We start from the raw sequence: 55603 nt of genomic DNA, 5'->3' as shown, positions 1-55603 counted from the left end.
CTCGCTTGATGCGAGCCATTTTCTCATCGGGACCGGTGAAGTCCGAACGTGGCGGCGGGATACACTACCGCGACCATGCTGGGACGACGCCGTTCAGCAATTTCGGGCCGCCAGGGCACGTCGCGCGTCAGCGAAGGCCGCCGGTGACGTGAAGTGTCTCGCCCGTGACGTAGGAGGCTTCGTCCGAAGCGAAGAAGGCCACCGCGGCAGCGATCTCCTCAACCTTGCCGATGCGGCCGAGCGGGGTGGTGGATTCGATCCAGTTGCGCATGTCGCCCTCGTGCAGGCCGGCGGACACGACGCCTTCGGTGGCGATCATGCCCGGATTGACGGCGTTGACGCGGATCTTGCGCGGCGCAAGCTCCTTCGACAGCACGGAGGAGATCGCATCCACCGATGCCTTCGTCGCGGTGTAGACGGCGGTATTCGCCGGCGCGATGGTCGATACGCCGGAGCTGATGTTGATGATGCTGCCCCCGTTGGGATTGAAGTGCTGCACCGCTTCCCCCGAAATCAAGAGAAGCCCGAGCACATTGAGGTCGAAATGCTTGTGGAAATGCTCAGGCGTGATGGCCTCGAGCGCCGCGAACTCGTAGATGCCCGCGTTGTTGACGAGGATGTCGATCGCACCGAACGCCTTCACGGTCTCGGCGACGACGCTCTTCACGTTTTTGGCATCGGCCAGGTTGCCGTGGACGGCGACGGCTTTGCCACCCTTGGCGATGATGGCGGCGACCACGCGGTCGGCGGCCTCTTTGCTGGCGCTGTAGTTGACGGCAACCGCCGCACCCTCGGCCGCAAGCCGGGCGGAGATTTCGGCACCAATGCCTTTGGATGCGCCGGTCACGAGCGCAACTTTGCCTTCGAGTCTCTTGGTCATCGCATGTCTTCCGTTGTTCGGCGGGATGCCGATATTCAATAGTTCAATACTAGTGAACTATTGAATGAGTTCAAGGGACGTGCTATATTTTGGACATGGTGCAGTTCGTTCACCCATCGCAGGACGAGATTACACTCGCCGGGGTGCTTGGAGCTCTCGCGGATCCGATGCGGCTGCGCATCGTCAAAAGCCTGGCCGCGCAAAACGATTGCATGTCGTGCACCGAGGCGGCGCCTTGCCCCGACATGGCGAAGTCGACCCTGTCGAACCATTTTCGGATCCTGCGGGAGGCCGGCCTAATCCGGACGTCAAAGCAAGGCGTCCAGCACCGCAACGTTTTGCGCGAAGAGGACATCAACGCGCGGTTTCCGAAACTGCTGAAAATGATCCTGAGCTTTCCAGACTGAGGGCATTCGCGCACGACAGATTTGTGGAGCGCGCAAGGTATCGGCTGATGTTGCCACCGGGCGTGTCCCAAAACAAAAATGGCTCGAGCTTCCGTCTCGGCGCAGCGCGTTGCCCGGCGTTCGCGCCATGATCGATTTTCTGGCTACAGCGCCGAAGGCCCAGGTCTAGCGCGCCGTCTCTAAGCCGACCTGCTAGGGCTGCAAGACATGTTGCTCCGCGCGCGTGACGGAGCCTCCAAGCAGGCAACCTACGGGCCGGCTGTCAGCGAAGCCGAGCCGCACCCGGATCTCGGACAACGACCCCATCGCCCGGCCCTGCATGATGGTGATCCGCGCGCTGTTGCGCTCGACCAGGCCGTTCTTGAGCAGTCCGAACGCGAGCGCCGCGGCGGCAATGCCGGTGGCAGCATCTTCCGGGTAGCCTGATGACTTCGGAAACTGTCGCGCCTCGAAGCGCCGTTCGCCCTGATGTTCGATGGCGTAGGGGTAAAGTCCGGTGGACCCGATCCGCCCGCAGCACGCCTCGATCTGCGCCGGGTCCGGCACCAGCTCATTGAGCTCGCGGACGCCCTTGATCGGGATGAGCGTCTTCACGCGCGACGTGACGGCGTTCTGCACCGGCATATCAAGCAGATCGCGGCGCGACAGCTTGAGCGTCGACAGAACGTCCTCCTCTTCGGCACGCGAGAGATCGACGACCTTGCCGACAGGCTGGCTGATCTCGACGGACGGTTCGCCCGAGTCCACACGATCGACATAGCCCGTCACCGATCCGCTGCGTGTCTCGATGCGGACCTGTTCGCCCGGCAGGCGCCCCTTGGTCGCGAGGACCCAGAGCGCGCCGATGGTCGCGTGACCGCACATTTCCATCTCGTGTCGCGGAACCCAGAACCGGAAGACGTAGTCAGAGTCGAGTCCCGGCGCCGGCAGGACGAAGCCCGACTCATGCCCGAAGTGCCGGGCCACCGACTGCATCCCCGCAGCAGTCAGGTTCGATGCATCGATGACAATTGGACAGGGGTTGCCGCCGCGCCCCGTGTGGGTGAACACGTTGACAAGGTCGATCTCGGTCATCGGATAGCTCGCTTCATGGAGTGCGCGACGGCGTCAACGATCGCGTTGGCAACGGTTTGATGGATCATGGTCAGATTCTGACGGCGCTCGAATGCCTCGCTGGGCGGAAGCGACAACCTCTGCATGTCGAATCCAAACCTGGGAAGTCGTAACGCTATTCAAGTTTTAGTGACATGTCCGGCTAGATCATTTCTTACAAGCGTCGAAATATTTGCACCGCGCCGATGTTTCTTATGCTGATGACAGCAACACCAGGATCCCCGATGCCCCCGGCTGCGCTGGTCTCCCTGGCGACGTCGGTGCCTCCCCACGTGTTTTTGCAAGAGGACGTGCTGACGGCGGCATGGGATGTCTTCGGCGCCCGCTTTCCCGAATTCGAACGGTTCTCAAGCATTTTCTCGAATACCGGCATAGTCAAGCGTCACGGCGTCAAGCCGTTCGACTGGTATCTCGAACGACGAGGCTGGCCCGAACGCACCGAGGCCTTTCTCGAGGGAGCTGAAGCGCTATTTGTCGATGTCGCCGAGAAGGCGCTGGCGAGCGCGCAACTTGCCGGCGGCGAGGTCGACACTGTCGTGACCGTCTCTTCCACGGGAATCGCGACACCAAGTCTCGAGGCGCGCGTTGCTCGCCGGATGGGCTTCCGGTCCGACACGATGCGTGTACCGGTGTTTGGTCTTGGCTGTGCGGGCGGGGTTTCGGGTCTATCGATTGCGTCGCGCCTCGCCCAAGCCCGCCCTGGCACCAACGTGCTACTGGTCACGATCGAGCTCTGCTCACTCGCACTTCGCCTGGACGAACTTACGAAGGCCAACATCGTCGCCGTCAGCCTGTTTGGCGACGGTGCTGCTGCAATCGTGTTGCGCGCGGGCGATGGCGGTGCGACGCAGATCGAGGCTGCCGGCGAACACCTTTGGCCGGATACGCTTGGCATCATGGGATGGAGTGTCGATCCGGAAGGATTCGGCGTCATCTTTCGCCGCACCATACCTGACTTCGTCACGAGGCATTTCAACTCCGCCGTGACCGAAATTCTTTCCAGAATGCGTCTTTCAGTGGAAGACATTGACCGGTTCATCTGCCATCCCGGCGGCGCGAAGGTGATCTGTGCATTGGAAGGCGCGCTCGCGCTCGACCAAGGAACGCTTTCCCATGAACGACAGATTATCGCCGACTTTGGTAACATGTCGTCACCCACAGTATTGTTCGTGCTTGAGCAGGCTCGCGCGAAAGGGCTGCCGGCGCGCTCACTGTTGACGGCGCTCGGACCCGGCTTCACCGCGAGCTGTGTCACGCTACGGCACACTGCGTGACGTTTGCTGAACTCATTCTCGGCGCCATCACGCTGCAGCGCGTCGGCGAGCTCGTGATTTCGCGCGCTAACACTCGAAAGCTCCTGGCCCGCGGCGCCGTCGAGGTGGCACCCCGGCATTATCCGTTGATCATCACGGTTCATGCCGCCTGGCTGTTGTCGCTGTGGGTGTTCGGCCGCGACCAACCGGTGAATGTCGTTGCCCTGGCCGGCTATCTTATCCTTCAGTGCCTTCGCTTCTGGGTCATCTGGACGCTCGGCTCACGATGGACGACGCGGATTATTGTTCTGCCCGAACAGCCGCTCGTGTCAGCGGGACCCTATCGATTTCTGTCGCATCCCAACTATGCCGTGGTTGCCGGCGAGATTGCCGTGCTCCCTTTGGTTCTGGGTCTGCCGCTGCTGGCCATCGTCTTCACCATCCTCAACGCCGCGGTTCTCGCGATCCGCATACGGGCCGAAAACCTCGCCCTCGCCGCATCCCGTGAGACATTGTACGTAGCGCATAATGACTGAACGGGTTACCGAGCCGAGTGCAGCTACGTGGCTTGGCTTCGTCCTGATGTGCCTCGGCATGTTCATGGCGATCCTCGACATTCAGGTCGTCGCCACTTCGCTACCCACGATCCAGAGTACACTCGCCATATCGCGAGAGGCGATGAGCTGGATTCAAACCGCGTATCTGATCGCCGAGATCATCGCCATTCCACTGACCGGGTGGCTTACGCGCGTTCTGACGCTGCGATGGCTGTTCGTTATTGCGATCAGCCTCTTTACCCTTGCCTCCATCGGCTGCGCGTTCAGCAGCAGTTTTACGACGCTTGTCAGCTTCCGCGTGCTTCAGGGTTTCGCTGGCGGCGTACTGATTCCGGCGGTTTTTTCCGCTGTCTTTCTGCTGTTTCCGATCCGTTTGCATCCCGTTGCCACCACCATGGCCGGCATTATGGCCGTGCTGGCGCCCACGGTCGGGCCGGTGGTCGGTGGCTGGATCACCGACACCTGGTCCTGGCATTGGCTGTTTCTGATCAATGTCGCTCCCGGGGTGGTCGCCGCACTCGCCACGCCAATGCTGCTGCCGCGCGAACGACCCCGGCTTTCTGATCTGGCTACACTCGACGTGCCGTCTCTCGGACTTCTTGCGGTTTCGCTTGCATGCCTGGAGATCGGTCTGAAGGAAGGCCCGCAACGCGGGTGGCTTTCTCCATTCTGCTCCATCCTGATCGTCTTGAGTGCTGCCGCGGCAACCGTCTTCGCCATCCGAACACTCAGGGCCGCGCATCCAGTGGTCGAACTGTCGACATTTAGATCGCGCTCGTTTGCGATCGGTTGCGCATTGAGCTTCTTCCTCGGAGTTGGATTGTTCGGCTCGGTCTATCTCATGCCGGTCTTCCTCGCCTATGTTCGACATCATGACGCATTTGAAATCGGCACGATCATGCTCGTCACCGGCGTTGCGCAGCTTGCCACCGCGCCGATTGCGGGCCTGCTGGAAAGCAGGTTTGATCCCCGCTGGTTGTCGGCGGCGGGGTTTGGTCTGTTCGCGATCGGGCTGGGTTGCAGTGCATTCGAGAGCCGTGTCGCCGACTTCCAAGAAATGTTCTGGCCGCAAGTCTTGCGCGGCGTTGCGATCATGTTTTGCCTGCTGCCTCCGACCCGGCTGGCGTTGGGTTCGCTGACCGCATCACGGGTACCCGACGCAAGCGGCCTGTTTAACCTGATGCGAAACCTCGGGGGCGCAATCGGCATCGCGCTGATCGATACGATCCTTTACGGGCGCACCGGCGGGCACGCCGACGCTTTGCGCGAGCGCCTGATTGCGGGCGATGTGACTGCGGCTCAGGCAATCGGGCTTGACCTCACGCTGTTTACCCACCGCCCTCCGCAGGTCTCCGATGCCACGGTTGAAGCCTATCTGCGTCCCATGGTCGAAAAGGCCGCGTTCGCGCTCAGCGCCAACGAAGCCTGGGCCCTCCTCGCTTGCGTGGCGCTGCTCGGACTGTTGCTCATTCCGTTCGCGGCCGGTCCCTTGGAAGGCACTGATGAGAATTCTGGTGATGGCGCACTCAATTGAGTGGTGAATAGAGATCGCAATTGCCGCGACGCCCCGCCCAACCGGCGAAGTTCGGCGTGGTTCGCTTACCTATCTGAGGAAGGCCGCACTGACCGAGGGGCTCGTCGTGACCTGAGACGGTAGGTGCCCGCCCCACCAAACAAAAATGGCCCGCGTGACGCGGGCCATTTTCGTATCGGAACCGGTAAAAGTCCGAACTTGGTTGCGGGGATAGGATTTGAACCTATGACCTTCAGGTTATGAGCCTGACGAGCTACCGGGCTGCTCCACCCCGCGTTAAACCGTCGCTTTGCCTAGGCCAAGATGCCGGGGACGGTGGATGAAGTGGCCGGCGCTGTTCGCGTGGCTTGCTTCGTCCGTCCCAAAGGCTTCCTTGGAAGGCAACCCCGGGGCAAAGCCCCTCGGGTGCGAGGCGTATGTACCAACCCGGGCTGCCTTTGGAAAGGGCCGTGGGGACGTTTTTTTCGACTTTATGACAGTGAGTTGGGCCGATTTCCGGCCCGTTTGGTGCGCTCTTGCCAGAAGTTCCACAAAGGGCCAGCTTGCGGCAACAAAACGTGGGGGGCCAACGCCATTTTCAGGAGGAACGCCATGGACCAGCCCCTGGATAAGTCCCCGGCGGGCGCCCCGCTTCGGGCCCTCTACGAGGCCTTCCACGCCATGGTCGCGCGGGCGCGGGCCGAGCCTGCACCTGACCTGGCCGAGCGGCTCGACCGGCTGGCGCGGCTGCGCACTGTCGTCGCTGACAACGAGGAACGCTTCCGGCAGGCGATCTCGGCCGATTTCGGCCACCGCTCGGCCGTCGAGACCACCATCGCCGAGACGATGCTGGTGTTCTCCGAGATCCGGCATGCGACCAAGCACCTGAAGAGCTGGATGGCGCCGCAGCGCGTGGCCACCGCGCTGCAATTCCTGCCCGCGCGCAACCGCCTGATCCCGCAGCCGCTCGGCGTCGTCGGCATCATCGCGCCCTGGAATTATCCGCTCCAGCTCACGCTTGCGCCCGCGATCGGCGCGATCGCCGCAGGCAACCGGGTCATCATCAAGCCAAGCGAACTCTCGCCGCACTTCTCAGTGCTGCTGAAGGAGACGGTGGCCGCGAAATTCGATGCCACCGAGCTACTGGTGACAGGCGTCGAGGACGAAATCGCAAAAGCCTTCGCACACCTCCCCTTCGACCATCTCGTCTTCACCGGCTCGACCCGGGTCGGCCGGCTGGTCGCGGAGGCCGCCGGGCGCAATCTCACGCCCGTAACGCTCGAGCTCGGCGGCAAGTCGCCGGCGATCATCGACGCCTCCGCCGCTCTCGAGGAGGCGGCCGAGCGCATCGCCTACGGAAAGCTGCTCAATGCCGGGCAGACCTGCATCGCGCCGGACTATGTGCTGGTGCCCGAGCGCTCGTTGCAGGCCTTCGCCGAAAAAGTACGCGCGCAGATGCGGCGCATGTTCGGCACCGATCCGGCCAACAAGGACTACACCTCCGTCATCTCCGACCGGCACTATGCGCGGCTGGAAAATCTCGTCGCGGACGCCGCCCAGCGCGGCGCAAAGATCCTGCAACCGGCGAGAGCAGACGATCCGAACTGGAAAGCACACCGCAAATTCCCGCCGACACTGATCGTCGGCGCGACCGAGGCGATGGCGGCGATGCAGGAGGAGATTTTCGGCCCCATTCTGCCGGTGCTGGGCTATCGCGATCCGGCGGAGGCGATCGCTTTCGTCAATGCCCGCGACCGGCCGCTCGCGCTCTACTGGTTCGGAAAGGATCGCGCCGCCCGCGACGAGGTGCTGTCACGCACGATCTCCGGCGGCGTCACCGTCAACGACTGCCTGTTCCACTTCGCGCAAGCCAACCAGCCGATGGGCGGCGTCGGCGCATCCGGCACCGGCGCCTATCACGGCGATTGGGGCTTTCGCACGTTCAGCAAACTGAAGCCGGTGTTTTATCGCTCCAAGTTCAACCGCCTCGCCGACCTCTATCCGCCCTACGGCGGCAAGATCGCGCGGCTGGAGAAGTTGATGCGGTTCATGTCGTAGCTTGCGTCAACACCGTCATTGCGAGCGTAAAGGCAATGCAAAAATCCAATCCTCACCCTGAGGAGCGCGCCAGCGACGCGCGTCTCGAAGGGCGAGGCCACAGACCGGGCCTTCATCCTTCGAGACGCGCGTTCCGCGCTCCTCAGGATGAGGAACGGAGACGCAACAACAAAGAACAATGCAGGGGGAAACATCAGTGACTGACACATTCGACTTCGTCGTCGTGGGCGCGGGCTCCGGCGGCTGCGCGATGGCGGGGCGGCTGTCGGAGGATGCGGCGACATCCGTGGCGCTGCTCGACGCCGGCGGGCGGAACGACAATTGGCGGATCACCACGCCATTCGGGCTCGCTTTGCCATACAGCGCGGCCAACTGGGCTTTCGATACCGTGCCGCAGAAGGGATTGAACGGCCGCATCGGCTATCAACCGCGCGGCAAGGGCCTCGGCGGCTCCTCGGCGATCAACGCCATGGTCTACATCCGCGGCCACAAATCGGACTACGACCACTGGGCCTCGCTCGGCAATGCCGGCTGGTCGTATGCCGACGTGCTGCCCTATTTCAAGCGTTCGGAAAACAATTCCGATTTCGACGGCGAGTATCATGGCAAGGGCGGCCCGCTGCATGTCAACAGACTGCGCTCGGACAATCCGATCCATGACGTCTTCCACCAGGCCGCGCGCGAGGCGCAGTTCCGCGTCCGCGAGGACTTCAACGCCGAGGACCATGAAGGGCTCGGCAGCTACCAGGTGACGCAGCACCATGGCGAGCGCTGGAGCGCGGCACGCGCCTATCTGCATCCCCACATGGACAAGCGCGCGAATCTGCGCGTCGAGACGGGGGCGCAGGCCACGAAAATCCTGTTCGAAGGCGGGCGCGCGGTCGGCATCGAATATGTGCAGGGCAAGCAGACCAAGCAGCTGCGCGCCCGCCGCGAGGTGATCCTCGCCGGCGGCGCCTTCCAGTCACCGCAGCTGCTGATGCTGTCGGGTGTCGGCGATGGCGATGCGCTTGCCGCGCACGGCATTGGCGTCATGCATCACTTGCCGGGCGTCGGGCGCAATCTGCAGGACCATCCGGATTTCGTGTTCGTCTACGCCTCCGACTATCCGCACTTCGTTCATTCATCGCTCGGCCGGTTGCCATCCCTGCTCCGCGCCATCCAGCGGTATCGCCGGGAGCGACGCGGCCTGATGACCACCAATTTCGCCGAGTGTGGCGGCTTCCTGAAGACCAGGCCCGACCTCGCGGTGCCAGACATCCAGCTGCACTTCGTCATCGCGATGCTCGACGACCACGGCCGCAAGAAGCACAAAGAGGCGGGCTTCTCGTGCCATGTCTGCCTGCTCAGACCGAAGAGCCGCGGCAGCGTATGGCTGAAGAGCGCCGATCCGCTCGCTGCACCGATGATCGATCCGAACTTTCTGGGCGAGGCGGAAGATCTCGAGTCGATGGTCGCGGGCTTCAAGACCACGCGGCGGCTGATGGAGACGCCCGCGCTGCGCGCGTTGCAGAAGAAGGACATGTTCACGTCGGATGTGAGAACGGACGACGACATCCGCGCCATCCTGCGCAATCGCGTCGACACCGTCTATCACCCCGTCGGCACCTGCAAGATGGGCACCGATGCGATGTCGGTGGTCGATCCGAAGCTGAAGATGCACGGCATCGAGGGCTTGCGCGTCGTCGACGCCTCGATCATGCCGACGCTGATCGGTGGCAACACCAACGCGCCGACCATCATGATCGGGGAGAAGGCGGCGGATATGATCAGGGCGGAGATGCGGACAAACTAGCGGTGCGGCACGAACGGGACTTTTCGAGCTGCAACCGGCCGGGATAGACTGCTCATCTAGCCCGGAGAAGTTGATACGCGCCGCTGCCTCGGAGTTTTGCCTGACATGACGCGTGGACGACGAGTCGGACTTGCGGCAGCGATCGCGCTGGCGCTTTTCGTTGCCTATGAGGTGATATCGTCGTTCGTCGCCTTCACCGACGACGCCTATGTTCAGTCCGATCTGGTCGCGCTCGCGCCTCAGGTGACTGGGCGCATCATTGCCGTAGATGTCGCCGACAATCAGGATGTGGCCGAGGGCAACCTGCTTGCGAGCATCGATCCCGTACCTTTCCAGTTGGCCCTGGATCAGCGGCGTGCCGATCTTGCCGAGGCCCGCGCGCAGATCGCCTCCGACCAGCACCGGATCGCATCGGCACGGGACGCGTTGGCGGCGGCGAGCTCGGCCGCGGATTTTGCGAGCGAAAACGAAAAGCGTCTGACGACGCTCGCCTCGGCCCAGGATGTCTCCCGCGTCGCGCTCGACCAGGCGAGCGATACGCTGCGACGCGCGAATGCGGCACGCGACGCTGCACAGGAGTCGGTCGCGGCGACGGAGGCCACGCTATCCATGCATCAAGCGAGCCACGCCCGCGCCAATTCGGCGCTGGCGCTCGCAGAATGGCAGCTCGCCCGCACCAAGCTGGTCGCACCAACCAGCGGCACGGTGACGTCGCTCAGCCTGCGCGTGGGCGACACTGCACAGGCCGATGTGCCGCTGATCGGCATCGTCGATGCCCGCGCCTGGCGCATCGTCGCCAACTTCAAGGAAAGCTACATCCGCGGCTTTGCCGTCGGCAGCACGGCCTGGGTGTCGCTGGACTCAAATCCCTGGCATCTACGCCGTGCCAAGGTGACCGGCATTGCTCGTGGCATCAGCCGCGAACCCGTGCCCAATCGCCTCCTCAACTACGTGGCGCCGACCACTGACTGGATCCGCCTCAAGCGCCGCTTTCCGGTGACGCTGACGCTGGTCGATCCGCCACCCGACCTGAGACTCTATATGGGTGCCGACGCCAGGGTGGTCGTGCTGCCATGAGCGGGGCCGCGACGAGAGCGATCTCTGCATTGCGGCGGGAGTTGCTGGAGATCGATCTGGCCGGCCCACGCGGCCATCATTGCAGCCGCGTTGCACTGGCCGTCACGCTGGCCGTGATCGTGGCGCTTGTGCTGCGGGTGGACGCACCATGGTGGGCGGCGATCAGTGCCTTCGTCTCGACGCAGGTGACGGCGCCCTCTTCCTTGCGTCGCGGCGCCCTGCGCATCGTCGGTACGGCGATCGGTGCCGCTGCAGGCCTGCTCTTGAGCCCGTGGCTGATCGAGGACCAGGTTGCACTGAGCCTCGCACTGTTCATCGCAAGCAGCATCGGCGTGCTCGGCCTGCAAGTCAGTCGCCACGGATATGCCTGGCTGCTCGGCGCCGTCACGGCCGACATGGTGCTGCTCGCAACGCTCGACGATCCGACCTCGGCGCTGTCAGTCGCCTGCAACCGTACTGCCGAGGTGACGATCGGCACTCTCGCCGCCATTCTGGTCTCGCACCTGCTGTCGCCGCGCGAGGATCATGCGCCGCCACGTGCGCGGGCGCCGGGCTGGTCCGACCTTCTCGGCGCGCAATGGGCCTCGACCCAGCACGCAATGCGCGCGGGCCTTGGTGTGATGCTGGTGCCGCTGGCATGGAGCTGGCTGCAATTGCCGAGCTTCTCGCAGGCCGCGATCACGGTCGCGGCCGTGATGGCCGTGCCGGCAATATCCGACGACGATGCTGCGAATCGCGAGAAGATCGCGGCCCGTGGCACGCATCGCATCCTCGGCTGCCTGATCGGCGGCCTCGCCGGCCTGGCGGTGCTGATCGCCTCGTTCGAAAACTTCCTGCCCTGGCTTGCCGCGCTTGCCATCGGGGTCTGGGTCGGTGCGCATGTCCAGGCGAGCGCGCGCGATATCGGCTATGTCGGCACACAGGGCGCGGTCGTCTTCATCATGACGATGGTGCAGGGATCAGGGCCGCCGTCCAGCATCATTCCCGGCATCGAGCGCCTTGCCGGTATCACCGGCGGGCTGCTGATCGTCGAGATCGTGGCTATCCTGCTGACGCCCTCGGCTAGGAACGCTGAAACAAGATAATGCGGTAGCTCTTCTCCCTCTCCCCGTTCTTACGGGGAGAGGGTTGGGGTGAAGGGCTATCTCGGCAAAAACGGTGATAGCTGGACTCGCGGAGACTCCCTCTCACCCGGAATTTGCTCTCGCAAACTCCGGCCTCTCCCCGCTTGCGGGGAGAGGCGAAGTCGGGCTCAATTCAGCAGGAAACCACCATCGACAGTGATGACACTCCCCGTCATGTACCGCGACGCCCGTGACGCCAGCAGCAGGATCGCGCCATCGAGATCGGACTCGGCGCCGACGCGGCGCTGCGGGATGCGTTTGGCCAATCGCTCGCCCGCGGGCGTCGACCAGAAGGCGTGATTCATTTCGGTATCGATATAGCCTGGCGCCAGCGCGTTGATGCGGATGTTCTGGCCTGCGAGCTCCAGCGCCATCGCCCTGGTCGCCTGGAGGATACCGGCCTTGGAGATCGCATAGGGCGACACCGCTTTCAGCACGCCGGTGCCGAGCACGGAAGCGATGTTGACGATGTTGCCTTCCTGCTTGCGCGCGATCATGCGGCGCGCGACTTCGGTCGCGAGGAAATAAGCGCCTTTCAGATTGGCGCCGATCACGGCGTCCCAATCGGCTTCGGTCTGCTCGGTCGCGAGCTTCTCGATGGCGATGCCGGCATTGTTGATCAGCACCGTGATCGGACCGAGCGCGGCTTCCGTGGCATCCACGGCCTTGGCGATCGATGACATGTCAGTGACGTCGAGCGCGACCGCGGCAGCGCGGCCGCCCTTGCCGCGGATCTCCTCCTCCAGGCTCTTCAGCTTGTCGGCCTGCCGCGCGGCGAGCGCGACGGCCGCGCCATGGTCCGCCAGAACCCGGGCAAATTGCCGCCCCAGCCCCTGGCTCGCGCCCGTCACTAGGATGGTTTCTTGACTGACGTCGAATAAGTCTGACATGACGCTTGCCTTGAGTGTTTTCCCTGAGCTTTGGAGCCACCAATACAGACGATTTTAACGATCTGAAACCGGAATGATCGGTCCGGCGTTCATTCGTTCCATCGAGGCAGGCCTGACGCTCATGAACAGTTTCGATCTCGCGGTCTATGCGGCACTCGTCGTCGCGATCGGCTTCGGTTTCAGGACCGGCCTGCTCGGCAGCGCCATGACCATTCTCGCCTATCTCCTGGCCGCTCCCATCGCCGTCGCGCTGATGCCGTTGATCGTGCCGCAGGTCGCGACCAATCCGAACGCGCCACTGCTGCAAAACTGGATCTGGTTCTTCGGCATCTTCGTGGTCGTCGGCATGCTCCTTGGTTATATCGGCCGCCTCGCGCTGAACGACACGATACGCGAAGCCGGGATCGGCGACCGGCTCGCCGGCGCCGCACTCGGCGCCGTCAGGGTCGGCCTCGTCGCCACCACGCTGGTGCTGGTGTTCGACCAGATCGTGCCGGCCAACCGCCAGCCGCCGTTCCTCGCCGGTTCGCATCTGCGGCCGCTGTTCTCGGCGGCCGGCAAGATGGGCTTCAAGACATTGCCGCCGGAGGCCGCGGCCGCGATCGACCGCCTCAAGCAGGAACGGCGTATCTAGCTTATTGTCTGGGCATGATCTTTTCGGAAGACCGCTGCACACTTTTCCGGATCATGCCCGCACATTTGCATCGCCGCGCGACCGCGCCATGCATTTTGACGCGGCCCCCTCCCTTATCAGCGGCGCCACGATTGGCTAGAGTGCGGCCTGTCTAAAACCTGCCTGACATTACGGGAGTGAAACAGTGGATCTTGGGATCAAAGGTCGCCGCGCCATCGTCTGCGCATCCAGCAAGGGCCTCGGCCGCGCCTGCGCCATCTCGCTGGCGGAAGCCGGCGTTGACGTCACGCTGACCGCGCGGGGCGCCGAAGCCCTGAAGAAGACGGCCGACGACATCCGCAAGGCCTATCCTGGCGTGAAGGTCACCGAGATCGTCGGCGACATCACGACGCCTGCGGGCCGCGAGGCCGTGCTGAAGGCCTGCCCCGAGCCGGACATCTTGATCAACAATGCCGGCGGCCCGCCGCCCGGCGATTTCCGCAACTGGACCCGCGACGACTGGATCAAGGCGATCGACGCCAACATGCTCACGCCGATCGAGCTGATCAAGTCGACCGTCGACGGCATGATGGCGCGCAAGTTCGGCCGCATCGTCAACATCACCTCGGCGGCGGTGAAGGCGCCGATCGACATCCTCGGCCTCTCCAACGGCGCGCGCGCCGGCCTGACCGGCTTCATCGCCGGCCTGTCGCGCAAGACCGTGATCAATAATGTCACCATCAACGGCCTGTTGCCGGGTCCGTTCGAGACCGACCGCCTGACCGGCACCGCAAAGGCCGAGGCCGACAAGCGCGGCACGACGCCGGAGCAGATCCTGGCCGAGCGCGCCAAGCTCAACCCCGCCGGCCGCTTCGGCCAGCCCGACGAGTTCGGCTATGCCTGCGCCTTCCTCTGCGGCGCCAAGGCCGGCTTCATCACGGGCCAGAACATCTTGCTCGACGGCGGCGCCTTCCCCGGAACGCTGTGAGAGCAGTCTGGTACGAGCAAACAGGACCGGCGGCGGATGTCCTCACCTATGGTGAGATGGCGACGCCGGTCGCTGGCCCAGGCGAAGTTCGCATTCGCCTGGAAGCCTCCGGCGTCAATCCGGCCGATGTCGGCCGGCGCGGCGGCAGCTATCGCGCGATGGAATTTTCGCGCGTCATCCCGAACAGCGACGGCGCGGGTTTTGTCGACCAGATCGGCGACGGCGTAACGCGCTTCAAGGTCGGCGACCGGGTCTGGCTGTTCAACGGCCAGCGCAACGGCCGCGCCTTCGGCACGGCGGCCGAATATATCGCGCTCGCCGAGCAGCTGGTGACGCCGCTGCCGGATCATCTTTCCTTTGCGGAAGGTGCAACGCTCGGCATTCCCGCGATGACCGCGTGGTGCAGCCTGTTTGCGGACGGGCCGATCGTCGGCAAGACCGTGCTTGTCACCGGCGGCGCCGGCGCGGTTGGCCATTATGCCGTGCAGCTCGCCAAATGGGGCGGCGCGCAGGTGATCGCGACCGTCAGCTCGGCGATGAAGGGCGAGCAGGCCCGGCGCGCGGGCGCCGATCTCGTGGTCAATTACAGGGACGAGGACGTCGTTGCCAAGGCGATGGCGTTCACCGGCGGACGTGGTGTCGATCGCGTGGTCGATGTCGATTTCGGCGGCAACATCGCGACCACGTTGAAGCTGATGGCGCTCAATTCGACGATCGCCGTCTACGCCACCAACGGCAACCGCACACCCACGGTGCCGATGCGCGAACTGATGGAGAAGTGCATCACGCTCCGGACGCTGGTGCTGTTCGCGCTGCCGCCGGCGCTGCTCGCGGCGGCGCAGGCCGACATCACGAAATGGCTGGCGGCAGGGCCGCGCATTCACAACGTCGCGGCGCAGTTCGCGCTATCGGATACCGCGCAGGCGCATCTCGCGGTCGAGAAGGGTGACAAGCTCGGCACCGTGATCGTCGACTGCGCGCGATGACGACTTAGGATACCGGCGTGGTCCGCTCGTCGGTCCAGTCGATGCCGAGTTCGTCCATGCCATCGGCGAGCAGATCGCCCAGCATCGGCTCGCCCAGCAGATATTGCACCGTTTCACGACGCGGGTTCTTGTATTCACCGCGCGCCTCGGCGGCGCGGGCACGCAGATCGTCCCACTCCTCCACTTCGCCGTCGCCGCGGCCGAGCCACATCATCGTGACGAGGTCGAGCTGCTCGTCCTCGTTCAGCGCGCGGATGAAACCGGAGAGCTCGGCTGCGACCGGGTCGGAATTGGTGTCCTCGAGCACGTCGATCTCGTCATCATCAGAGGGATTGGAGCCCGAGTCAGGGTCGGACGCCGCCTCCTTGACGTCGAATTCGCGGGCCTTCTCGATGATGAAGGCGACCTTCTCGGCGGAAATGGCAAGCTCTGGCATCGTCGCTCTCTCTGGCTGTCTCGGGGTTCCCCCGATAACGCAACATCGCGACAGATGATCCATTGCGTTCGACGGCGGAAGGCCGCATCTTTCGCGAAAGCAAGAAAATTGGGATCGCCGCATGCCGTGGACCGTGGGCAAGGTCAAAATCACCAAGATCGTGGAAATGGAGACGGTCGGCTCGACCCGCTTCATCCTGCCGGCCGCGACCAATGACGAGATCCAGAAGCTGCCCTGGCTGATCCCGCATTTCGCCACCGAGGAGGGCCGGCTGAAAATGTCGATCCACTCGCTGGTGGTGGAGATGCCGACGCGCCGCATCGTGGTCGACACCGGCCTTGGCAACGACAAGCAGGGTCGCGGTGTCCCGGTCTGGAATAACCGCAGCACGCCGTTTCTGGAGACGATGACGGCAGCGGGCTTTCCCCCTGACAGCATCGACACCGTGCTGTGCACGCATCTTCATGTCGATCATGTCGGCTGGAATACGAGGCTCGTCGATGGCAAATGGGTGCCGACTTTCCCCAGGGCGCGCTACCTGTTCGGCAAGACCGAGTACGAATATTGGCGCGACTATACGGCCGAGCCGGACAAGGTCGCGGTGTTCAAGGATTCCGTGAAGCCGGTCGTCGATGCGGGCCTGGCCGAGTTGATCCCGAGCGATCACCGGCTCTGCGAGGAGATCAGCGTGATCCCGACCCCCGGCCACAGCCCCGGGCATATGAGCGTCCTGATCGAGTCCGGCGGCGAACAAGGGTTGCTCAGCGGCGACGTCGCCCATCACCCCTGCCAGATGGCGCATCTCGACTGGTGCTCGGTCGTCGACACCGATACCGCCCAGTCGGCGGAAACCCGGCACAAGGTGTTCTCGCGCTTTGCCGATACCCCGACGCTGGTGATCGGCGGCCATTTCTCGGCCGGGCACATCAAGCGGGACGGGGATGCGTTCAAATTTGTGGCGCTGCAATCGTAGGGTGGGCAAAGCCACCGGGTCGCGCGAATGCGCGCCCGATGACAGGCTCCGCGTGCCCACCATACCGGGCCATCAAAAAGAATTGGTGGGCACGGCGCTCCGCGCCTTTGCCCACCCTACAAAGGAAGGGCTGCAATGCGCCCCACTTTGAGCGGTTGAATTTCCCGCCGCCCTGTTCCATGAAGCTATTTAACCGATCGGTCCATCTCCAGGGAGAAACGAGAATGAAGCTTATTCGTTATGGCGAAAAGGGTGCGGAAAAGCCCGGCCTGATCGACAAATCCGGCCAATTGCGCGACCTGTCGGCGCACGTGAAGGACCTGACCGGCGAGGCCTATTCGCCGGAATCCCTGAAGAAGCTGGCGAGCCTTGACCCGGCCTCCCTGCCCGCCGTCTCCGGCAAGCCGCGCTTCGGCGCGCCCGTCACCGGCATCTCGAAATTCGTCGCCATCGGCCTCAACTACAGCGACCACGCCAAAGAAACCGGCGCCGCGATCCCGACCGAGCCGATCATCTTCATGAAGGCCAACACCTCGCTGTCCGGCCCGAACGACGCGGTCGAGAAGCCGCGCGGCTCGACCAAGCTCGACTGGGAAGTCGAGATCGCCGCCATCATCGGCACCCGCGCCAAATATGTCTCGGAAGCCGATGCGCTGAACTACGTCGCCGGCTATTGCGTCTGCAACGACGTCTCCGAGCGCGCCTTCCAGACCGAGCGCCTGGGTCAGTGGACCAAGGGCAAGTCACACGACACCTTCGGCCCGGTCGGCCCGTGGCTCGCCACCAAGGACGAGATCAAGGACGTCCAGAACCTGTCGATGTGGCTCGACGTCAACGGCCAGCGTCGCCAGACCGGCTCGACCCAGACCATGATCTTCTCCATGGCCAAATGCGTCTCCTACGTCTCGCAGTTCATGACGCTGTTGCCGGGCGACATCATCACCACCGGCACCCCGCCCGGCGTCGGTCTCGGCATGAAGCCGCCGACCTTCCTCAATGTCGGCGATGTCGTTACGCTCGGCATCGAAGGCCTCGGCGAGCAGCGCCAGGAGATCGTGGCGGCGTAAGGTCTCCGCCCTCATCCTGAGGAGCGCGCAACGCGCGCGTCTCGAAGGATGCGCCAAGAATACAGTCACCCGACGTTCGCGCCGGGTGACCCAAGAACACCTCCCGTTGTCCATCCTTCGAGACGCGCGCCAAGCTGCGCGCTCCTCAGGATGAGGACCGTCTGTCTGGATAGAGGTTATTTCCCCATGAAACTCTCCTTCTCCGCCGCCTCGCCCTTCGCCCGCAAGGTGCGCATCGCCGCGATCGAGCTCGGGCTGATCGACAAGATCGAGCTGACGCCCGCGACCGTCGCGCCGGGCACGGTCAATGAGGATTATTCGCGCATCACGCCGCTGAAGAAGCTGCCGGTGCTGATCACCAATGACGGCGACGTCATTCTGGATTCCTACGTGATCGTCGAATATCTCAACGAGATGGCCGGCGGCAGCCTGATCCCCGATTACGGCCCGCGGCGCTGGAAGGCAAAGACCAATCACTCCCTGATCAACGGCATGCTCGATTCCATGCTGCTGTGCCGCTACGAGAAGATGGTGCGGCCGCAGGGCCTGCAATGGCAGGCATGGTCGGACGACCACTGGAACCGGGCCTGGACCGGCATGGCGCGCTTCGAGAACATGCCCGAAGTTTTGAACGGCCCGTTCGACATCTCGCAGATCGGCCTCGTCTGCGTGCTCGGCTATGCCGACTTCCGCTTCGCCGATTGCGGCTGGCGCAAGGCCTATCCGAAACTCGACGCCTTCCACCAGAAGATGCTGGAGCGCCCCTCGGTCAAGATCTCGGTGCCGCCTACGGCGTAAACTAGGCTGCGGGGAGAAGGACGATGCGCGATCGCTTCCCCCGCCTCAGCATTCTCGGCGCGAGCCTCGTGCTCGCGTTGACCGTCTCAGCCACTTCCGTGCAGGCCGACGGCATGGCGACTGGACGACAAAACCTCGCCTGTGGATCGCGTTCGTCAATCGACGACGGGTGGACGACTGCGTCGCCCGACAGCGTTGGCATGGACGGCATGCGGCTCTGCAGCATCGCCGCACGGCTCGATCAACGCGCGACCTCGGTCCATTCGGTTGTCGTCGTGCGCCACGGCAAGCTCGTCTTCGAGCAGTATTTTCCCGGCTACGACCAACCCTGGGGACAACCGGACGGCCAGCACGAATTCACCGCGACGACGAAGCATGACATGCGTTCGGCATCGAAGAGTGTCGCTTCGCTGCTCGTCGGCATCGCGATCGATCGCAAGCTGATCGAAGGCGTCGACGAGCCCGTGCTCAAATTCTTCCCCGACCATCAGGCGGCGAAGCAGGCGGGCTGGGAGGCCATCACGCTGCGCCATCTGCTAACGATGTCCTCCGGCATTGAATGGGACGAGGCACGGTCCTGGACCGATCCGAAAAACGACGAGCCGCATCTCACCTTTGAGGCCGATCCGATCGGCTATGTGCTCGCAAAGCCAGTCGCTGCGCCGCCCGACGTGCTGTGGACTTATAATGGCGGCGGGACTGAACTGCTCGGCAACATCCTCGAACGCGTCTCGGGCAAGCCGCTGGAGGCATTTGCTCGTGAGGTGCTGTTCCAGCCGCTCGGGATCAGCGATTTCGAGTGGAAAGCCTATAAGAACGGCAAGATCGCAGCGGCCGCGGGCCTTCGCTTGCGGCCGCGCGATGCGGCGAAGATCGGCCAGCTCGTGCTCAATCGCGGCCAGTGGAACGGCCGGCAGATCGTCTCGGCCGACTGGATCGCACAATCGATCACGCCGCGCTTCCAGGCGATCGGCTATTTCGGCAGCACGATGTTCTACGGCTATCAATGGTGGATGGGCCGCTCGCTCGCCGGCGACAAGGAAATCAAATGGGTTGCTGCCTTCGGCTGGGGCGGCCAGCGCATCTTCATCGTGCCCGAGCTTGATCTCGTCATCATGACGACCGCCGCGCAATACGGCCAGCCCAAAGAGGGTCTGGCCGCGATCGACATTCTCACCAACATCGTCATTCCATCCGTGCGCGACGCGCACTGATCACTGGGGAAGCGAGCATGAGCCTGAAATATGCGGTCGGCGATCTCACCATCCATCGCGTCATCGAGCAGGAAACCTCGTTCGTCCCGGCACTGGAAATGCTGCCGGGATTGACGGCCGAGGTGCTGGCCGAGAACCGGGCATGGATGCGGCAGGCCAAGGCGCTGGACGAGCAGGACGTACTGCTCCTGTGCTTCCAGTCCTATGTGGTGAAGACACCGCACCACACCATCCTGATCGACAGCTGCATCGGCAACGACAAGCCGCGCCCGCAGCGGCCGAAATGGAACATGAAGACCGACGACACGTACTTGCGCGGACTCAACGCAGCCGGGTTTGCGGTCGACGACATCGATTTCGTGATGTGCACGCATCTGCATGTCGATCACGTCGGCTGGAACACGCGATTGGAGAACGGCCGCTGGGTGCCGACCTTCCCCAAGGCGCGCTATCTCTTTGCGAAGCAGGAATACGACCACTGGTTCGCGGAGAATGCAAAGGCGGAGATTCCGCCCTTCGCCGACAGCGTGCTGCCGGTGGTCGAGGCCAGGCGCCACGAGCTGGTCGGCAACGATCACCAGATCGGCGATCACGTCCGCATCCTACCGACGCCGGGACATACGCCCGGCCATATCGCCATCACGATGGGCCGCGGCAAGGACGACGCCGTGTTCTCCGGCGACCTCATGCATTCGCCGCTGCAGACGCTCTATCCGGAGCTGTCGATCAAGTTCGACGTCGACCCGGCCGCGGCGGCGAAAACGCGCCGCAGCCTTCTGGAGCGCTATTGCGACACCGACACGCTGTGCTGCACCGCGCATTTCCCCTCGCCGTCGGTTGGGAAGATCAAGCGCAAGGGCAGCGCGTTCGTGTGTGCGGCGGTTTAGCAAGATGCCGTAGGGTGGGCAAAGGCGCGCGCTTCGCGCGCCGTGCCCACCATTCCTTAACGCGTTTGGCATGGTGGGCACGCTCCGCTTTGCCCACCCTACGATTCCACCCGTGTGGAGAAAGCAATGACAACACTCCCCGACATCCCTCTCCCCGCCGGCATCCGCTCGCGCTATGTCGACGGCATCAACGTCTTGCGCATGCACGTGCTCGAAGCCGGCTTCGAGACCAAAGGCCGGCCCTGCATCCTGCTGCTGCACGGCTTTCCTGAGCTCGCCTTCTCCTGGCGCAAGGTGATGCCGGTGCTGGCTGCGGCCGGCTATCACGTGATCGCGCCGGACCAGCGCGGCTATGGCCGCACCACGGGATGGACCGCGGATTACGACGGCGATCTCACGCCGTTCTCGCTGCTCAACCTCGTGCGTGACGCCCTCGCCCTGGTGTCGGCGTTCGGCTACCGGCAGGTCGATCTCGCCGGGCATGATTTCGGCAGCCCGGTCGCGGCCTGGTGCGCCATGATCCGGCCCGACGTGTTTCGCTCGGTGACGCTGATGAGCGCGCCGTTCGGCGGGGCGCCACCGATGCCGTTTGGCACGGTCGATGTGCCGGCAAAGCCTGCAGTCGAAGACCCCGTGCATCGCGAGCTCGCCGCGCTGCCACGCCCGCGCAAACACTATCAATGGTATTACGCGACGCGTCCGGCCAACGCCGACATGCAGCACGCGCCGCAGGGCGTGCACGATTTCCTGCGCGCTTACTATCACCACAAGAGTGCGGACTGGACCGAAAACAAGCCATATCCGTTGACGTCGTGGTCCGCGGGCGAACTCGCAAAACTGCCGACCTACTACGTGATGGACGCCGGTGAGACCATGGCGGAGACGGTTGCGAAGGAGATGCCCTCGCCGGCCGCGATCGCCGCCAACCAATGGCTGCCGGACAGCGACCTCGCCTATTACAGCGCCGAATACGGCCGCACCGGATTCCAGGGGGGCTTGCAATGGTACCGCTACGGCACGTCGGGCATGCTCAACAGCGAGATGCAGCTGTTTGCGGGCCGCAGCATCGACGTGCCCTCCTGCTTCATCTCGGGCAAACAGGATTGGGGCACCTATCAGCGCCCGGGCGTGTTCGAGGCGATGCAGGGGCGCGGATGCACAAGAATGTTCGGCTGCCATCTCGTCGACGGCGCCGGCCATTGGGTGCAGCAGGAACAGCCGGCCGAGGTGAGCCGCTTGCTGCTCGAGTTCCTCGCAAAAGCCGCCTGATTTGACCCGGGAACCCCGGCGCCTTATATAATTTAGAATAATTCTAAACTATCAAAACAGGGCCGCCGTGAAGACTTTTGCCGAACTGACCGAGCGCGAGGTGCTTGCGGTCGCGATCTCCTCCGAGGAGGAGGACAGCCGCATCTACATGACCTTCGCCGAGGACTTGCGCGAGCGTTACCCGGACACGTCGAAGATTTTCGAGGAGATGGCCGAGGAGGAACGCGGCCACCGGCATCGGCTGCTGAAACTCTATGAGGAACGCTTCGGCCAGCACCTGCCGCCGATCCGCCGCGAGAACGTCAAAGGCTTTCTGCGCCGGCGGCCGATCTGGCTGACGAAAAACCTGCCGCTCGACACCATCCGGAAAGAGGTCGAGACCATGGAGCTCGAGGCCGAGCGCTTCTACGCGCGGGCCGCCGAGCAGGCCGAGGATGTCGGCGTGCGCCGCCTGCTCGGCGATCTCGCCGAGGAGGAAAAGCATCACGAGAACCGCGCCGTCGCGCTGACCGACGAAATCCTGAAGCCGGACGTGCGCGCCGAGGAAGATCGCACGCGACGGCGGATGTTCGTGCTGCAATATGTGCAGCCGGGCCTCGCCGGCCTGATGGACGGATCGGTCTCGACGCTGGCGCCGCTGTTCGCCGCAGCTTTCGCCACCCACCAGAACTGGCAGACGTTTCTGGTCGGCCTCGCCGCCTCGATCGGCGCCGGCATCAGCATGGGCTTTGCGGAGGCGCTGTCCGACGACGGCTCGCTCACCGGACGCGGCTCGCCATGGCTGCGCGGCATCACCTGCGGCGCGATGACGACGCTCGGCGGGCTCGGCCACACCCTGCCTTATCTTGTCCCAGACAGCTGGCCGAACGCATTCTGGATCGCGACGGGAATCGCCGGCGTCGTCGTGTTCTTCGAATTGTGGGCAATCGCCTTCATCCGCGCGCGCTACATGGACACCCCGTTCCTCCAGGCCGTGTTCCAGATCGTGCTCGGCGGCGCCATCGTGCTCGCGGTGGGGATCTTGATCGGGGCGGCGTAGCTACCTCGGTGTCATGCCCCGCGAAAGCGGGGCATCCAGTACGCCGCGGCCTATCCGATCAATCACAGCCGTCTCGGAATACTGGATCGCCCGGTCAAGCCGGGCGATGACACCGACCTTGTGCTTGGCTGTCCTCGTTCCGTCCTACCGGCATATCAATCGCGATCAAACGGCGGTTGCGGCTTTGGGCCAAACTGCGCATCATCCTTTCAGGGAAGCGCAGGAGCATGTCGTGGCGAAATCGGAATGGAGTTACAAGAGCGCGGTCGAGATGTCGGCCGCGTTGACCGCAAAGAAGGTCTCCGCGGTCGAGCTCACGCAGGATGCGATCGATCGCATCGAACGTCACGACGGCAAGATCAACGCGATCTGCGTCCGGGATTTCGACCGCGCGCTTAGCGCCGCGCGGGACGCGGACGCGGCGCGGGCGCGCGGCGAGCGGAAGCCGCTGCTCGGCCTCCCAATCACCGTGAAGGAATCCTACAACGTCGCCGGCCTGCCCACGACCTGGGGCATTCCCGCGCAGAAGGATTTTGTCGCAAAGGAAGACGCACTGCCAGTCACGCGGGTGAAGGACGCCGGCACCGTCATCGTCGGCAAGACCAACGTGCCGCTCGGACTCGGCGACTGGCAGAGCTACAACGACATCTACGGCACCACCAACAACCCCTACGATCTCGGCCGCACGCCGGGCGGCTCGTCCGGCGGCTCGTCTGCCGCGCTCGCCGCGGGCTATGGCCCGCTGTCGATTGGCTCCGACATCGGCGGCTCGCTGCGCGTGCCGGCGTTCCATTGCGGCATCTATGCGCACAAGCCGACCTTCAGCCTCGTCGCCATGCGCGGCCACACGCCGCCGCCGCTGCCGCCTTTGCCGTTCGAGCGCGATCTTTCGGTGATCGGCCCGATGGCGCGCAGCGCCGCCGATCTTTCGCTTGTGCTCGACGTGATGGCCGGGCCCGATCCGATCGACGCTGGCCTCGCCTACCGGCTCGAGCTGCCGGCGGCGCGCCACACGGCATTCAGGGATTTCCGCGTGCTGGTGATCGACACCGATCCGGTGATGCCGACCGACACCGCCGTGCGCGGCACGATCAACCGGCTGGCCGACAATCTCGCCAAGGCTGGCGTCAAGATCGAGCGCAGCAGCCGGCTGCTGCCGGATTTCGCGGCCTCCTCGCGGCTCTATATGCGCATGCTGATGTCGTTCCTCGGCTCGACCTTCGCGCCGGATGTCTACGCCGGCGCCAAGGCAGCCGCAGCGGCGTTGCCAGAGGGCGACAACAGCTTGGCTGCCGAACGGCTGCGCGGTATCGCGCTCAACCATCGCGACTGGCAGGCGGCAAATGCCGGACGCACGCGGCTGCGGGCGCAATGGCGCGAGCTGTTCAAGACGTACGACGCGGTGATCTGCCCGGTGATGCCGACGGCAGCCTATCCCCACGACCATTCGCCCGAGCAGGAAAAGCGCCGGATCAAGATCGACGGCAAGGAGCACGTCTATCCGGACCAGCTCGCCTGGCCGGGCATCGCGACGCTCCCCGGTCTGCCCTCGACCGCGATTCCGACGGGCTTTGCGCCTGATGGACTACCCATCGGCGTGCAGATCGTCGGCCCGTGGCTGGAAGACCGCACGCCGCTCAAGCTCGCCGAACTGATCGAGCGCGAATTCGGCGGGTTCGTGCCGCCCCCTTTGTTCAATGACTAGTGCCTCCCGTCATTGCGAGGAGCCCTTGCGACGAAGCAATCCAGACTGCATCCGCGGAGACATTTCTGGATTGCTTCGCTACGCTCGCAATGACGGAGTAAAATAACATAGAGGGAGAGAAACGTCATGAGCCAAGACCTCGACCAGCTCACCACGCTCAACCACGACTATGTCGCCTCCGTGCAAAACTGCGACGTTAAACGCTTCGACGAAATCCTCGCGCCGGAGTTCTTTTGCTCCAATCCCGACAAGACATTGGTCGACCGCGCCGCCTTCCTGGAGCAGACGGCACGGCCGATTGCGATCCGCAATCTGCATGCGCATGATGTCATCATCCGCATCATGGGCGATTTTGCCATCATCCACGCCGCCACCAGCTACACCACCGCCGACGGCCAGCAGGCAACGGGGCGGTACACGGATTGCTGGACGAAGAAGAACGGGACGTGGCTCGCGGTGTCAGCGCACGTGTCGCGGTGAGTTGAGGTCAGCCATCCTCACACTCCGCTGTCATGCCCCGGCTTGACCGGGGCATCCAGTACGCCGCGGCAATAGTCGGTTCACACAGCTTCCGCCGCGGAGTACTGGATCGCCCGCTTTCGCGGGCGATGACACCGTCATTGCGGTTGCTAGCTGTCAAACACAATCACGCTACGCAGCGTCTTGCCGGCCTTCATGTTGGCAAAACCCTCATTGATCTCCGGCAGTTTCAGCTTGGCCGAGATCCAGTCCTCGAGGTGCAGCCGGCCGCGCAGGTAGAAATCGACCAGCCTCGGCATGTCCACGCGAAAATGGTTGGAGCCCATCGATGAGCCCTGGATCCTGCGCTCGCGCAGGAAGTCGAAGCCGTGCAGCTCGATCTTCTGACCGAACGGAATCATGCCGACGATGGTGGCCGTGCCGCCGGACGCCAGCATGCCAAAAGCCTGCTCCGCGGTCTCCTTGCGGCCGAGCACCTCGAAAGAATGATGCACGCCGCCATTGGTGAGGTCGCGCACCTGCTTCACGACGTCGCCGTCGGCGGGATTGATGATGTCGGTCGCGCCCAGCTTGGTCGCGAGCTGCAGCTTTGCCGGATTGGTGTCGATGGCGATAATGCGTCCGGCGCCGGCGATCTGCGCGCCGTTGATCGCGGCCATGCCGACGCCGCCACAGCCGATCACGGCCACGGTCTCGCCGGCCGTCACCTTCGCCGTGTTCACGACCGCGCCGTAGCCGGTGATGACGCCGCAGCCGATCAGCGCGGCGAGATCGAGCGGCATCTCCTTCCGGATTTTGACGATCGCATTCTCGTGCACCAGCATCTGCTCGGCGAAGGACGAGAGGTTGAGGAACTGATGCAGCTTCTCGGACTTCGACCATTGCATCCGGTTGGAGGCGCCCGGCAGCAGCTTTACGGTGGTGTCGGTGCAGAGCACGGTGCGGCCCGTGGTGCAATTGTCGCAGGTGCCGCAAAACACCGACAGGCACGTCACGACGTGATCGCCGGGCTTTACGTAAGTCACGTCGGAGCCGACCTGCTCGACGATGCCGGCGGACTCGTGCCCGAGCACCGCGGGCAACGGATGCGGATACAGGCCTTCCATGAAGTGCAGGTCGGAGTGGCAGAGGCCGGCGACCGCCGTGCGGATCAAAACCTCGCGCGGGCCCGGCTTCGGCAGGCTGACATCCTCGATGACCAGCGGCTGATTGACTTCATAGAGGACGGCGGCCTTCATCGAGCACTCCCTATCGCGTTTCTTGGTTTGAGCGTGGCGTGCAGCCTACGCTGCCAGAACCAGTTCGCCAACCTCGCTCATGCCGGCGTCGCGATCGCCGAGCAGCAGCGCGGCGATCTTCGCTTGCGCGGCATTTTCCGTCAGCCGGAACGGATCGCTCGGCGACACGCGATGGTCGATCACCAGCCGCGATAGCAGCAGGCGGCGCGCATCGCCGCGCATCTCCTGGATGCGATGCGCTTCCCAGGCGAGCGCGACCGCGCTTGCGACGTGATAGAGCAGGCTGGTCGCACGCCGCGCATCGGCCTCGTTCTCGGAATTGCCCGCGACCTCGCGCGCGAAGCCGACGGCACGATCGACGAGACCGCGCAAATTGTCGCGCCAGGCCTGCGGGACCGACACGCTATCATCGAGCCGCGCATGCAGATCGGCTGACAGCGCGGATTCGGCGCCGTGGCGGCCGACCGCGCGCCGGAGCGCATCGATCGCGACGATGTTGCCGGTCCCCTCCCAGACCGAGCCGAGATGCGCATCGCGCAGCAGGCGGGGCGTGGCGAATTCCTCGATATAACCGATGCCGCCGCGCATCTCGAGCGCGTCGCCGCAGACCTTGCGCGCATCGCGCGTCGCACGGAATTTCAGCGTCGGGGTCAGGATACGCAGCAGCGCAGCCGCCTCCTGACTGCCAGCCTCGGCGCGGTCGAGCGCGTCGGCAGTCAGAAAACTCATCGACAGCGCCTGCTCGACCGGCAGCATGATCTTCAGCATCTGCCGGCGTCCGAGCGGCAGATCGATGATGCGCTTGCCGAACACCACGCGGTTCTTCGCCACCGTCATCGCGTCATGATAGGCGCGGCGCATCAGTGCGGTGGATTTGACGCCGTTGGAGAGCCGCGACGAATTGACCATCTCGGCCATCTGCACAAAGCCGCGGTCGAGCTTGCCGACCGCATAGGCGATCGCGCCTTCGAGCTTGATCTCGCCGGAGGCCATCGAGCGGGTGCCGAGCTTGTCCTTGAGGCGCACGATCCGATAGTGGTTCTGCGAGCCGTCGTCGAGGAAGCGCGGCATCAGGAACAGGCCGACGCCGCGCGTGCCGGGGCCGGCGCCTTCGGGACGCGCCAGCAGCATCACGACCTTGGCATCGGCGTTCGAGCAGAACCATTTCTCGCCATGGAGGCGCCAATGGTCGCCCTCCTGCGCGGCGCGCGTGGTCAGTGTACCGACATCGGAGCCGCCCTCCTTCTCGGTCATGAACTGGCCGCCCTGGGTCAGCTTGCTCATGTCGGTCTGGGTCAGGCCGTCGAGATATTTCGCCTTCAGCGCCTCGCTGCCGAAATTCGCCAAGAGCTTGGCGCAGCCGTCGGTGACGTTGATCGGGCAGCCCATGCCGAATTCGGTCTGGTTGAACAGGAAGGTGAAGGCGTGCTTGGCCACGACGGGATATTTGTCCGGCCATCCCATGATGCCCTTGCGGATCGACAACGCATGGATGCCGAACTCGCCGAACGCGGCGTTCTCCAGTTCGCGATAGGCCGGGTGATATTCGATCCACTGCACGTCGCGGCCGAACTTGTCGCGCTGGTGCAGTACCGGCGTGTGCCGGTCGGCGAGCCGCGCGCATTCGTCGAGATGGCCGCCGGCGAGTTCGCCGAGGCGATCGAGATGCGGCTCGATGTGGCGGAAGAGCGTGTCCGGCAGATGGATACGCAACAGATCCGTTAGCGCCGGATCGGCGCGATAGAAATTCATGCCTGATGTATCGGGCGCCAGCAGACCGGATGGTGCGGCCGCGACACTTTTTGGCTCACCTGTGACCGGCTTGTGCATGATCGTCCTCTTCGTTCCCGCCCGACGGCAATTCTTATCGCTTGCCGCTTGGGATGATGTCGATCATGCTCCAGTCGCAAAGGCGGATAAAGCCGCAAATTGTCAGGGAGGCATGATCGCCGTGAAGGAGCAATTCGCTCTGCGGAATTATGATCGACCCGGCTGGTTGTCCGCACGGCGGATGCATAGATCAGCGGCTTCCCGTCTCCGAGAGATCACGCCATGGAACATCCGAAATACAAGATCGCCCTCATCGTCGGCGCCGGCGAAGGCCTGAGCGCCTCGCTGGCGCGTCTGCTGTCCGCGCAAGGCATCCGCGTCGCGCTGGCCGCGCGCAAGATCGAGAAATTAGGCGCGCTCTGTCGCGAGACCGGCGCCAAGGCCTATGCCTGCAACGCCACCGAGCCTGAGGAGGTCGAGCGGCTGTTCGGCCTGGTCGAACGCGAGATCGGCACGCCCGACCTCGTCGTCTACAACGCCAGCGGCCGCACGCGCGGGCCGTTCGTCGATCTCGTTCCGGCCGATGTCGCGCAGGCGATCGCGATCAGCGCCTATGGCGGCTTCCTGGTGGCGCAGCAGGCGGCCAAGCGCATGCTGCCGAACAAGCACGGCGCGATCCTGTTCACCGGCGCGTCCGCCAGCGTCAAGGGCTATGCGCAGTCGGCCTCATTCGCGATGGGCAAGTTCGCGCTGCGCGGGCTGGCGCAGAGCCTGGCGCGCGAGCTCTCGCCGCAGGGCATCCACATTGCGCATTTCGTGATCGACGGCGGCATCCGCAGCGCGGCGCGGACCGAACCCGCCGACAAGCCGGATTCGATGCTCGATCCTGATGCAATCGCGCAGAGCTATTGGAATGTACTGCAGCAACCGCGTAGCGCCTGGAGCTGGGAGCTGGAGCTGCGGCCGTGGGTGGAGAAGTTTTGAGTTGAGCTGTCGTAGGGTGGGCAAAGGCGCATAGCGCCGTGCCCACCGCCGTGAATGAACAAACAGATGGTGGGCACGCTACGCTTTGCCCACCCTACAAGGGCGGGAAACAATGACCACGGAAACCACCATCGACACCGGCACCAACGAACTCCTCTGCGTCATCCGCGACCGCGTCGCGGTGATCACGCTGAACCGGCCGGAGGCGCGCAACGCGCTGTCTGACACCTTGACGCCGGCTCTGCGGACGATGATCCGCACCTGCGGCGAGAGCCCCGAAGTCGGCGCGCTGCTGATCACCGGCGCGGGCGCGGCCTTCTGTGCCGGCGGCAACGTCAAGGGCATGGGCGCGCATCGCGACCAAGCCAAGCTCGACATGTCCTTTGACGACAAGGTCGCCGATCTCCAGGAACGGCAGCGGCTGCTCACCGGCGCGCTGGTCTCGGTGCGCAAGCCGACCATCGCCGCCCTGCCCGGTCCCGCGGTCGGCGCCGGGCTCGCCATTGCCATGGCCTGCGACATCCGCATCGCCGCGCAATCGGCCTTCGTCGCCACCGGCTACGCCCGCATCGCGCTTTCCGGCGACTACGGCATCGCCTGGCTGCTCACCCGGCTGGTCGGCACCGCGCGGGCCCGCGAGCTGCTGTTCACCGGCGATCGCGTCGACGCCGCGCGTGCCGAGGCCATCGGCCTCGTCAACCGCGTCGTGCCCGACGACAGGCTGCAAGACGAGGCCTTTGCGCTGGCCAAGTCGCTCGCCGAAGGCCCGCGTCAGGCGCTGCGCTACATGAAGGACAATCTCGACGAGGCGCTGCTGTTCGATTTCGAGACCGCTCGCGACCACGAAGCCGGACGGCTGATCCGCCTGACCACGACCGCTGATCACAAGGAAGCCGTGCAAGCCTTCATCGAGAAGCGGAAGGCAGTGTTCACGGGGAAGTAGGGCTACGCAGCCAAGACCATCAGATCATTCCATAGAGTAGGTACCCCATTTTCAGGAGGGCTGAATGGATTGGTCTGAGATTGTGCGGAAAGCCGTGCTCCTGGCGGAGAAGACTGGGTATGTCACGTTCGATCAACTGAACGAACTGATGCCGTCCACCAGGCTGGAACCGGAAGACATCGAGGCCATACTGACCGCTTTGAGCGACCGGGGTATCTGGATTGCGGAGGAGTAAGGTTCGCTCCTCCGTCCTCGTAGTAGGTCCGTAGCCCGGATGGAGCGGAGCGTAATCCGGGGCCGCTGGCGCACGTGGCACGAATCCCGGATTGCGCTTCGCTCCATCCGGGCTACGCAGCTCACTACTTGGCGGGCGCCCTCGCGAAATCCACGAACGCGCGCAACGCGGCCGGCAATTGGCGGCGGCTTGGGTAGTACAGGAAGAAGCCGGGATAGGCCGGGCACCAGTCAGCGAGCACGCGAACCAGCTTGCGCTTGGCGAGCAGCGCTTCGACCTGCGCCTCAAACACGTAGGCGAGCCCGATGCCGTCGAGGGCGGCATCGACCATCAGATCCTGGTCGTTCATCGTCAGCGGTCCCGCGACGTCGATCGCGAGCTCGATGCCGCCGCGCTCGAATTCCCAATGATAGAGCGCGCCTGAGGTGAAACGGTAGCGGATGCAGGGCAGGCCTTTCAGGTCGCGCGGCGTGGTGGGCGGCTTGCGCGATTTGAAGAACCCGGGCGTGCCGACCACGGCAAAACGGTGCCGCGGGCCGATCGGGACCGCAATCATGTCGGCGGCAATGGTCTCGCCGAAACGCACGCCGGCATCGAAGCCGGCCGCGACCATGTCGATCAGGGCGTCGTTGATGACGATCTCGACGCTGACGTCGGGGAATGATTTCAAGAAGCGCGTCACGATCGGCAGCAGCACCAGCTGCGCGGACTGGCGCGCGGCGGTGAAGCGCAGCGTGCCGGCGGGCTTGCCGCGGAAATTGTTGAGGTCCTCGAGCGCGTCGTCGATGTCGCGAAAGGCCGGCGTGATGCGGGCAAACAGCCGCTCGCCGGCCTCGGTGAGCGCGACGCTGCGGGTGGTGCGGTTGACGAGGCGCAGGCCGAGCCGCTCTTCGACATTGCGCAAAGCGTGGGACAGCGCCGATGGCGTGACGCCGAGCTCGGTCGCCGCCGCGCGAAAACTGCGGTGGCGGGCGATGGCGAGGAAGGTCGCGAGGTCGGACGGGTCGATCCGCATTGATGAATTTTTCTCAAGAGCTTGCAAAATATATAGCTGATTATCTCAGCTATAGCGAGCCGCTACACCTTGCCCGTCGGCTTCGGCACACCGCCGGACCAAATTGGAAAGGGCAACATCATGCGTGTCTGGTTCATCACAGGAGCATCCCGCGGATTTGGCGCTTTGATCGCCGAAGCCGCCTTGAAGGCAGGTGACGCCGTGGTCGCGACCGCGCGCGATCCGTCCACCGTCACGGCGCGGCTCGGCAGCCACGAGCGTCTGCTGGCAACCCGGCTCGACGTCACAAGTGAGACCGAGGCGCATGAGGCCGCAGGTCAGGCCGTTAAAAAGTTCGGCCGCATCGATATCCTGGTCAACAATGCCGGCTACGGCCTGCTCGGCGCGATCGAGGAGGCCAGCGGCGCGGAGACGCAAAAGCTGTTCGGCACGAATGTGTTCGGCCTGCTCGGCGTCACCCGCGCGGTGCTGCCGCATATGCGCCGCCAGCGTTCCGGCCACGTCATCAACATCTCGTCGGTCGGCGGTTACACCGGTTATCCCGGGTGGGGCGTCTATGGCGCGACCAAGTTCGCGGTCGAGGGTCTAAGCGAAGCGCTGGCCGGCGAAGTCGCGCCACTCGGCATCAAGGTCACCGTGGTCGAGCCGGGCTTCTTCCGCACCGACTTCCTCGACGACACCTCGCTGTCGCGCACCGCGCAGGTGATCGACGACTATCACGAGAGCGTCGGCAAGACCCGCGCTCACGCCGCCGAATTCAACCACGGCCAGCGCGGCGATCCGCGCAAGCTGGCGCAGGCCTTCCTGACGCTGGTCGATGCCAAGAACCCGCCGCTGCGCCTGCCGCTCGGCAGCGACACGGTGGAGCGGATCGAGGCGAAGAACGCATTCGTTGCGCGGGAGCTGGCGGGATGGCGATCGGTCGCGACCTCGACCGACTTCGCCAATGACGGCGCATAAGCGAAGGCAAAAAAAGGCCCGGCCCTGGATGACCAGGCCGGGCTCGCAGTGGTGTCAGGCCGAGGCTGAGGGGCTGTCGGCCTGACGGGAAAGGGCGGCGAGGCGCCAGCTCGCGCAGGGAATGTCTTTCGGTGCGACGGCGATCTCCTTGTTGAAGCGCACCAGCTTCCAGTCGTCGGGATGATTGACGAAAGCGAAACCGGATTTGCGGGCGAGCGAGATCATGGTCTCGTTGGAGCGCAGCGTGTCGCCGAACATATGCTCGGCACCAAGAGCTGCCGCGCGGCATTCGAGATTCTTCATCAGCGCGGTGGCGATGCCGTGGCCCTGCCAGCGGTCGTCGACCGACAGGCCGAACTCGAGTGTGGAGGTCTCTGGATGGAAGGCGTAGCGCGCTTCGGCGACGATGGTCTCGAAGCCGTCGACCATCTTGGTCGCAACAACGGTGAAGCGCTCGCGCGCTCCAACGTCGAGGAACTCGCTCAGCAGGCCCTTCGGCAATTCGCTGATCGCACCGAAGAAGCGGTTGTAGCGGGAGCGGGTCGAGAGCGAGCGGAAATAGTGCTGGAGCTCCTCGGTGTCGCGCGGCTCGACGAAGCGAACGTTGATCGCCTCACCCTGCCGGGTGCGCAGCACGTCCGAATATTGCTTCAGATCTTCCAGGCGAAGAGTGCTCATGACACGAGCCCTTGCGGAAAGAGGGACCGCCGGCGCCCCTGTGATCAGGCGGCGCCGGCCTGGCGGCCAATCAGGCCCGCCAGAAGGGTTTGTCAGCCTCGTAGGCGATGTCGGTCCAGGACAGGCCAACGTCGTGGAGATCGCGGGCCGTCCAGTGGGTCAGTTCGCGGCGGGTCCGGTAGCGCTCGTGCCAGACGTGAAGCGTCTCGCCGATCTGCTGGATGAGGCCGGGTGCATGATGATTTGTCATCGAATTGTGGGTCAAAGTAGACATTTTCAGCTCCTTGAGCTAAGATCGCCGCCAATATCTGCTTGCTACCGCGCTGCGACAAACGACAATTTGTACCCCTTCGCATGAAATAACGTCATGCATCCTGCTGCCAGATGACTGCCAGATTGCCCTCCCTGAACGGATTGCGGGCCTTTGAGGCCGCCGCGCGCCATCTCAGCTTCACGCTGGCCGCGTCCGAGCTGAACGTGACCCAGACCGCGATCAGCCATCAGATCCGGCGGCTCGAGGAGGAGCTCGGCATCCGCCTGTTCGTCCGGCAGAACCGCGCGCTGGCGCTGACGCCGGAAGCGCGCGACTATTTGCCGGGCGTCCGCGCCGCCTTCAACGACCTCCGCCTTGCGACCGACCGGCTGCTGCGCAAGGACGACGACAAGGTGCTGACCGTCTCGACGCTGGCATCGCTCGCCGCGAAATGGCTGCTGCCGCGGCTGACCGATTTCCAGGAGCAGCACCCCGGCATCGACGTCCGCATCACCACCTCGACCAGCCTCGTCGATTTCCAGCGCGACAATGTCGATGCCGCGATTCGCTATGGCCGCGGTCAATGGCCGGGCCTGCGCGCCGACTGGCTGATGGCGGACGAGCTGTTTCCGGTGTGCAGTCCGTCGCTGCTGCGCGGCGACAAGCCGCTGCGCCAGCCTGAGGATCTCAAGGGCTATCCGCTGCTGCACACCTCCAATGCCAACAGCGATGACTGGCGGCTATGGCTGACGGCGGCCGGCCTTCCGGGCGACATCGCCAGGCAGCCCGGCATCACCTTCGACATGATCTTCATGACCATCCAGGCCGCAATCGACGGCATCGGCGTGGCAATGGGGCGAACCTCCTACGTCCAGGACGACATCGCCAAGGGCCGGCTCGTGGTGCCCTTCAAGATCGCGCTGCCGGCCGATGCCGGCTTCTACCTGGTCGCGCCGGAGGGCCGGCGCGAGGCGCCGAAGCTGGCCGCGTTCCGCGAGTGGATGATCGCTGCAACGCAGAATAAAGCGTGAAAAATCATCAGCTTCCCCGGTGAAATCGATTGACTCGCCGCGCCCCGCGCGAGAGGGGTAGGACAGATTGTCGCAGCCGACAATCTGATGCCTTGCCGTGAAATGAGTTCCGGTCCGGCCGCGCCTTCCAGGGGAGAAACGTCATGGCTGGACCAGCAACCAATCCGCCCGAGATCAAGTCGCGCATCGGCGCGATCCTGCGCGCCACCTCCGGCAATTTTCTCGAGCAGTTCGATTTCTTCCTGTTCGGCTTCTATGCCGCCGCCATCGGCAAGGCGTTCTTTCCCTCCAGTAACGAGACAGCCTCGCTGCTCAACACTTTTGGCGTGTTCTGGCTCGGCGCGCTGATGCGCCCCGTCGGCGCGATCGTGCTCGGCGCCTACATCGACCGCATCGGCCGCCGCCAGGGCCTGATCGTCACGCTCGGCATCATGGCCATCGGCACCGTCGTGATCGCGTTCTGCCCGAGCTATGCGACCATCGGCATCGCGGCGCCCGTCATCGTGCTGATCGGCCGCCTGCTGCAGGGCTTCTCCGCCGGCGTCGAGCTCGGCGGCGTCTCGGTCTATCTCGCGGAGATCTCCACGCCCGGCAATCGCGGCTTCTACACCTCGTTCCAGTCGTCGAGCCAGCAGGTCGCGATCTTCGTGGCCTCGATCCTCGGCTTCATCCTGTCCGAGGTGATGCCGGCGGACGTCGTGACCGCCTGGGGCTGGCGCATTCCCTTCTTCGTCGGTTGCCTCATCATTCCCCTGATCTTCATGCTGCGGCGGACGCTCGAGGAAACGCCGGCCTTCCTCGCCATGAAGAAGCACCCGACGGCAAACGAGGTGTTCGCCTCCGCGCTCGCCAACTGGCGCATCGTCATCCTCGGCATGATGATCGCGGTCCTGACCACGACGACATTCTACTTCGTCACCGTGTACACGCCGACCTTCGGCAAGACGGTGCTGAAGCTCTCGACGCAGGACGCACTGCTCGTGACGCTGCTCGTCGCCGTGACCAACTTCTTCTGGAATCCCGTCGGCGGCGCGCTGTCCGATCGCATCGGCCGCAAGCCGGTACTGCTCGCCATCGCCGGCCTGGCGCTCGTCACCGCCTACCCGGCACTGTCCTGGCTGGTCGCCGCGCCGACTTTCGGCAAACTGCTCGCGGTCGAGATGTTGTTCTCGTTCTATTTCGGCATGTACAGCGGCACCATGCTCGGTGCTCTCGTCGAGATCGTGCCGGCGCATGTCCGCACCACCTGCTTCTCGCTGGCCTTCGCGCTCGCCGCCGCGCTGTTCGGCACGTTCACGCCATTCGCCTCGACCTTGCTGATCGACTACACCGGCAACAAAGCCTCACCCGGCTTCTGGCTGATGTTCGCCGCTGCGCTTGGCATCATTGCCGCATCGATCGTCTATCGCGGTGGCCGCCAAGCGGTGACGACGTACGATGCGACCGGTGAAGCGGCGCCGGCGGTGAGCCACTGATGGTCATTCCGGGGCGCCTCGAAGAGGCGAACCCGGAATCCATTTCTCCCAACATTCTTGCGGCACGATGGATTCTCCGATGCGCAATTGCGCATCAGAGCTCGATGCTTCGCATCGCCCCGGAATGACAGCAACCTAAAGCTCCACCACCACGTAATCGCTCTCGACCTTCACCGGGATGGTCTCGGCGACATACGGGCCCTTCACCACACTCGCACCCGGCTCGACATGCGCCGGATAGGCCTTCACGCGGAAGCGGCGGGGGTCGCAATAGGACTGGCCGGTGCGGATGTCGAACTCCCAACCGTGCCAGGGGCAGCGGATGATCTCGCCGAGCTTGGTGTATTCGATCTCGCCGGGATCCTTTGATTGCGCGAGCCCGATCAGCGGGCCCTCGCACAGCGCGGCGCCCTGATGCGGGCAGCGGTTCATCAGGCCGAAATACTCGCCCTTGATGTTGAAGACCGCGATCGGCCGTCCGTCGATCTCCAGAAATTTTCGCGTGCCCGGCGGAAGCTCATCCACCGCCGCAATCACGTGCCGCGCCATCAAGCAATCCCATAGAGCTTGCGCGCATTGCCGAGATAGAACGCTTCGCGGTTGGCGTCGCTGACGCCCGCCGGCAGCACGCGCGACGGCTCGTCATAGTCCCAATGCGGATAGTCGGTCGCGAACAGCAGTCGGTCCCAGCCGATCCATTTGATGACGTCGAACAGATCCTCGCGCCGCTCCGGGTCCTCCATCGGCTGCGTGGTCCACCACACCTGCTCGCGGATATATTCCGACGGCGGCCGCTTCACATGCGGCACTTCGCTGCGCAGCCGGTGCCAGACCTTGTCGAGCCGCCAGGCGAGCGACGGGGCCCAGCCGAAGCCAGCCTCGATCATCACCATCTTCAGCTTCGGAAAGCGCTCGAACACGCCTTCCAAGACAAGGCTCGCCAGCGCCGATTGCTGACACTGCGAGTGGCCCACCATCTCCTCGATGTAATAGGAAGGCCAGCCGGACGGCGTGATCGGATTGCCGCCGAAGCCGAAAGCGTGCACGCCGACGGGAAGCCCTGCCTCTTCCGCGGCCTGATAGATCGGCCAGTAACGGCGCTGGCCGAGCGGCTCGACATTGCGGCTGAGCAGCAGCACCTGCACGAAATTCTTGTCGCCGGCGCGCTCGCGGATCTCAGCGGCGGCCGACAGGCCGTCCTCATTGCCGACGACAATGGACGCCTTCAGACGCTTGTCCTTGCTGGTCCATTTGTCGATCTGCCAGTCGTTGATCGCCGAGCACAGCGCCGCCGAAAGCTCGTGATTGCGGATGCCCTGCCCGGTGTTGAGCGGATTGAGCACGCCGAGTTCCACGTTGTTGGGATCGAGCAGCTGCTTCCGCATGAAGGACAACGAAGAGCCCTGCGGCCCGCCTTCCGGCGGATAGGCGTCGCGACGCGAGGCGTTGGGCTGGGCCTTCGGATAGGGCGGGCCTTCCATCATGCCCTGATAGGCATGGACGCCGTAGACTTCGAGATGATGCTGCCAGCGTTTCGCCAGATAAGGATAGAGCTCGGTGCGGGTGGCGCGTGCCGGATGGATGTCGCAGTCCGCGATTGCGGTTTTGACGGTCAGTGGGGAAGCGGCTTCGGTGCTCTCGCGGAATTGGACGTTCATCGCCTTGCCTCCTTTGGCAGCGGGCTAAGTCAGGCGGGGATAGGTCGCATGTGGATTTTCGATCATGATCTTGCGCACGAGATCGGGGGTGAGGCCCTCGGGCAGCGCGTCCTGGCCGTCGAATTGCCAGTGCGGATAGTCCGTGGAGAATAGAACCAATTCGTCGGACTGCATATGATCAAACAGGCGAATTAATGTCTCAGGTTCCGGCGGCGCATCAAATGGCTGTAAAGAGAACCGGATGTTGCTGCGCACAATGTCGAGCGGCGCGCGATCGATCCATGGCGTCTCCATTCGCACCCCGCGCCAGAACTTGTGCAGGCGCCAGAGAAAAGGGGAGATCCAGGAGACGCCGGATTCGAGCATGACCATTTTCAGCTGCGGATATTTGGCGAACACGCCCTCGACGATCAGACTGGTGAGCTGAGTCTGGAACGCCTGGGCCTGACCGACATAATCCTCGATGTGATAGGAACCCCAGCCCACGGCAGTCGGCGGATTGTGATAGGCGGAACCGGCGTGAATCCCGACGGGCAGCTGGAGCCGTTCCGCCGCTTCGTAGATCGGCCACAGCGCGCGCTTGCCGAGCGGCGTGTCGCCCATGACCAGCATCAGCACCTGCACGAAGCGGCGGTCCTGTGCGCAGCGCTCGATCTCGGCGACGGCTTTCTCGACACTTTGCGTGGGGATCACGATCGAACCACGCAGCCGTGAATCGCGATCGAGCCATTCCTTCACCAGCCACTCGTTCAACGCGCGGCAGAAGGCGGCCTGCAAATCTTCCGAAAACACCATCTGCACGCCGTAGAGTGGATTGCAGATGGCGTGCTTAAGCTGGAAGGGTTCGAGCAGATGGCGCTGCATGTCCTCCAGGCTTGCGCCGGGCTTGCCGGTTTCCGGCCGCCAATCGGGACGCGCAACGATCGGCGAGTTCTGCGGATAGGATTGCGAGACAAGGTCGACCATGCCGCGCGTCGTCACCTGATCGCGCCAATAGTCATTCAGGTACGGCAGCAGGCTGGTCAGATGCGGCACGGCCGGATGCACGTCGCAATCCACCCCGCCGGCGATCAGGGACGCCATCACGTCTCCTTCACGTTTCCTCGTCACGTTTTGTCTTGCCCACCATTCAAGCAGGCCTGCCCGTCGCCCGCAACTCGGCCAAGGCCGCTGTCATATGCTAGGAAGGCACAGCTCCGTTGCGAGGACTGAGAGGTTAAAGGGATGAAAGAGCTCGTCGGCATTGCGGAACAGGTTGCGGCCCGACTAATCGCGCGCAAACAGACCATTGCAGTGGCTGAATCCTCGACCGGCGGCCTGATCTCGGCCAGCCTGCTCGCGGTGCCCGGCGCCTCCGCCTATTTCCTCGGCGGCGCCGTGGTCTACACCCGCGATGCCAGGCGTGAGCTGATGGATATTTCGGACGAAGGAATGAAGGGCTTTCGTTCCTCGTCGGAGCCATATGCGAGGCTCCTCGCCGAACAGATGCGCAGCCGCTTCAGCTGCGACTGGGGCCTGTCCGAAACCGGCGCCGCCGGCCCCACCGGCAACCGCTACGGCGACGCCGCCGGGCACAGTTGCATGGCCGTCGCTGGCCCTGCGGCGGAGGTGATCACGCTGGAGACGGGCAACAACGACCGGTTTGCGAACATGCAGGTGTTTGCTGCCACCGCGCTGAAGCTGTTGCTGCGGAAGCTGGAGGGGTGAACGCCCTCACATGGGAACCGCACGCGCTCCCCATCTCTTGCCGGACTGACCGTCGTGCCGGCGCATGAGCGAGCGCGTCACCGCCCAGGCGCGATAGGAGCAATGATGCAACTTCCTGCGTTCGTCTTCGCTGCCCTGCTCGTCCTTGGGATAACGACGGCGCAAGCCGCCGGGGTCAGAAACTTCGACATTCCTGCCGGTCCGGCGGGACCGGCAATCCGATTGCTGGTCTGGACTCCGTGTGCAGAGCCACCTCGCGAGATGGATGCGCGTGGCGCCACCTTCTTCGCCGTGCCCGCATGTCCGGTCACCGGAGAAAAGCTTCCACTCATCGTGATGTCGCACGGCCGCCGAGGATGGTTCGGCGGTCACCATGACACCGCCGCGGCTTTGGCCGATGCCGGGTTCGTCGTGGCGGCGCTCAATCATCCCGGCGACACCATGCGTGACACCAGCCGCACCGACAGTCTTTCGGTTCTCGTCGAGCGCCCCACGGATATGAGCCGGCTCATCGACTATATGCTGGACGGGTGGCCGGACGCATCCCGCATCGATCCTCAGCGCATCGGGCTCTACGGGTTTTCGTTTGGCGGTTACACCGGCCTCGTCGTCATCGGCGGCAATCCCGATCTGCGCAAGGGATTGCCAAATTGCGAGACCTCCAGCCTGAAGGCGTGCAAGCAGCTCGAAAGCGGCGAGCTTCCTGATCAGCCGACGACCCATGATAGGCGCGTCAAGGCCGCAGTCATCATCGATCCCTATCCGGTGTTCGTCTTCCCGGAGGAGAATCTGAAAGCGATAACAGTGCCGGTTCAATTGTGGAGTTCTGACCCCGCGCAGAATGCCGATGGTCTATCCGGATGCTGTGCGGCAGCGATCAATCAAAGGCTTCCGATCAAGCCGGACTACCATTTCGTGGACAATGCCCGGCATTTTTCCTTCCTCGCGACCTGCACCCCAAAGGACGCCCGGGAGGCGCCCGCCGTCTGCACCGATGCGCCGGATTTCGATCGCGTCGATTTCCACCGACGGCTTCACGCAGATGTCGTTGCGTTCTTCCGCAAGTATTTCGCCGAAAGCGCCAAGCCGTAACGCGGCCCACGGCCCGGCGCCGCGCCGGCCTAAGAGCAGGACAAGCCGTTGCCGGGCTCGCGGCATAGCTTCGCGCGAACCTCGACGACATCGATGTTGTAATTCCCGGCTCTCCGCTTGCGCGAGGCGGAGGCCGAGTCGGCACTGTCCATTGAAAGCAGATTGAGCTGCTTCTTGGTCGCCGCGCTGCACATCAGAGCGGCGTTGCCGCCGAGGTATCTCGACTGGGCGCCAAGCTCCTGCCGGGTGAGCTCCGCGAATGGCCCCAGACGCAATTGCGTTTCGACCGCTGCGATTTCAGCGTCGCTCGCCTGCGTCCGGGCAACACCCTTCATCCTGCGTTCGAAGCCGTTTGCGATCGCCGCCCCATGTGCCGCACCAAGATCCGCAACCTCTTGCGCTGCGTCCGTAAACTCACCGCGCTGGGAACCGGCCAACAGATAGGACTTGCAAGCCAACGGGTTGCTCGCGAGCTTCAGGAGGGTCGCCAGTTCCGCCCGGTCCAGGGCATTGATGTGCTCGTCGTCGGCATAGACTTCCATCTCGCTCGCCAGGATCATGTTGAGTGCACCATTGGCGGCGGACCATCCGCCCTCGTTGAAGGCCTCTTCGGTCTCCCGAAGGAAGACCGCCCTGAGCGCGGGATCGCTGCGGGCAATCGACGCGGCCAAAGGGAAGCGCGCGATGTTCTGATCGAAATCGCGCGCAAACGCGCTCGGCCCGGAGAGGCTCGCATATGCCAGGTTTCCGGCCAGCAGGGCGACGACGACGAGCAGCAGGATTGATCTTCTGGTCATGTGAGAGTTTTGGTGTGGGTTACCGCGAGAGATCATCTCACGCCGGGTCACCGCCATCCATTGCAACTACAGGCTGCCCTTAATGAATCCTTTCGCAGCCGTGGCGAGTTGCGCGGATGCCCTGCTATCTTGCCAGATGCCGCATGAAGATCCGCACCACATATCCCTGGACCCGCGGCGCTTCGTCATAGATATCCGACGCGAGCCGCTCGATGGTCTCACGCAGGGATAGGAACTGCGCCTGGCGCGCGCTGCTCTCGGTGCCCTGCATGCCCGCGAGCTCGTCCATCGCGGCATCGCTGATCTGGCAATGCACGACCTCATCCTCACGCATCATCGTGAAGCGAAAGGCCAACCGTTCGAGGTCGTGGCCGATGATCCTGTCGCGCGACAGCGGCATTCAATTGTCCCGTTCGCGCCCCCGAACGGGACAATGCTGAAAATCTGGCGCTTTGTCACCATCCGCGCCAGGAGGCATCGCTGTCATGCGATGTTCATCAACAGCGAGCTTCCGTCGGTCGGCCCGGCTCCAACGTCAGTAGGCGAGCGCCGTGCCGGTCGGCTTGTCGAGTGCCGCGGCCAGCGATCGATACTCCTCACAATCCGTCCCGCAGATCGCAGCGATCCGGCTGAGATGATAGAGCGCCTGCTCGCGGTTACCCCGCTCGAGCTGCCACAACCCGTAATACTGCCACGTCAATACGTGGTTCGGATCTGCCTTCAACGCGCGCTCGTACCAGACCTGCGACTGCTCGTAGTCGCCGAGCTTGCGGTAGGAATAGCCGATGAGGTTGGCGACGTTCGGATGGTCGTCATGGCCGAGCGATTTTAATTCCGCGATCGCGGTCGCATAGTCGTTGCGCTCGTAGATGGTGTCATAAGCCACGCGGTAGCCGGCCGCGAAAGCGGGATCGCCGATACTGGACTGGTTGTTCGGCTTCCTGCCTTTGTGTGTCGCCTTGGTGCCCCAGCGTTTCGGGTAGACTGGCTGCGGCTGCGGCCTCGGATCCGCATAGGCTCCGGCATAGGGATCGGTGGAGCTGATGCCGCCCCCGCCGCCACCACCGCCGCCGCCGGCGGCAAAGGCCGGCGAGCTCAACAGTACTGCCGCAAATGTACCGAGCGTGACGAGCCTGATCATCGCTATGATCATGTCTGCCTCCTGTCCTGTTCAAGCGGCCCCGGACGACGTGATAACCCTGCGTCGGCCGCGATATTCCGGGACACTGTGCTCACAGAGACGTCAGCGTTCGTACGACAGTCACGTTGTCCTTTACTGGAACGCGACCTCGGCGAAGCTTCGCAGCTTTCGCGAATGCAGCCGTTCCGATTCCTGCTGCTTGAGCCGCTCCAGCGCCTTCAGGCCGATCTCGAGATGCTGGCCGACGCGGCGGCGGTAGAATTCGCTGGCCATGCCCGCGAGCTTGATCTCGCCATGCAGCGGCTTGTCGGAGACGCACAGCAGCGTGCCGTAGGGAACGCGGAAGCGGTAGCCGTTGGCGGCGATCGCGGCCGATTCCATGTCGAGCGCGACCGCGCGCGACTGCGACATGCGGCGGATCACCTCGGGCCCCGAGATCTCCCAGTTGCGGTTGTCGACACTCGCGACGGTGCCCGTGCGCATCAGGCGCTTCAGCTCGAAACCTTCGAGGCCGGTGACGTCCTCGACCGCCTGTTCGAGCGCGACCTGCATCTCGGCCAGTGCCGGGATCGGCACCCAGAGCGGCAGCTCGCGGTCGAGCACGTGGTCCTCGCGTACATAGCCGTGGGCAAGCACGTAGTCGCCGAGCCGCTGCGTGTTGCGCAGGCCTGCGCAATGGCCGAGCATCAGCCAGGCATGTGGGCGCAGCACTGCGACGTGATCCGTGACGTTGCGCGCGTTCGACGGGCCGGTGCCGATGTTGATCAGGGTGATGCCGCGATAGCCAGGCGCGACCAGATGGAAAGCCGGCATCTGCGGCGCGCGGGCAGGCGCCACCCCGCTGGTTGCGCCGCCGCTGCCCGTGATCACATTGCCGGGCGCGACGAAGGCTTCGAGGCCGGCTTCGCCGGACTGCAGCCGCTGCTGGCAGAGCTGCGCGAAGGCATCGACATAGAACTGGTAGTTGGTGAAGATCACGAAATTCTGGAAATGCTCCGGATCGGTGCCGGTGTAGTGATAGAGCCGCCGCAACGAATAATCGACACGGGCGGCGCGAAACAATGACAACGGCTCGGGCGCGCCTGGCTGGAGTTCGAAGGTGCCGTCGGCGATCGAATCGTCCATGGTGGCGAGGTCGGGCACGTCGAACGCATCGCGCAGCGATCGCGTCACAAGGGAATTCTGGCTGGTGGTGATGGCGGCTTCGATGTTGATGTCGCGGCGATAGGCGAAGTGGATCGGGATCGACTCGGCGGATTCGCCGATCTCGACGGGAACGCCGTGGTTCTGGATCAACAATCCGATCTGCTCGGTGAGATAGGCGCGGAACAGATCCGGCCGCGTGACGCTGGTCTCGTGCACGCCGGGGCCGGCGACGAAGCCGTAGGCCAGACGCGAGTCCAGCCGCGCATACGTCGCGGTGGTGACGCGGACGAAGGGATAATAGGCCCGCACCCGCGTCGTGATCGCCTCGCCGTTGACATAGGCCTCGAACCGGTCGCGCAGGAATTTCGTGTTGCGCTCGTAGATTTCCTCGAGGCGGGCGACGGCGAGGACGGCGTCGGTGAAGGATTTGGTGGCGATGGAGGGTGGGGACTGCATTGTTCGACCGCCGGGTTGCTGGGCTTGAGTCGAACTATAGCAAAGAAGAAGGTGCTGTAGGGTGGGCAAAGCGGAGCGTGCCCACCATCTTGATCATCGCACGAAGAGCGGTGGGCACGGCGCGTTGCGCCTTTGCCCACCCTACGAGATCGCGTATGTCGCCCGAGATCCCGGATGCGCGCTAAGCGCGCTCCGGGACGACGCGCTTTCGCGCGTCACTTCTCGCGGAAGGCCCGCATCAGCTGGTCGTGCAGCGGCTTCATCAGATAGGACAGCATGGTGCGGTCGCCGGTCTGGACGAAGGCTTCCGCCGGCATGCCGGGGATCAGCTTGGAGTCGCCGAGCTTGGCGACCTCTTCCGGGGACATCGACACGCGGATGGTGTAGTAGCTCTGGCCGGTGCGCTGGTCGGTGGTGACGTCGGGCGAAACGCGGCTGACGACGCCGTTGAGCTCGGGCGTGGTGCGCTGGTTGAACGCGGACAGGCGCAGCAGCGTCTTCTGGCCGATCTGGAGCTTGTCGATATCGACAGGATTGACCTTGGCCTCGACCTGGAGATCGTCCGCCTGCGGCACGATCAGCATGAGCGCATCGCCGGCGGTGACGACGCCGCCGACGGTATGCACCGTCGATTGCAGCACCATGCCGTCCTGCGGCGCACGGATATCGACGCGGCGGAGCTGGTCTTCGGCGGCGACCTTGCGCTCGATCATTTCACCGATCTTGTCGTTGGTCTCGCGCAGATCCTTGGAGACCTCGCTCACCATGTCCTTGTCGACCTGGATGATCTGGAGCTCGGTCTCGGTGATCTTGCCCTTGGCCTGCGCGCGCGAGGCGATGTATTGCGCGCGCTCGCCGTTGAGGCGGGCGCTGTCGCGTTCCAGCGTGGTCAGGCGCGAGATCTGCACCAGGTGCTTCTCGTAGAGATCGCGGACACCGACCAGCTCCTGCTGCACCAGGACGATCTCCCTGTCCTTGGCCTTTTCCTGCGCGGAGAGTCCTTCGATCTCCTCGTTGAGCTGCTGGACACGCTCGCGGAGCTGCGCCTTCTGCCCGGCGCGGCCATTGACGCGGACGTCGAACAACTTGGTTTCGGCGGAGAGCAGGTTCTTGACGTCGGGATCGTTGCCGCGATCGAGGAGCGATTGCGGAAACTCGATCTTGTCGACACCGCGCTGCTCGGCCTGGAGCCGCGCCGTGCGCGCCAGCGCGGCGTCGAGATTCTTGGTGACGATGGCGAGGTTCGCCTTGGTGACCGTGTCGTCGAGCCGCACCACGATATCGCCGGCCTTGACCACGTCGCCGTCGCGGGCACGCAGCTCGCCGACCACGCCGCCGGTCGGATGCTGTACCTTCTTGACGTTGGATTCGACCACGACCTGGCCCGGCGCGATCAGGGCTCCCGAGATCAGCACCGTCGACGCCCAGCCGCCGAGACCGATGACGAGGGCCAGCACGATGGCCAGCCCGAGCATCAGATGAAACCTGATGGAATCCCGCACGGTCCTCTTCGCGGCGGGCTTCCTGCCGCCGATAGCCATCGTGCTCATGACTTGGGCACTCCGCCTTCGCTGACGATCTTGATCGGTGCCGGCGGCGTCACGCGCGGCTGGAGCACCTGGGCAAGCACCTGCTCCTTCGGCCCGAACGCCTGCATACGGCCGTCGCGCAGCACCAGGATCTGGTCGACCGCCTCGACGCCGATCGGGCGATGCGCCACCACGATGACGATGGCGCCGCGCTCGCGCGCGCTGCGGATCGCGCGGGTCAGCGCCTCGTCGCCTTCGGTGTCGAGATTGGAATTTGGCTCGTCGAGCACGATCAGGAACGGGCTGCCGTAGAGCGCGCGCGCCAGCGCCACGCGCTGCGCCTGGCCCGCGGAGAGCGCGGTGCCCTGCTCGCCGACCTGCGTGTTGTAGCCCTCGCGCATCTTGATGATCATCTCGTGCACGCCGGCTTCCTTCGCCGCGGAAATGATGCCGTCAGAGGTGGCCTCGGGATCGAAACGGCTGATGTTCTGCGCGATGGTGCCGCCGAACAATTCGACGTCCTGCGGCAGATAGCCGATGTGGCGGCCGAGCATGTCGGAGGCCCACTGGTCGAGCGCCGCGCCGTCGAGCCGCACCTTGCCACGGACCGGATGCCAGACGCCGACAAGCGCGCGGATCAGCGACGATTTACCGGAGCCGCTCGGCCCGATCACGCCGAGGCCATTGCCGGCGGTGAGCGCGAAGCTGACGTCCTGCACGATGAGGCGCTGATCGCCCGGCGGCACCATGGCGATGCCTTCGACCGACAGACGACTGGTGGGCGCCTGCAACTGGGTCGGCATCGTCTGCGGCGGCATCTGCTCCAGCAGGCGCGTGAGGCGCTGCCAGCTCTGACGTGCCGCGACAAAGGATTTCCAGTGCGCGATGGCGAGATCGACCGGCGCGAGCGCGCGGGCGGAGAGGATCGAGCCGGCAATGATGATGCCTGCGGTCGCTTCCTGGTGGATGACGAGATAGGCGCCGACTGCGAGCACGGCCGATTGCAGCATCATGCGCAGCACTTTTGCGACCGCACCGAGGCCGCCGGCGACGTCGCTCGCACGCTGATTGCCGTCGAGGTATTTTTCGTTGGCTTCGCTCCAGCGCTGGTTCATCCGGCCGGTCATGCCCATCGAGACCATGACTTCGGCGTTGCGCCGGCTGGAGGCGGCGAGATCGTTGCGCTGGGCGGCGAGGCCCATCGCGTCCTTCGCCGGCTGGCGGGACATGAATTCGGTGACCAGCGTCAGCCCGACCAGGATGATGGCGCCGACCAGAGCGGTGAGGCCGATCATGACGTGGAAGGCGAAGCAGATGGCGAGATAGAGCGGCAGCCAGGGCAGGTCGAAGAACGCGCTCGGGCCCATGCCGCCGAGGAACGAGCGGACATTGTCGAGGTCGCGCAGCGGCTGCAGGCCCTCGTTGCGGCTGCCGACCAGGAGCGGCAGGCGCACGACGGTGTCGAACACGCGCTTGTTGAGGGCTTCATCAAGCGCCGTGCCGATCCGCCCCAGGATCCGGTTTCGGATCATGTCGAGCATGCCCTGCGCCATATAGAGGAAGCTGGCGATGATGATCAGGCCGACGAGAGTCGGAACGCTGCGGCTCGGCAGAACCCGGTCGTAGACCTCCAGCATGAAGATCGACCCAGTCAGATAGAGCAGGTTGATCATGCAGCTCATCAAGCCGACGCCGACGAACGCCGTGCGACAAGCACGCAAGGCGTCACCGAGCTCTGAACGGCGGACGCCGGGTACGGCTGCCATCAGTCTGATCTCTTTCGGGTAAGGGGCAACGCCCCTGATTTCCTAGGTCGTTCAGGGGTACGCGACCTGGATTAACATCGTATTCCCCCGCGACGAACGCGGTCGAATTAATCCAGGTCCCTGATAGGCCACCTCTACCCCTGACGGCCTCGCACGCAAGTCCGGTATTTCACAGTCTTTGCGGCTTTTTATAGCAGACATCGCGGCCTCTCCCCAGCGGGGGAGAGGCGAAAGTTCTGGCTCACCGAGCCAATGTGACGCTAGAGCCGGCCGCCGCCGCGCACCAGCCGCACCACCAGGAGCAGGATGATGGCGCCGATGGCGGAATAGATGATCTCGGACACGAGGCCGGTGCCGAGATGGATGCCGAGCTTCGGGAACAGGAAGCTTGCGACAAACGCGCCGGCGATGCCGATCACGATGTCGCCAATGATGCCGAACCCGCTGCCGCGCACCACCTTGCCGGCGAGCCAGCCGGCGACGAGGCCGACGAACAGGATGACGATGAGGCCTTGGCCAGAAATGTACATAAGTTGAAGTCCCTCTCCATGAACGGGGGCATGGAACCGGAACCGGGATGAATGGGGTCTGAATGGTCGGTTCGGATAAAAATGTCGAAAACAACCCCATGCACAGTAGGCGTGCAGTTGGCCGGTGGTGCGAGGTGAACTGTGACAAGTCGGTGTTGTCGTAGAGGGATTCTGAAGAAGTGCGCGGGGCTCTTCACCTCTCCCCGCCTGCGGGGAGAGGTCGGATCGCCCTTGCGATCCGGGTGAGGGGGTACAGGTCCCTCGACAATCTCATCCGCGGAAAGAGGCCCCTCACCCCAGCCCTCTCCCCGCAAGAGCGGGGCGAGGGAGCCCACCGGTTACGTCGCTCCCACCGGCTCCGCCAACACGCACCTCGCCGCCCGGCCCGGTCCGACCTCCACATTCGCAGGCAATTGCTCCAGACACCGCGACTGGGCGACCGCGCAACGGGGGGCGAAGGAGCAGTTGTTCGGCTTTTCGGCCAGCGAGGGCGGGGTGCCGGGGATGGTCTCCAGCCGGGCGCCGCGCTTGGCGCCGTGGATGGTGGAGGCGAGCAGGCCCTTGGCGTAGGGGTGCACCGGCGTGCGGACGATGTCGCGGAGCGTGCCCTGCTCAACGATCTGGCCGGCATACATCACCGCGACGCGGTCGCAGATCTCGATCGCAACACCAATGTCATGGGTGACGAAGATGACGGACATGCCGAATTCGCGCTGAAGCTCACGCAGCAACAGCAGGATCTGGATCTGCACGGTGGCATCGAGCGCGGTGGTCGGCTCATCCGCGAGCAAGATCTTCGGGCGGCAGGCGAGCGCCAGGGCAATCATCGCGCGCTGGCGCATGCCGCCGGACATTTCGTGCGGATAGGCATCCAGCCGTCGCCTGGCCGAGGGAATGCGCACGACCTCGAGCATTTCGAGTGCTCGCGCCCTGCCCTCCGCATAGCTCTTGCCTTCGTGACGCACGACGCTTTCGGCGATCTGCGCGCCGATGGTGTAGACCGGATCGAGCGCGAGCGCGGGCTCCTGAAAGATCATCGACACGGTCTGGCCGCGGAACGACGACAGCTCCTCGTCGTTCATGGCGAGCACGTCGCGGCCCATCACGTTGACCTTGCCCGAAATCTGCGTGCGCTTCTTCGGCAGCAGCCGCATCAGCGCACGCAGGGTCACGCTCTTGCCGGAACCGGACTCGCCGAGCAGGCCCAGCACCTCGCCGTCACCGAGCGAGAGGCTGAGATCGTTCACGGCATAGACCGTGCGCTCCCCGGTGAAGCGGATGTTGAGGCCTGAGATCTCGACGAGCTTTGTCATGACGGCAGTTTCGGCAACCTATCGTGATAGTCGGTGACGCGCTGGAAGGCGGCGCCGATGGTGAGCAGGGTCGCTTCATCGAAGGAGCGGCCGATCAGCTGCATGCCAACCGGCAGGCCGCTTTTGGTGAAGCCGGAGGGAATGGTGAGCGACGGCAGGCCGAGAAAATTCACCGGGCGGGTGAACAGCGTCAGCCGCTGCACCATGGCCGGCGCGTTCGGGCCGCCGCCGACATCGCTCTCCTCGATCGTCGGTGCCGGCACCGGCGATGCCGGCGCGATGATCGCGTCAACTCCAGCCGTGGCTGCATTGTGCGCGGCGAGTGCGGGGCCGCGCCAACGCATGGCTTCGAGATAGGTGATTGCGGGAACGGCAAGACCGTTCTGAAGCCGCATCAGGACCTGCGGGCCATAGTCCTGCGGACGCTCGATCATCCAGCGCTTGTGGAAGGCGGCGGCTTCCGCCGCGAGCACGAGCTGGCTTGCCGCAGACAATTGCCGCTGGTCGGGCAGCTCGACCGTGACGATATCGGCGCCCTCGCGCTTGAGCACCGCGATGGTCTCGTCCAGCACGCGCGCGACCTCGCCGTCGAGATCGTCGACATAGAAGGACGCTGGCACGCCGATCTTGAGGCCCTTCAGCGAGCCCTTGGTCGCACCGACATAGTCGGACAGCGGCTCTTGGCTGCAGGTCGAATCCGCGGGATCGGGACCGGCCATCAGCGCCAGCAGCAGCGCACAATCTTCCGCTGTGCGGGCGAGCGGGCCGACGGTGTCGAGCGATTGCGACAGCGGCATCGCGCCGGCGCGGCTGACGCGGCCGACGGTGGTCTTCAGCCCGGTGACGCCGCAGAAATGCGCGGGCATGCGGATCGAACCACCGGTGTCGGAGCCGAGCGCCGCGAACGTCAGGCGCGCCGCGACCGACGAGCCGGAGCCGGAGGACGAGCCGCCGGTGATGTGCGCGACGTTCCAGGGATTGCGCACCGGGCCGTAATGGGCGTTGTGGCCGGTCGGGCCATAGGCGAATTCGGCCAGATGCAGCGTACCGAGGCGGACCTGGCCGGCATCCTTCAGCCGCTGCAAGGCAGTGGACGTGACGGTCGGCACGAAATCGCGGCGGATCAGCGAGCCGCAGGTCGAGACGTGGCCCGCGTCGTAATACATGTCCTTGTGCGCGAGCGGCACGCCGTGCAGCGGACCGCGGACATTGCCCTTGGCGAGCTCGGCATCCGCGGCCTCGGCAGCCTTCAACGCGGGCTCGGCTTCAACCGACATGAAGGCGTTGAGATGCGGCTGCCACTGCGCGATGCGGTGCAGTAGCGCGCGCGTTACCTCATGCGAGGACGCCTGCTTCATCGCAATCGCACGCGCGACCTCGGTGAGCGTCATCAATGCAGGCTCACGGCTCATTTCGACACCTTCTGCGTCTGCGCGATTGGATAGAGCGCGGGCTCGAGATCGAACGGCAGCGTGCCGGCGATGGCCGCAAAGCCTTCGAAGGCCGGCCCGATGGAATTGGAGATGCGCGTCGCGATCTCGTCATCAACAGGGACGCCGGCGATCTGCGCGATCGGCTTGATCTCTTTGGGTGTCGGTCTTGTCATGCTGTTTCCTCTGCGGGCGCGCGGCTATGGCCTGAACCCGGAATCGCCATGTAGCACGCGGCCTCGTGGCCCATTCTATCGAGCGCGGTGAGCTTTGGTGCTGCATTTGCGCAGAGCGGCTCCGCAAACGCGCAGCGGGTGTGGAAGCGGCAACCCGGGGGCGGATCGATCGGATTGGGCGGATCGCCGGTGATCGGCGGTTTTTCGGTGCGACGATCCGGATCCGACGACGGCATCGCAGCAAGGAGTGCGCGCGTGTAGGGATGCGCAGGGTTATCCCAGACCTGGTCGACCGGGCCGAGCTCGACGACCTCGCCGAGATACATCACCAGCACGCGGTCCGAGATGTAGCGCACCACGTTGAGGTCGTGGCTGATGAAGAGATAGGTCAGCCCGAACTCGCGCTTGAGGTCGGCGAGCAAATTGAGCACTTGTGCCTCGACGGACTTGTCGAGCGCCGAGACGGCTTCGTCCAAAATCACCAGTCGCGGCGACAGCGCCAGCGCACGCGCGATGTTGACGCGCTGGCGCTGGCCGCCGGAGATCTCGTGCGGATAGCGGTTGGCGAAGTTTTCCGGCCGCAGGCCCACCTTGCCGAGCAGCTCGCGCGCCAGCGCCCGCGCCGTGCCATCGGCCATGCCGTGCACTTTCGGGCCGAACGCGATCGATTCCTCGATCGTCAGGCGCGGATTGAGCGAGGCATAGGAATCCTGGAACACCATCTGCATGCCGCGGCGCAGCTCGCGCAACGACAGCGCCTGGCCGACGGTCATGCCGTCATAGATGATGTCCCCGGTATCGCGCGGCATCAGATGCATCAGCAGCCGCGCAGTGGTCGACTTGCCGCAGCCGGATTCGCCGACGATGCCGACAGTCTCACCCTTCGCGACCGAGAAGGAGACGTTGTCCACCGCGCGCACGGTGCGCTTCGCGGCGAACAATCCGCCACGAACCGAAAAATGCTTGGTCAGGCCGTTGACCTGGAGCAGCGGCTGCGCGACGCCGCCAACGTCCTCGACCGGCTCCAGCATTTCAACGGATGTGTTGCTCTCGCTCATGGCCTAGTTCCTGATGTCCATGGCGCTGCGCAGGCCGTCCGAGAGCAGGTTGAAGCAGATCGAGACCGCGAAGATCATCGCGCCCGGCAGCGCGGCAACCCAGGGATTGACGTAGATCGCGGTGCGGAGCGTGTTCAGCATCAGGCCCCATTCCGGCTCCGGCGGTTTTGTGCCGAGGCCGAGGAAGGAGAGACCTGCGGCCAAAATCATCGAGACCGAGATCAGACTGGTGGCATAGACGAAGATCGCGCCCAAGACGTTGCCGAGGATATGCACGCGCATGATGGTGAAGGGTCCTGCGCCGGAGGCGCGCGCCGCTTCGACGAAGTCCATGTTGCGCACGCCGGTGGTGACGCTTTCGGCAACGCGGGTGATCTGCGGCACGAACACGACGGTCAGCGACACGATGGAGTTGAGGATGCCGGCCCCGAGCGCGCCGGAGATCGCGATGGCGAGCAGCACGGAGGGAAAGGCGTAGAACACGTCGATCGTGCGCATGATCGCGGTGTTGAGCTTTCCGCCGACATAGCCGGCGACGAGGCCGAGCGACGTGCCGATGCAGAAGGCGAGGATCACGGGCAGGATGCCGATGACCAGCGACAACCGCCCGCCGTAGATCAGCCGCGCCAGCATGTCGCGGCCGAGCTCGTCGGTGCCGAGGGGGTAGCCTGCTGTGCCGATGTGGCGGAGGCGGCGGATCATCGAGCCCTTGTAGGGATCTTCAAGTCCGAGCCACGGCGCGAGCACCGCGGAGAGGAAGATCAGCAGCAGCACCAGCGCGCAGGCCATGCTGACCTTGTCGCGGGCGATGCGGCGGCCGACGGTCGCCCAATAGCCGCGCGCCTTGGTGGCAGGCGCGGCCTGCAGCGCGGCATCGGCGGTGGCCGAAAACGGAAGCTCGCTCATCGGCTAGCCCCGCTTGATGCGCGGATCGATCGCGGCTTGCGCGATGTCGACCAGCAGATTGAGGAAGACGAAGAACAGCGCCAGGATCAGGATCGTGCCCTGCAGCAGCGGCAGGTCGCGCTGGAAGATCGCCGAGTTGAGCAGGAAGCCCGAGCCCGGCCAGGAGAACACGGTCTCGATCAGGATCGAGCCGCCAAGCATGTAGCCGAGCTGAAGCCCCATCACCGCGAGCGCGGTGGGCGCGGCATTCTTGATGACGTGGCGGAACACGCCGGTTTCGTGCAGGCCTTTTGCGCGCAGCGCCTCGACGAAATCCTGCGAGAGGATGTCGCCGGTGAGCGCCCGCACGGTGCGGGTGACGATGCCCATCGGGATCACCGAGGTCGTGATCGCCGGCAGCACCAGGTATTTCAGATGCGCCCAGTCCCAGGCCCAGGAGTTGGAGCCGTTCGGCCCGGCGCCGACCGCGGGCAGCCAGTTCAGCTGCACCGAGAAGATGATGACGAGCACCATGCCGAGCCAGTAATGCGGCACCGAGACGCCGGCGATGGCGAAGGAGGTCGCGACCTTGTCGATCCAGGTCTCGCGGAAATAGCCGGCGATCAGGCCGAGCAGGATGCCCATCGTGAAGCCGATGATGGCTGCCGCAATCGCGAGCGTGACGGTGTTGCTGACCGCGCGCATGACCTCGGCGAGCACCGGGCGCCCCGTGGCGATGGAATTGCCGAGATCGCCATGAAGGGCACGCAAGAGCCACAAGCCGAACTGCACCGGCAGCGGGCGGTCGAAGCCGTAGGCGGCGCGCAGCTGCGCCGCGAGCTCCTGCGAGGCGTCGGCCGGCAGCACCGCCACCAGCGGATCGCCCGGCGTGATGTGCACGAGCAGAAAGCACACCAGCGCCACGCTGATGACGATCGGAATGACATAGACGATGCGGCGAGCGATATAGGCGAGCACTGATTGACCTAACGTGATGTCGCACGATTGGGTGCGCGGGCTTGAGTGAGGGACGCGCGATGCGAGGGTTCCCTCCCCCCTTGCGGGGGAGGGTTAGGGAGAGGGGTAGCCACACAGGGACCGCCCGTGTGAACCCCCTTCCCCAACCCCTCCCCGCAAGGGGGAGGGGAGCCCTACCAGCGTGCTCGCCTCACGGCGTTATCGACACCAGCGAGAAGTCGATGAACCAGCTCTTCGGCTGCACGACGCCCGTCACCTTCGGGCTGATGGCACGGGGGCCGACGTCGTGGGCGACGTAGAGGAAGGCGGCATCGTCGACGGAGGCCGCGTGCAGCTCGGCGAGCGCCGCGTCGCGCGCGGCGGGGTCGAAGGTCTGGCGCGCCTTCTTCACCAGCTCGTCGAACTTGGGCTCGTGGATGAAGCCCCAATTGTTCGAGACCGGCGGCGCCATGCCCGATTGAAGGAAGCGCACCAGCGCGAAGAACGGGTCCATCGCCGCATAGGTGACGTTGGTCGCGTTCGAGCCGTTGGCGCTGGGATCCTTGGCGCCGCGGCGCCAGTTGGTGAACAGCGTGTTCCACTCGATGACGTCGAGCTTCACATCGAAATAGCATTCGGCGAGCGCCTGCTGGAGATATTCGTTCATCGGCAGCGGTTGCATCTGGCCCGAGCCCGACGCAGACGTCTGGATCTTCACCGTCAGCTTCTTTGACGGACCGAAGCCGGCCTCCTGCATCAGCTTTTGCGCAGCCGCCTTGTCATACTTGATCTCGAAGGTCGGCTTGCCGCGCCAGGGATGGCCGGGCTCGAAGGTGCCGGTCGCCGGCACCATCAGGCCCGCGAGCAGGCCGTCCTTGAGACCCTCGCGATCGACGCAGAGATTGGCGGCCTTGCGGACCCGGATGTCGTTCCAGGGCGAGCCCTCGACGCGCGAGAACTGCCACGGCCAGACATGCGGCTGCTCGTTGGCGTAGAGCTTGAAACCGCGCTGCTTGAGCTCGGGCAACGCGTCGGGCGCCGGCGCCTCGACCCAATCGACCTGCCCGGAGAGCAGCGCCGCGGTGCGCGCGTTCGCCTCCGGCATCGGCAAGAGCACCATCTTGTCGACCTTGGGCACCCGCGCCTTGTCCCAATAGGCCGCATTCTTCACGAGCTCGAGCCGCTCGCGCGGCGTGAAGCTCGCCATCTTCCACGGGCCGGTGCCCGCGGCGTCCTTGGCGAACGCGGTCCACGCGGCCTGCGACTTCGCCTTGGCGTCAGCGCCTTCCGCCTTGTCGTAGAAATGCTGCCACTTCGCCGGGCTCACCATGAACAGGTTGGTGAGGTTGATCGGCAGGAAGCTGTCGGGCTCCTTGGTGGTGAGCTCGACCGTCATGTCGTCGATCTTCTTCGCGGAGGCCAGCGTCGGCATGCGCGACGCGGTGACGCCGACCTGGCTGGCGTCGAACTGCGGTGCATCCTGCTTCAGCACCTTCTCGACGTTCCACACCACGGCATCGGCATTGAACGGCGAGCCGTCATGGAAGGTGACGCCGGGGCGGAGCTTGAAGATCCACTTGGTCTTGTCGGCATCGTCGACCTTCCACTCGGTCGCAAGGCCCGGGATTACCACGCTCGCCTTGTCGGCCGAGGACAGGTCCCAGCCGGTGAGCGCGTCGTACATGGTGAGGCCGGTGAAGCGGTTGCCTTCAAAACCCTGATCGGGCTGGCCCAATGTGCGCGGAATATCGGCAGCGGTCATGCCGATGCGCAGCACGGTTTCGGCGCTTGCCACGCTCGGCCACGCGGCCGCAGTCGTCAGAGCCAGCGCAGCAATCAGCGCCGCGCGGGTGGTTGTCTTCATAAGCATCGTCTCAGTCCTCTTCCGGCTTTCAATGACTAATTTTGATGCAAACGTATGCAATGGCTATGCCAATGGGGAAACTTTTTCTGCAAATTGCCCCTGCGACGACAAGTCTGTGTGATCACGTGTCGGCAAAGGCACCGTCCTGCCTATTCTGGCATCAAGATTGCAAGTTTGGCCCTGAAATCTCCTGGGAGCCTTGGGCCATGCGTATCCGACTATCGACCTGTCTCGCCGTGCTTGCGCTGGCGTTATCCGCGATCACGGCACGCGCCGAAACGGTGGTGCGCTACGGCATCTCGATGGCGGACATCCCGCTGACGACGGGCCAGCCCGATCGCGGCGCCGGCGCCTATCAGTTCACGGCGTACACCATCTACGATCCGCTGGTCGC

The 55603-nt window shown here is 64.4% G+C and carries 55 protein-coding genes and 1 tRNA gene (1 of these 56 only partly in view); 29 read left to right on the top strand and 27 right to left on the bottom strand.

From position 1 onward, the window contains the following. Positions 1-127 precede the first annotated feature (127 nt). Positions 128-880: an SDR family NAD(P)-dependent oxidoreductase gene (locus tag AB7290_RS04765; RefSeq protein ID WP_014498385.1), complete on the bottom strand. Its 753-nt coding sequence runs from the start codon at positions 878-880 to the stop codon at positions 128-130. 95 nt (positions 881-975) lie between these two features. Between AB7290_RS04765 and AB7290_RS04760 the strand changes: the two genes are divergently transcribed. Beyond that, complete coding sequence (locus AB7290_RS04760) at positions 976-1287, top strand: ArsR/SmtB family transcription factor (protein WP_085403482.1); 312 nt, start codon at positions 976-978, stop codon at positions 1285-1287. Between the two features lie 192 nt (positions 1288-1479). Here AB7290_RS04760 and AB7290_RS04755 read toward each other — a convergent pair whose 3' ends face one another. Beyond that, positions 1480-2361 (bottom strand): PhzF family phenazine biosynthesis protein, encoded by an 882-nt coding sequence (locus tag AB7290_RS04755; RefSeq protein ID WP_135216236.1) that lies wholly within the window; start codon positions 2359-2361, stop codon positions 1480-1482. Positions 2362-2624: 263 nt separating this feature from the next. Between AB7290_RS04755 and AB7290_RS04750 the strand changes: the two genes are divergently transcribed. From AB7290_RS04750 to AB7290_RS04740, 3 genes are read left to right on the top strand one after another with little or no spacing between them, the layout of a single operon-like run. Beyond that, positions 2625-3674, top strand: a complete 1050-nt coding sequence (locus tag AB7290_RS04750; RefSeq protein ID WP_085403480.1) for a type III polyketide synthase — start codon at positions 2625-2627, stop codon at positions 3672-3674. Beyond that, positions 3671-4189: an isoprenylcysteine carboxyl methyltransferase family protein gene (locus AB7290_RS04745; protein ID WP_085403479.1), complete on the top strand. Its 519-nt coding sequence runs from the start codon at positions 3671-3673 to the stop codon at positions 4187-4189. Before AB7290_RS04750 ends, AB7290_RS04745 begins: the two co-directional genes overlap by 4 nt. A gap of 46 nt (positions 4190-4235) precedes the next feature. Next, positions 4236-5744, top strand: coding sequence for a DHA2 family efflux MFS transporter permease subunit (locus AB7290_RS04740; protein ID WP_085403478.1), 1509 nt, complete (start codon positions 4236-4238; stop codon positions 5742-5744). Positions 5745-5943: 199 nt separating this feature from the next. Here AB7290_RS04740 and AB7290_RS04735 read toward each other — a convergent pair. Next, positions 5944-6020 (bottom strand) — tRNA-Met (locus AB7290_RS04735). A gap of 315 nt (positions 6021-6335) precedes the next feature. Here AB7290_RS04735 and AB7290_RS04730 point away from each other — a divergent pair. The 4 genes from AB7290_RS04730 to AB7290_RS04715 all read left to right on the top strand — a co-directional run bounded on the left by AB7290_RS04730 (position 6336) and on the right by AB7290_RS04715 (position 11738). Then, positions 6336-7781, top strand: a complete 1446-nt coding sequence (locus tag AB7290_RS04730) for a coniferyl aldehyde dehydrogenase (RefSeq protein ID WP_085403477.1) — start codon at positions 6336-6338, stop codon at positions 7779-7781. A 196-nt stretch (positions 7782-7977) separates the two neighbouring features. Continuing rightward, positions 7978-9576 (top strand): GMC family oxidoreductase, encoded by a 1599-nt coding sequence (locus tag AB7290_RS04725; protein WP_085403476.1) that lies wholly within the window; start codon positions 7978-7980, stop codon positions 9574-9576. A 105-nt stretch (positions 9577-9681) separates the two neighbouring features. Then, positions 9682-10653 (top strand): HlyD family secretion protein, encoded by a 972-nt coding sequence (locus AB7290_RS04720; RefSeq protein ID WP_085403475.1) that lies wholly within the window; start codon positions 9682-9684, stop codon positions 10651-10653. Then, positions 10650-11738 carry an FUSC family protein gene (locus AB7290_RS04715; protein WP_085403474.1) on the top strand — a complete coding sequence of 363 codons (1089 nt, stop codon included), beginning with the start codon at positions 10650-10652 and terminating at the stop codon, positions 11736-11738. Before AB7290_RS04720 ends, AB7290_RS04715 begins: the two co-directional genes overlap by 4 nt. 167 nt (positions 11739-11905) lie before the next feature. Here AB7290_RS04715 and AB7290_RS04710 read toward each other — a convergent pair whose 3' ends face one another. Next, positions 11906-12667: an SDR family oxidoreductase gene (locus AB7290_RS04710; protein WP_085403473.1), complete on the bottom strand. Its 762-nt coding sequence runs from the start codon at positions 12665-12667 to the stop codon at positions 11906-11908. A gap of 121 nt (positions 12668-12788) precedes the next feature. Here AB7290_RS04710 and AB7290_RS04705 point away from each other — a divergent pair, with 121 nt between their 5' ends. The 3 genes from AB7290_RS04705 to AB7290_RS04695 all read left to right on the top strand — a co-directional run bounded on the left by AB7290_RS04705 (position 12789) and on the right by AB7290_RS04695 (position 15254). Continuing rightward, on the top strand, positions 12789-13301 hold the full coding sequence (locus tag AB7290_RS04705) for a CvpA family protein (RefSeq protein ID WP_085403574.1): 513 nt from the start codon (positions 12789-12791) through the stop codon (positions 13299-13301). A gap of 184 nt (positions 13302-13485) precedes the next feature. Continuing rightward, entirely contained in the window at positions 13486-14268 is a 783-nt protein-coding gene (locus tag AB7290_RS04700) for an SDR family oxidoreductase (protein ID WP_014498394.1), read from the top strand. Beyond that, entirely contained in the window at positions 14265-15254 is a 990-nt protein-coding gene (locus AB7290_RS04695) for an NADPH:quinone reductase (RefSeq protein WP_085403472.1), read from the top strand. The genes AB7290_RS04700 and AB7290_RS04695 overlap by 4 nt, the downstream gene beginning before the upstream one ends. 4 nt (positions 15255-15258) lie before the next feature. On the opposite strand, the gene AB7290_RS04690 is transcribed toward AB7290_RS04695, so the two are convergent. Further along, on the bottom strand, positions 15259-15690 hold the full coding sequence (locus AB7290_RS04690) for a DUF3775 domain-containing protein (protein WP_028149244.1): 432 nt from the start codon (positions 15688-15690) through the stop codon (positions 15259-15261). A 121-nt stretch (positions 15691-15811) separates the two neighbouring features. Between AB7290_RS04690 and AB7290_RS04685 the strand changes: the two genes are divergently transcribed. The 9 genes from AB7290_RS04685 to AB7290_RS04645 all read left to right on the top strand — a co-directional run bounded on the left by AB7290_RS04685 (position 15812) and on the right by AB7290_RS04645 (position 25122). Continuing rightward, positions 15812-16663 (top strand): MBL fold metallo-hydrolase, encoded by an 852-nt coding sequence (locus AB7290_RS04685; RefSeq protein ID WP_085403471.1) that lies wholly within the window; start codon positions 15812-15814, stop codon positions 16661-16663. Positions 16664-16887: 224 nt separating this feature from the next. Beyond that, positions 16888-17730, top strand: coding sequence for a fumarylacetoacetate hydrolase family protein (locus AB7290_RS04680; RefSeq protein WP_085403470.1), 843 nt, complete (start codon positions 16888-16890; stop codon positions 17728-17730). 186 nt (positions 17731-17916) lie between these two features. Further along, a complete protein-coding gene (locus AB7290_RS04675) occupies positions 17917-18528 on the top strand; it encodes a glutathione S-transferase family protein (protein ID WP_085403469.1) in 612 nt (203 codons plus the stop codon). 23 nt (positions 18529-18551) lie between these two features. Continuing rightward, positions 18552-19742 carry a serine hydrolase domain-containing protein gene (locus AB7290_RS04670; RefSeq protein WP_085403468.1) on the top strand — a complete coding sequence of 397 codons (1191 nt, stop codon included), beginning with the start codon at positions 18552-18554 and terminating at the stop codon, positions 19740-19742. 17 nt (positions 19743-19759) lie between these two features. Beyond that, a complete protein-coding gene (locus AB7290_RS04665) occupies positions 19760-20629 on the top strand; it encodes an MBL fold metallo-hydrolase (RefSeq protein ID WP_085403467.1) in 870 nt (289 codons plus the stop codon). 126 nt (positions 20630-20755) lie between these two features. Beyond that, entirely contained in the window at positions 20756-21898 is a 1143-nt protein-coding gene (locus AB7290_RS04660; RefSeq protein ID WP_085403466.1) for an alpha/beta hydrolase, read from the top strand. Positions 21899-21965: 67 nt separating this feature from the next. Continuing rightward, positions 21966-22937: an iron exporter MbfA gene (mbfA, locus tag AB7290_RS04655; protein WP_085403465.1), complete on the top strand. Its 972-nt coding sequence runs from the start codon at positions 21966-21968 to the stop codon at positions 22935-22937. A gap of 232 nt (positions 22938-23169) precedes the next feature. Further along, the gene (locus AB7290_RS04650; protein ID WP_085403573.1) at positions 23170-24642 is read left to right on the top strand and encodes an amidase; all 1473 of its coding nucleotides are present in this window, start codon (positions 23170-23172) and stop codon (positions 24640-24642) included. A 126-nt stretch (positions 24643-24768) separates the two neighbouring features. Further along, a complete protein-coding gene (locus AB7290_RS04645; protein ID WP_085403464.1) occupies positions 24769-25122 on the top strand; it encodes a nuclear transport factor 2 family protein in 354 nt (117 codons plus the stop codon). Positions 25123-25271: 149 nt separating this feature from the next. Here the strand turns inward: AB7290_RS04645 and AB7290_RS04640 are convergent, their stop codons facing one another. Continuing rightward, positions 25272-26360 (bottom strand): Zn-dependent alcohol dehydrogenase, encoded by a 1089-nt coding sequence (locus tag AB7290_RS04640; protein ID WP_085403463.1) that lies wholly within the window; start codon positions 26358-26360, stop codon positions 25272-25274. A gap of 45 nt (positions 26361-26405) precedes the next feature. Further along, complete coding sequence (locus AB7290_RS04635; RefSeq protein ID WP_085403462.1) at positions 26406-28190, bottom strand: acyl-CoA dehydrogenase family protein; 1785 nt, start codon at positions 28188-28190, stop codon at positions 26406-26408. Positions 28191-28412: 222 nt separating this feature from the next. Between AB7290_RS04635 and AB7290_RS04630 the strand changes: the two genes are divergently transcribed. From AB7290_RS04630 to AB7290_RS04620, 3 genes are all read left to right on the top strand, one after another. Further along, complete coding sequence (locus AB7290_RS04630; RefSeq protein ID WP_085403461.1) at positions 28413-29114, top strand: SDR family NAD(P)-dependent oxidoreductase; 702 nt, start codon at positions 28413-28415, stop codon at positions 29112-29114. A gap of 112 nt (positions 29115-29226) precedes the next feature. Further along, entirely contained in the window at positions 29227-30057 is an 831-nt protein-coding gene (locus tag AB7290_RS04625; RefSeq protein ID WP_085403460.1) for an enoyl-CoA hydratase, read from the top strand. A 64-nt stretch (positions 30058-30121) separates the two neighbouring features. Continuing rightward, positions 30122-30292: an RNA polymerase sigma factor region1.1 domain-containing protein gene (locus tag AB7290_RS04620; protein ID WP_085403459.1), complete on the top strand. Its 171-nt coding sequence runs from the start codon at positions 30122-30124 to the stop codon at positions 30290-30292. A gap of 124 nt (positions 30293-30416) precedes the next feature. Here the strand turns inward: AB7290_RS04620 and AB7290_RS04615 are convergent, their stop codons facing one another. After that, positions 30417-31307, bottom strand: a complete 891-nt coding sequence (locus tag AB7290_RS04615) for a LysR family transcriptional regulator (protein ID WP_085403458.1) — start codon at positions 31305-31307, stop codon at positions 30417-30419. A gap of 120 nt (positions 31308-31427) precedes the next feature. On the opposite strand from AB7290_RS04615, the gene AB7290_RS04610 reads away from it, so the two are divergent. Continuing rightward, positions 31428-32267, top strand: a complete 840-nt coding sequence (locus AB7290_RS04610) for an oxidoreductase (protein ID WP_085403572.1) — start codon at positions 31428-31430, stop codon at positions 32265-32267. A 54-nt stretch (positions 32268-32321) separates the two neighbouring features. Here the strand turns inward: AB7290_RS04610 and AB7290_RS04605 are convergent, their stop codons facing one another. Together AB7290_RS04605 and AB7290_RS04600 are read right to left on the bottom strand one after the other, a co-directional pair. Then, entirely contained in the window at positions 32322-32945 is a 624-nt protein-coding gene (locus AB7290_RS04605) for a GNAT family N-acetyltransferase (protein ID WP_085403457.1), read from the bottom strand. 70 nt (positions 32946-33015) lie between these two features. After that, positions 33016-33219, bottom strand: a complete 204-nt coding sequence (locus AB7290_RS04600; protein ID WP_063980835.1) for a DUF1127 domain-containing protein — start codon at positions 33217-33219, stop codon at positions 33016-33018. 110 nt (positions 33220-33329) lie between these two features. Between AB7290_RS04600 and AB7290_RS04595 the strand changes: the two genes are divergently transcribed. After that, positions 33330-34229 (top strand): transcriptional regulator GcvA, encoded by a 900-nt coding sequence (locus AB7290_RS04595; protein ID WP_063980834.1) that lies wholly within the window; start codon positions 33330-33332, stop codon positions 34227-34229. A 143-nt stretch (positions 34230-34372) separates the two neighbouring features. Beyond that, positions 34373-35704, top strand: a complete 1332-nt coding sequence (locus AB7290_RS04590) for an MFS transporter (protein WP_071916835.1) — start codon at positions 34373-34375, stop codon at positions 35702-35704. 135 nt (positions 35705-35839) lie between these two features. On the opposite strand, the gene AB7290_RS04585 is transcribed toward AB7290_RS04590, so the two are convergent. Genes AB7290_RS04585 through AB7290_RS04575 form a run of 3 tightly spaced genes read right to left on the bottom strand, consistent with a single transcriptional unit; the run spans position 35840 to position 38445 of the window. After that, a complete protein-coding gene (locus AB7290_RS04585; RefSeq protein WP_028149261.1) occupies positions 35840-36253 on the bottom strand; it encodes a Rieske (2Fe-2S) protein in 414 nt (137 codons plus the stop codon). Next, positions 36253-37362 (bottom strand): amidohydrolase family protein, encoded by a 1110-nt coding sequence (locus AB7290_RS04580; RefSeq protein WP_085403456.1) that lies wholly within the window; start codon positions 37360-37362, stop codon positions 36253-36255. The genes AB7290_RS04585 and AB7290_RS04580 overlap by 1 nt, the downstream gene beginning before the upstream one ends. Positions 37363-37386: 24 nt before the next feature. Beyond that, on the bottom strand, positions 37387-38445 hold the full coding sequence (locus AB7290_RS04575; RefSeq protein WP_167768238.1) for an amidohydrolase family protein: 1059 nt from the start codon (positions 38443-38445) through the stop codon (positions 37387-37389). 141 nt (positions 38446-38586) lie between these two features. Between AB7290_RS04575 and AB7290_RS04570 the strand changes: the two genes are divergently transcribed. Further along, entirely contained in the window at positions 38587-39069 is a 483-nt protein-coding gene (locus AB7290_RS04570) for a CinA family protein (RefSeq protein ID WP_085403454.1), read from the top strand. A 54-nt stretch (positions 39070-39123) separates the two neighbouring features. Next, positions 39124-40161 (top strand): alpha/beta hydrolase family protein, encoded by a 1038-nt coding sequence (locus AB7290_RS04565; RefSeq protein ID WP_441253359.1) that lies wholly within the window; start codon positions 39124-39126, stop codon positions 40159-40161. A 29-nt stretch (positions 40162-40190) separates the two neighbouring features. Here the strand turns inward: AB7290_RS04565 and AB7290_RS04560 are convergent, their stop codons facing one another. From AB7290_RS04560 to AB7290_RS04495, 14 genes are all read right to left on the bottom strand, one after another. Next, positions 40191-41015 (bottom strand): hypothetical protein, encoded by an 825-nt coding sequence (locus AB7290_RS04560; protein ID WP_135216240.1) that lies wholly within the window; start codon positions 41013-41015, stop codon positions 40191-40193. 67 nt (positions 41016-41082) lie between these two features. After that, on the bottom strand, positions 41083-41358 hold the full coding sequence (locus AB7290_RS04555) for a DUF1488 family protein (protein ID WP_063980827.1): 276 nt from the start codon (positions 41356-41358) through the stop codon (positions 41083-41085). A gap of 135 nt (positions 41359-41493) precedes the next feature. Beyond that, complete coding sequence (locus AB7290_RS04550; protein ID WP_085403452.1) at positions 41494-42111, bottom strand: tetratricopeptide repeat protein; 618 nt, start codon at positions 42109-42111, stop codon at positions 41494-41496. A 120-nt stretch (positions 42112-42231) separates the two neighbouring features. Next, positions 42232-43701, bottom strand: a complete 1470-nt coding sequence (locus AB7290_RS04545) for an AMP nucleosidase (protein ID WP_085403451.1) — start codon at positions 43699-43701, stop codon at positions 42232-42234. 215 nt (positions 43702-43916) lie between these two features. After that, entirely contained in the window at positions 43917-45251 is a 1335-nt protein-coding gene (locus tag AB7290_RS04540) for an HlyD family type I secretion periplasmic adaptor subunit (RefSeq protein WP_085403450.1), read from the bottom strand. Beyond that, entirely contained in the window at positions 45248-46996 is a 1749-nt protein-coding gene (locus AB7290_RS04535) for a type I secretion system permease/ATPase (protein ID WP_085403449.1), read from the bottom strand. The genes AB7290_RS04540 and AB7290_RS04535 overlap by 4 nt, the downstream gene beginning before the upstream one ends. A 260-nt stretch (positions 46997-47256) precedes the next feature. Continuing rightward, positions 47257-47526, bottom strand: coding sequence for a GlsB/YeaQ/YmgE family stress response membrane protein (locus tag AB7290_RS04530; RefSeq protein ID WP_063980822.1), 270 nt, complete (start codon positions 47524-47526; stop codon positions 47257-47259). Positions 47527-47864: 338 nt separating this feature from the next. After that, positions 47865-48839 carry an ABC transporter ATP-binding protein gene (locus AB7290_RS04525; protein WP_085403448.1) on the bottom strand — a complete coding sequence of 325 codons (975 nt, stop codon included), beginning with the start codon at positions 48837-48839 and terminating at the stop codon, positions 47865-47867. Next, on the bottom strand, positions 48836-50251 hold the full coding sequence (locus AB7290_RS04520; RefSeq protein WP_085403447.1) for an Asp-tRNA(Asn)/Glu-tRNA(Gln) amidotransferase GatCAB subunit A: 1416 nt from the start codon (positions 50249-50251) through the stop codon (positions 48836-48838). Before AB7290_RS04520 ends, AB7290_RS04525 begins: the two co-directional genes overlap by 4 nt. Then, positions 50248-50445 carry a hypothetical protein gene (locus AB7290_RS04515; RefSeq protein ID WP_018321359.1) on the bottom strand — a complete coding sequence of 66 codons (198 nt, stop codon included), beginning with the start codon at positions 50443-50445 and terminating at the stop codon, positions 50248-50250. Before AB7290_RS04515 ends, AB7290_RS04520 begins: the two co-directional genes overlap by 4 nt. Beyond that, the gene (locus tag AB7290_RS04510; protein WP_441253358.1) at positions 50442-51503 is read right to left on the bottom strand and encodes an ABC transporter ATP-binding protein; all 1062 of its coding nucleotides are present in this window, start codon (positions 51501-51503) and stop codon (positions 50442-50444) included. The genes AB7290_RS04515 and AB7290_RS04510 overlap by 4 nt, the downstream gene beginning before the upstream one ends. A gap of 3 nt (positions 51504-51506) precedes the next feature. After that, positions 51507-52409, bottom strand: a complete 903-nt coding sequence (locus AB7290_RS04505) for an ABC transporter permease (RefSeq protein ID WP_085403445.1) — start codon at positions 52407-52409, stop codon at positions 51507-51509. Positions 52410-52412: 3 nt separating this feature from the next. Further along, positions 52413-53366 (bottom strand): ABC transporter permease, encoded by a 954-nt coding sequence (locus tag AB7290_RS04500; RefSeq protein WP_014498430.1) that lies wholly within the window; start codon positions 53364-53366, stop codon positions 52413-52415. Between the two features lie 190 nt (positions 53367-53556). Next, on the bottom strand, positions 53557-55215 hold the full coding sequence (locus AB7290_RS04495; RefSeq protein ID WP_085398862.1) for an ABC transporter substrate-binding protein: 1659 nt from the start codon (positions 55213-55215) through the stop codon (positions 53557-53559). A gap of 200 nt (positions 55216-55415) precedes the next feature. On the opposite strand from AB7290_RS04495, the gene AB7290_RS04490 reads away from it, so the two are divergent. After that, positions 55416-55603: the 5' portion of an ABC transporter substrate-binding protein gene (locus AB7290_RS04490; RefSeq protein ID WP_085398861.1), read on the top strand. It continues 1408 nt past the right edge of the window; the window shows 188 of its 1596 coding nt (coding positions 1-188); the start codon lies at positions 55416-55418; its stop codon lies off the right edge, out of view.

The sequence above is a fragment of the Bradyrhizobium sp. 613_E4_N2_2 genome (genome assembly GCF_052075995.1).
Classification (GTDB): domain Bacteria; phylum Pseudomonadota; class Alphaproteobacteria; order Rhizobiales; family Xanthobacteraceae; genus Bradyrhizobium; species Bradyrhizobium barranii.
This window is presented reverse-complemented; position numbering and strand designations above follow the sequence as displayed.

What these genes read in the sequence shown, in the direction of transcription:
- AB7290_RS04765 (WP_014498385.1), bottom strand. Translation starts at nt 880, where the DNA reads ATGACCAAGAGACTCGAAGGCAAAGTTGCGCTCGTGACCGGCGCATCC.
- AB7290_RS04760 (WP_085403482.1), top strand. Translation starts at nt 976, where the DNA reads ATGGTGCAGTTCGTTCACCCATCGCAGGACGAGATTACACTCGCCGGG.
- AB7290_RS04755 (WP_135216236.1), bottom strand. Translation starts at nt 2,361, where the DNA reads ATGACCGAGATCGACCTTGTCAACGTGTTCACCCACACGGGGCGCGGC.
- AB7290_RS04750 (WP_085403480.1), top strand. Translation starts at nt 2,625, where the DNA reads ATGCCCCCGGCTGCGCTGGTCTCCCTGGCGACGTCGGTGCCTCCCCAC.
- AB7290_RS04740 (WP_085403478.1), top strand. Translation starts at nt 4,236, where the DNA reads ATGTGCCTCGGCATGTTCATGGCGATCCTCGACATTCAGGTCGTCGCC.
- AB7290_RS04730 (WP_085403477.1), top strand. Translation starts at nt 6,336, where the DNA reads ATGGACCAGCCCCTGGATAAGTCCCCGGCGGGCGCCCCGCTTCGGGCC.
- AB7290_RS04720 (WP_085403475.1), top strand. Translation starts at nt 9,682, where the DNA reads ATGACGCGTGGACGACGAGTCGGACTTGCGGCAGCGATCGCGCTGGCG.
- AB7290_RS04715 (WP_085403474.1), top strand. Translation starts at nt 10,650, where the DNA reads ATGAGCGGGGCCGCGACGAGAGCGATCTCTGCATTGCGGCGGGAGTTG.
- AB7290_RS04710 (WP_085403473.1), bottom strand. Translation starts at nt 12,667, where the DNA reads ATGTCAGACTTATTCGACGTCAGTCAAGAAACCATCCTAGTGACGGGC.
- AB7290_RS04705 (WP_085403574.1), top strand. Translation starts at nt 12,789, where the DNA reads ATGAACAGTTTCGATCTCGCGGTCTATGCGGCACTCGTCGTCGCGATC.
- AB7290_RS04690 (WP_028149244.1), bottom strand. Translation starts at nt 15,690, where the DNA reads ATGCCAGAGCTTGCCATTTCCGCCGAGAAGGTCGCCTTCATCATCGAG.
- AB7290_RS04685 (WP_085403471.1), top strand. Translation starts at nt 15,812, where the DNA reads ATGCCGTGGACCGTGGGCAAGGTCAAAATCACCAAGATCGTGGAAATG.
- AB7290_RS04680 (WP_085403470.1), top strand. Translation starts at nt 16,888, where the DNA reads ATGAAGCTTATTCGTTATGGCGAAAAGGGTGCGGAAAAGCCCGGCCTG.
- AB7290_RS04675 (WP_085403469.1), top strand. Translation starts at nt 17,917, where the DNA reads ATGAAACTCTCCTTCTCCGCCGCCTCGCCCTTCGCCCGCAAGGTGCGC.
- AB7290_RS04670 (WP_085403468.1), top strand. Translation starts at nt 18,552, where the DNA reads ATGCGCGATCGCTTCCCCCGCCTCAGCATTCTCGGCGCGAGCCTCGTG.
- AB7290_RS04665 (WP_085403467.1), top strand. Translation starts at nt 19,760, where the DNA reads ATGAGCCTGAAATATGCGGTCGGCGATCTCACCATCCATCGCGTCATC.
- AB7290_RS04660 (WP_085403466.1), top strand. Translation starts at nt 20,756, where the DNA reads ATGACAACACTCCCCGACATCCCTCTCCCCGCCGGCATCCGCTCGCGC.
- AB7290_RS04645 (WP_085403464.1), top strand. Translation starts at nt 24,769, where the DNA reads ATGAGCCAAGACCTCGACCAGCTCACCACGCTCAACCACGACTATGTC.
- AB7290_RS04640 (WP_085403463.1), bottom strand. Translation starts at nt 26,360, where the DNA reads ATGAAGGCCGCCGTCCTCTATGAAGTCAATCAGCCGCTGGTCATCGAG.
- AB7290_RS04635 (WP_085403462.1), bottom strand. Translation starts at nt 28,190, where the DNA reads ATGCACAAGCCGGTCACAGGTGAGCCAAAAAGTGTCGCGGCCGCACCA.
- AB7290_RS04630 (WP_085403461.1), top strand. Translation starts at nt 28,413, where the DNA reads ATGGAACATCCGAAATACAAGATCGCCCTCATCGTCGGCGCCGGCGAA.
- AB7290_RS04625 (WP_085403460.1), top strand. Translation starts at nt 29,227, where the DNA reads ATGACCACGGAAACCACCATCGACACCGGCACCAACGAACTCCTCTGC.
- AB7290_RS04620 (WP_085403459.1), top strand. Translation starts at nt 30,122, where the DNA reads ATGGATTGGTCTGAGATTGTGCGGAAAGCCGTGCTCCTGGCGGAGAAG.
- AB7290_RS04615 (WP_085403458.1), bottom strand. Translation starts at nt 31,307, where the DNA reads ATGCGGATCGACCCGTCCGACCTCGCGACCTTCCTCGCCATCGCCCGC.
- AB7290_RS04610 (WP_085403572.1), top strand. Translation starts at nt 31,428, where the DNA reads ATGCGTGTCTGGTTCATCACAGGAGCATCCCGCGGATTTGGCGCTTTG.
- AB7290_RS04605 (WP_085403457.1), bottom strand. Translation starts at nt 32,945, where the DNA reads ATGAGCACTCTTCGCCTGGAAGATCTGAAGCAATATTCGGACGTGCTG.
- AB7290_RS04600 (WP_063980835.1), bottom strand. Translation starts at nt 33,219, where the DNA reads ATGTCTACTTTGACCCACAATTCGATGACAAATCATCATGCACCCGGC.
- AB7290_RS04595 (WP_063980834.1), top strand. Translation starts at nt 33,330, where the DNA reads ATGACTGCCAGATTGCCCTCCCTGAACGGATTGCGGGCCTTTGAGGCC.
- AB7290_RS04590 (WP_071916835.1), top strand. Translation starts at nt 34,373, where the DNA reads ATGGCTGGACCAGCAACCAATCCGCCCGAGATCAAGTCGCGCATCGGC.
- AB7290_RS04585 (WP_028149261.1), bottom strand. Translation starts at nt 36,253, where the DNA reads ATGGCGCGGCACGTGATTGCGGCGGTGGATGAGCTTCCGCCGGGCACG.
- AB7290_RS04580 (WP_085403456.1), bottom strand. Translation starts at nt 37,362, where the DNA reads ATGAACGTCCAATTCCGCGAGAGCACCGAAGCCGCTTCCCCACTGACC.
- AB7290_RS04575 (WP_167768238.1), bottom strand. Translation starts at nt 38,445, where the DNA reads ATGGCGTCCCTGATCGCCGGCGGGGTGGATTGCGACGTGCATCCGGCC.
- AB7290_RS04570 (WP_085403454.1), top strand. Translation starts at nt 38,587, where the DNA reads ATGAAAGAGCTCGTCGGCATTGCGGAACAGGTTGCGGCCCGACTAATC.
- AB7290_RS04560 (WP_135216240.1), bottom strand. Translation starts at nt 41,015, where the DNA reads ATGGCGGTGACCCGGCGTGAGATGATCTCTCGCGGTAACCCACACCAA.
- AB7290_RS04555 (WP_063980827.1), bottom strand. Translation starts at nt 41,358, where the DNA reads ATGCCGCTGTCGCGCGACAGGATCATCGGCCACGACCTCGAACGGTTG.
- AB7290_RS04550 (WP_085403452.1), bottom strand. Translation starts at nt 42,111, where the DNA reads ATGATCATAGCGATGATCAGGCTCGTCACGCTCGGTACATTTGCGGCA.
- AB7290_RS04545 (WP_085403451.1), bottom strand. Translation starts at nt 43,701, where the DNA reads ATGCAGTCCCCACCCTCCATCGCCACCAAATCCTTCACCGACGCCGTC.
- AB7290_RS04540 (WP_085403450.1), bottom strand. Translation starts at nt 45,251, where the DNA reads ATGAGCACGATGGCTATCGGCGGCAGGAAGCCCGCCGCGAAGAGGACC.
- AB7290_RS04535 (WP_085403449.1), bottom strand. Translation starts at nt 46,996, where the DNA reads ATGGCAGCCGTACCCGGCGTCCGCCGTTCAGAGCTCGGTGACGCCTTG.
- AB7290_RS04530 (WP_063980822.1), bottom strand. Translation starts at nt 47,526, where the DNA reads ATGTACATTTCTGGCCAAGGCCTCATCGTCATCCTGTTCGTCGGCCTC.
- AB7290_RS04525 (WP_085403448.1), bottom strand. Translation starts at nt 48,839, where the DNA reads ATGACAAAGCTCGTCGAGATCTCAGGCCTCAACATCCGCTTCACCGGG.
- AB7290_RS04520 (WP_085403447.1), bottom strand. Translation starts at nt 50,251, where the DNA reads ATGAGCCGTGAGCCTGCATTGATGACGCTCACCGAGGTCGCGCGTGCG.
- AB7290_RS04515 (WP_018321359.1), bottom strand. Translation starts at nt 50,445, where the DNA reads ATGACAAGACCGACACCCAAAGAGATCAAGCCGATCGCGCAGATCGCC.
- AB7290_RS04510 (WP_441253358.1), bottom strand. Translation starts at nt 51,503, where the DNA reads ATGAGCGAGAGCAACACATCCGTTGAAATGCTGGAGCCGGTCGAGGAC.
- AB7290_RS04505 (WP_085403445.1), bottom strand. Translation starts at nt 52,409, where the DNA reads ATGAGCGAGCTTCCGTTTTCGGCCACCGCCGATGCCGCGCTGCAGGCC.
- AB7290_RS04495 (WP_085398862.1), bottom strand. Translation starts at nt 55,215, where the DNA reads ATGCTTATGAAGACAACCACCCGCGCGGCGCTGATTGCTGCGCTGGCT.